The sequence below is a fragment of the Streptomyces sp. NBC_00667 genome (assembly GCF_036226825.1).
Taxonomy (GTDB): domain Bacteria; phylum Actinomycetota; class Actinomycetes; order Streptomycetales; family Streptomycetaceae; genus Streptomyces.
In genome coordinates this window covers 6,374,656-6,432,024 of sequence record NZ_CP109022.1, presented here as the reverse complement: position 1 = coordinate 6,432,024, position 57,369 = coordinate 6,374,656, and the positions used below count along the sequence as shown (strand labels likewise).

The window sequence follows — 57,369 nt, the reverse complement described above, 5'->3', positions numbered from 1 at the left end:
CCGCATCCACGACCGGCTGGAGCCCTTGCACTCGCAGGAACTCCCGCACTCCCTGGGCCTGGTCTACGAGGAACTCACCGCCCACCTCGGGTTCCTGCGCTCGTCCGACGAGTTCAAGGTGATGGCCCTCGCCTCCCACGGCACCCCGCGGATGCTGGCGGAACTGCGCCGCCACGTCTACCCGACCGGCGACGGCGGGTTCCGCGCGAGCGGCGTCCCCTGGCACGAACTGTGCGCCCCCCGCGGGCCGGAGGAGCCGTGGACGCGCGACCACGCCGACGTCGCCGCCAGTGCGCAGGCCGCCTTGGAGGAGACGCTGCTGGACCTGGCGCGCTGGCTGCACGGCAAGACCCGCGACAGCGTCCTGACCCTGGCGGGCGGTGTGGCGCTGAACTGCGTCGCCAACTCCCGGATCGCCCGCGAGGGCCCCTTCGACCGGGTGTGGGTGCAGCCCGCCGCCGGTGACGCGGGGACCGCACTGGGCGGTGCGCTGCTGCTGGCCGCGGGCGCCGGGGACGAGCCGGAGCCGATGGCCGGCGCCGACCTGGGCCGCGACTGGTCCGACGCCGAGCTCGGCGCCTGGCTCAAGACGGCGGCGGTGCCCTTCGACCGGCCGCCGGACATCGCCGAGACCGTCGCGCGGGCGCTCGCGGACAACGCCGTCGTCGCCTGGTTCCAAGGGCGTTCGGAGTACGGGCCGCGGGCCCTCGGCCACCGTTCGCTGCTCGCTCACCCCGGACACGCGGGCAACCTGGAGCGGCTCAACGACGTGAAGGGGCGCGAGCAGTTCCGGCCCGTGGCGCCGATGGTGCTCGCCGAGCGGGCCGCGGAGATCTTCACCGGGCCCGTCCCCAGCCCGTACATGCTGTTCGTGCACGACGTGGCGCCCGAATGGCGCGAGCGGATCCCCGCCGTCGTGCACGTCGACGGCACCGCCCGCATCCAAACCGTGGACGCGGCGTACGAACCGCTGGTGGCACGGATGCTCGGCCACTTCGAGCGGCTCACGGGGTTGCCCGTGGTGGTCAACACCAGTCTGAACACGGCCGGACGGCCCATGGTGGACGATCCGCGCGACGCGCTGGAGTGCTTCGGCTCCTCCCCCGTCGACCTCCTCGCGATCGGGCCCTACGCGATCCGGCGCGGCTCGTTCTTCCGCACCGATGACCGCTCCGACGACGAAGGCTGGTCCCGATGACCGCGTACGCCCCTGCCCGGACGGCTCCGCCGTACGCCGTGGTCGTGCCCACCCTGGGCCGGCCGAGCCTGAGCCGCTGCCTGGAGGCACTGGCCGCCTCGGCCGGGCCCAAGCCGGTCCGGGTCGTCCTCGTGGACGACCGCCCCCGGCCCGGCGGCACCCCCCTGCCGGTCGAGGTCCCGGCGTCCTTGCGCGGCGTCACCGTGACCGTGCCCGGCGGCGGCCGCGGTCCGGCCGCCGCCCGCAACACGGGCCGCCGGGAGGCGGGCGATGTCGCGCACTGGATCGTCTTCCTCGACGACGACGTGCTGCCCGGGCCCGAGTGGGGCGAGGAACTGGCCCGCGACCTCGCGGCGGCCTCCGAGCGGACCGGCGGGATCTCGGCCCGGATAGCGGTGCCGCTGCCCGGCGACCGGCGCCCCACCGACTGGGAGCGCGGCACCGCGGGGCTGGCCACCGCGCGCTGGATCACCGCCGACATGGCCTACCGGCCCGAAGTCCTGGACGCCGTCGGCGGCTTCGACGAACGGTTCCGCCGGGCGTTCCGCGAGGACGCCGATCTGGCCCTGCGGGTCCTGGACGCCGGCTGGAGCCTGGACGAGGGCCTGCGCCGCACCACCCATCCGGTGCGCCCGGCCGACCGCTGGGTCTCCGTGCGCCAGCAGGCGGGCAACGCCGACGACGTCCTGATGAACCGGCTGCACGGCGGCGGCTGGTGGAGCCGGGCGAGCGCGCCCCGCGGGCGGCTGCCGCGCCACCTGCTGGTCACCGGCGCCGCCGCCGGGGCCGTGTCCTGCGCCGTCATCGGCAGACGCGGCGCCGCCGTCGCGTGCGCGGCCGGGTGGCTCGCGGGTACGGCCGAGTTCGCGGGGGCGCGGATCGCCCCCGGACCGCGGACCCGGCAGGAGGTGCTGTCCATGGCGGTGACCAGCGTGCTGATCCCGCCGGTGGCGACCTGGCACTGGCTGCGCGGGCAGTTGCGCCACCGCGGGGCGCTGCCGTGGCGGCCCCGGCCCGAGGCGGCGACCGCCAGGGCGCCGCACACACCGCTGCGGGAACGGGTGCCGCGATGACCCGGCCGCTTCCGCCCGGCCCCTGGCTGTTCGAGGCGTCCCCCCGGACCGGGGCGGGCCACGAGGCCGATCCGGGCCTGCCTCAGGCCGTGCTGTTCGACCGGGACGGCACCCTGGTCGCCGACGTGCCCTACAACGGCGACCCCGGGCGGGTGGCGCCCATGCCCACCGCCCGCGAGGCCGTGGCCGCCGTGCGCGCGCTCGGCATCCCGGTGGGTGTGGTCAGCAACCAGTCGGGCGTGGCCCGCGGCCTGCTGACGCGCCGTCAGGTGCTGGCGGTGCGCGAGCGGGTCGACGGACTGTTCGGGCCGTTCGCGGTGTGGGCGGTGTGCCCGCACGGCCCGCGCGACGCCTGCGCCTGCCGCAAGCCCGCTCCGGGCCTGGTGCTCGCCGCCTGCCGGTACCTCGGTGTGCCCCCCGAGCGGACCGTCGTCATCGGTGACATCGGGGCCGATGTGGAGGCGGCGCGCGCGGCCGGGGCCCGGGGAGTCCTCGTACCGACCGGGCGGACCCTGCCGCAGGAGGTCGCGGCGGCCGGCGAGACGGCGCCCGATCTGCTCGCGGCGGTCCGGCTGGTGCTGGGCGACCGCACCCCGGCGGTGGCGGCGCCCGGCCCGGGGAGCGCCCCGTGAGCGGGCCGCGCACGCTGGTCGTGCGGCTGGACAGCGCGGGCGACGTGCTGCTGGCCGGGCCGGCCGTGCGGGCGGTCGCGGCGGGGTCCTCCTACACCGCGATGCTCTGCGGGCCGCTCGGTGAGCCGGCCGCCCGGATCCTGCCGGGCGTGGACGACGTCCTGGTCTACGACGCCCCCTGGGTCGGGCTGGAACCCGCCCCGGCCGGCCACCGGGAGTGCGCCGGGCTGCTGGAGGCGGTCGCGGCCGGCCGGTTCGACAGGGCGCTGATCCTGGTCTCCTACCACCAGAGCCCGCTGCCGGCGGCCCTGCTGCTGAAACTGGCGGGCGTCCCCTGGGCCGCCGCCGACTGCGAGGACTACCCCGGTTCCCTGCTGGACCTGCGTCACCGGCGCCTGCCGCACCGGCACGAGGCGCTGGCCGCTCTGGACCTGGCCCGGGACTGCGGGTTCGCGCTGCCGCGGGGCGACGACGGGGCGCTGCGCGTGCGCACCCCTCCCGACACCGCGCACCTGACCGGGCCGGAGCCCTACGTGGTGCTGCACCCCGGAGCGGCCGCCCCGGCCCGGTCGTGGACCGCCCCGCGGGCGGCGCGGGCCGCCGAGGCGCTCAGCGGCGCGGGCTACCGGCTGGTGGTCACCGGCAGCCGGGCCGAGAAGGACCTGACCGCCAAGGTGGCGGGCGGCCACGCACTGGACCTCGGCGGCGTCACCGCCGATCTGGCGGAGCTGGCGGGCGTCCTCGCGGGCGCCCGGGTCGTGCTCACCGGCAACACCGGTCCCGCGCACCTCGCGGCGGCGGCGGGCACCCCCGTCGCCTGCCTGTTCGCGCCGGTGGTTCCCGCCGAGCGCTGGCGTCCGTACGGCGTGCCGCACGTACTGCTGGGCGACCAGGGGGCCCGCTGCGCGCAGACCCGGGCCCGCCGGTGTCCGGTGGAGGGCCACCCCTGCCTGGACGGTGTGAGCGACGTGGAGGTGCTGGCGGCGGTGGCGACGCTGGGCGGCGGAACGGCACAGGGGACACAGCCGGCCCGGCCGGGCGGCTCATCCGAAACGGAGCGAGGAGCGAGGGTATGAACATCCTGCTGTGGCACGTGCACGGGTCCTGGACCACCGCCTTCGTCCAGGGGCCGCACACGTATCTGGTGCCCGTGACCCCGGGGCGCGACCCGGACGGTCTGGGGCGGGCCCGCACCTTCTCCTGGCCGGACTCGGTCAAGGAGGTGACGCCCGGGGAACTCCGCGACAGCCCCGTGGACCTGGTCGTCCTCCAGCGGCCGCACGAGGCGGAGCTCGCCCAACGCTGGCTGGGCGGCCGCCGCCCGGGCCGGGACGTGCCGGCCGTCTACCTGGAGCACAACGCGCCCGACGGGGAGGTCCCCTGCACCCGGCACCCCTTCGCCGACCGCGACGACCTGACCCTCGTCCACGTCACGCACTTCAACCGGCTGTTCTGGGACAGCGGCTCCACCCGGACCGAGGTGGTCGAACACGGGATCGTCGACCCGGGACACCTGTACTCGGGCCACCTCCCCCGGGCCGCCGTCGTCGTCAACGACCCCGTGCGCAGAGGCCGCTACACCGGTACGGACCTGCTGGCCGCGCTCGGCGAAGCGGTGCCGCTCGACGTCTTCGGGATGCGCACGGAGGGCCTCGCCGACCACCTGGGCGTGCCGGCCGACCAGTGCCGCAGCGCCGACCTCCCCCAGCAGGCCCTGCACGAGGCGATGGCCGCGCGCCGGATGTACATCCACCCGGTGCGCTGGACCTCGCTGGGGCTCTCGCTCCTGGAGGCCATGCACCTGGGCATGCCCGTCGTCGCGCTGGCCACGACCGAGGTGGTGGAGGCCGTACCGCCCGGCACGGGAACGCTGTCGACCCGCCCCGAGGTGCTGGCGCGGGCCGCCCGGCTCTACCGGGAGGACCCGCAGGCAGCCGCCGAGGACGGCGCGCGGGCCCGCCAGGCCGTCCTGGAACGGTACGGACTCAAGCGCTTCCTGGCCGACTGGGAGCGCGTGATCACGGAGGTCTGCTCATGACGCCGCGCACGCGCCCCGCCGCGGGCAGTCTGTCCATCGCCCTGGTTTCCGAGCACGCGAGTCCCCTGGCCGCCCTGGGCGGAGTCGACGCGGGCGGCCAGAACGTGCACGTGGCCCGTCTGGCGGGGGCGCTCGCCGACCGCGGCCACCGGGTGACCGTGTACACCCGGTGGGACTCCAGGGACCTGCCGGTCACCACACCACTGCGGCCGGGCGTACTGGTCCACCACGTGCCGGCCGGACCGGCGGAGCAGCTGCCCAAGGACGAACTGCTCCCGCACATGCTGGAGTTCGCCCGCTACCTCGCGCTGGAGTGGCAGGAGCGGGGACCCGATGTGGTGCACTCCCACTTCTGGATGTCGGGGCTGGCCTCGCTCCAGGTCGCGCGTGAGCTGCGGCTGCCGCTGCTGCACACCTACCACGCGCTCGGCACGGTGAAGCGGCGCCACCAGGGCCACGCCGACCCCAGCCCGCCGGCCCGGATCTCCTGCGAGGTGCAGGTGGGGCTCGGCTGTGACCGGGTCGTGGCCACCTGCCGGGACGAGGTCGCGGAGCTGGCCGGCATGGGGGTGCCCACCGAGAAGGTGGACGTGGTGCCCTGCGGGGTGGATCCGCAGGAGTTCGCCCCCGAGGGCCCGGTCGCCGAGCGGGGCCCCCACCGGTACCGGCTGCTCCAGCTGGGCCGGCTGGTCCCCCGCAAGGGGGCCGCCGTCGCCATCACCGCCCTGGCCGGCCTGCCGGACGCGGAACTCGTCGTCGCGGGCGGCCCTCCGCCGGAGCGGGTCGACGCGGACCCGGAGGTCCGCAGGCTGCGGGACCTGGCGCGGACCGCCGGGGTCGGCGACCGGGTCCGCTTCACCGGCGGGGTGCCCAGCGCCGAGGTGCCGGCCCTGCTGCGCAGCGCCGACGTGGTGCTCTGCCCCGCGGACTACGAACCGTTCGGGATCGTTCCGTTGGAGGCCATGGCCTGCGGCCGGGCGGTCGTCGCCAGTGAGGTGGGCGGACAGCGCGACACCGTCGCCGACCGCGTCACCGGCCGGCTGGTGCCGCCCGGCGACGCGCGGGCCCTGACCGCGGCCGTCGCCGAGCTGCTTGCCGATCCCGCCCTGCGGGAGGCGTACGGTGCCGCGGGCCGGAGCCGGGTGATGAGCCGGTTCGGCTGGGCGAGCGTCGCCGCGGCCACCGAGGCGGCCTACCGCTCGGTGCTCAGCGCCCGCATGGCGGTGGCCCGAGCCCTCTGACGCCCCGTTCCCCGGTCGAGCTCCGCCTCGCTACCGCTCCGGCCGCGTGCCCGCCCTCGTTCCTCGGGCGGACCCGCAACCTGTGCTCCAGCTCGGCTGCGCTTCTCCACCCCATCCGGACCCCGACCGCGCACTACCGACTACCGAAGGAGGGACGGGTACGGCCGCGGCCCCCGGGCCGGGCCGGCGCCCGGCCGCCATGACCGATCACTTGGCACTCGACGGCGCGCACCGGCACTGCCAGTCGCTCCAGGACGCGCTGGACCGGCTGCGCAGCCACGGCCTCGGCCGGCTCGGAGACTGGGGCGCCCGGCTCGCGTCCGTACTGCCCGCGGGCGGGCGGCTGCTGGCCGCGGGCAACGGGGGCAGCGCCGCCCAGGCCCAGCACCTGACCGCCGAACTGGTGGGGCGCTACCGGCAGGAACGCCCGGCCTACTCGGCCATCGCCCTGCACGCGGAGACCTCCAGCGTCACCGCCATCGGCAACGACTACGGGTTCGACCAGGTGTTCGCCCGCCAGGTGGCGGCGCACGGCCGTCCGGGCGACGTCCTCGTACTGCTGTCCACCTCGGGCCGCAGCCCCAACCTCATCTCGGCCGCCATCGCCGGCCGCACCGCCGGCATGGAGGTGTGGGCGATGACCGGTCCCGGGCCCAACCCGCTGGCCGAGGCCGCGCACGAGGCGCTGCACGTCGACGCGCCCGCCACCGCCACCGTGCAGGAGACCCACCTCGTGGCGGTCCACCTGCTGTGCGAGGCCTTCGACTCCGCCGCCGCCACTCCCGGCGGTGCCCGTCCGGCGGCCCGCGGCCGCGACCGCGCCGCGGGGACGAAGCGGACCGGGGCGGTACCCGTCTTCCGGAGGCTGCCGTGAGCGGGCACCAGCCGCTCGTGGTGGTGGGCGACGCCCTGCTGGACGAGGACATCGAGGGCGTCTCCACCCGCATGTCCCCCGACGCGCCGGCGCCCGTCGTCGACGTCACGGGCGCACGGCGGCGGCCCGGCGGCGCGGGTCTCGCGGCCGCGCTGGCGGCGCGGGGCGGGCGCGAGGTGGTCCTGGTCACCGCGCTGGGCGAGGACGAGGCCAGCGCGACCGTACGCACCGCGCTGCGCGGGCGGGTCCATCTGGTGGAGATCCCCCTCGACGGCGACCTGCCGGTCAAGACCCGCGTCCTGGCCGGCGGGCGCCCCCTGGTCCGGATCGACCGCGGGGGAGGTACGCCCGGCGCCCCGGCCGGCGCGGTGCGCGAGGCCCTGGAGCAGGCCGGGACGGTACTCGTCGCCGACTACGGGCGCCGGACCGCCCGCGCCGTACGGGAGCTGCTGGAGGCGGTGGCCCCCCGGGTCCCGCTGGTGTGGGACCCGCACCCCAAGGGGGACGACCCGGTCCCCGGGGCCCGTCTGGTCACGCCGAACGCGGGCGAGACCCGGGCGCTGAGCGACATCGAGGGGGTCTCCCTGCGGGCGTACGCGCAGCGGGGCGAGGAGCTGGCGGGGCGGTGGCGCGCCGCGGCGGTGGCGGTGACCCTCGGCGAGCGCGGGGTGCTGCTGACGCGGCCCGGCGCGCAGACGCCGATGCTGGTCCCGGCGCCGTACCGCGCCGAGGGCGACCCGTGCGGCGCGGGCGACTGCTTCGCCGCCGCCACGGCGGCGGCGCTGGCCGACGGGGCGCTGCCGGAGGAGGCGGTGGAGCGGGGGGTGGCCGAGGCGGCCGCCTTCGTCGCGGCCGGCGGGGCGGGCAACCCTGCCCTGTGGCAGACCGGCGCCGCCGCGCCACGGCGGGCCCGGGAGCGGGACGCCTTCGCGCTGGCCCGCGAGGTCAGGGCGCGCGGCGGCACGGTGGTGGCCACGGGCGGCTGCTTCGACCTGCTGCACGCCGGGCACGTGGGGCTGCTGGAGAGCGCCCGGCGGATCGGCGACTGCCTGATCGTGTGCGTCAACTCCGACGCCTCGCTGGGCCGCCTCAAGGGGCCCGGGCGGCCGCTGAACCCGCTCGCGGACCGGATGCGGGTACTGGCGGCGCTCGGCAGCGTGGACGCGGTGGCGCCGTTCGAGGAGGACACCCCGGAGCGGCTGCTGGACCGGCTGCGGCCCGACGTGTGGGTCAAGGGCGGCGACTACTCGGCCGGGGAGCTCCCGGAGGCCGAGGTGCTGCGGCGGTGGGGCGGGCAGGCGGTGGTCCTGCCGTACCTCGACGGCCGCTCCACCACCTCACTCGCCCACCGGGCGGCCCGGGCCGCCCGGCCCGTGGCCCCGACGCCCTGACGTGTGCCCGCTTCCCCGGGAGGTCCCATGAGCCAGCACCTGCGCAACTCCCCCCACGGGAACCCGCCCCGGCCCGCGGTGCTCGTGCTGCGGGCGCTCGGGCTGGGGGACCTGCTGACCGCCGTGCCCTCGCTGCGGGCGCTGCGCGGCGCCCTGCCCGGCCGGGACATCGTGCTGGCGGCGCCCGCCCGGCTGGCGCAGGCCGCCGCGGCCACCGGACTGGTGGACCGGCTGCTGCCCGCCTCCGCGCCGGGCCGGGCGGTGCCCGACGCCCTGCCGTGGGAGGGGCCGCCGCCGGAGCTCGCCGTGGACCTGCACGGCAACGGCCCGCCGAGCCACCTGTTGCTCCAGGGTCTGGGGCCGCGGCGGCTGTTCGCCTACCGGCATCCCGAGACGCCGGACATCGAGGGCCCCGAGTGGCTGGCGGACGAGCACGAGCGGGAGCGCTGGTGCCGGCTCCTGGGCTGGTACGGGGTCCGGGCCGATCCCGAGGACCTGCGGATCCCCGCGCCGGACGGCCCGTCGCCGGCGGAGGGGGCCGTCGTCATCCATCCCGGTGCGGACGCCGGGGCCCGGCGGTGGCCCCTGGAGCGGTTCGCGTCCGTGGCGCGCACGCTGCGGGCATCAGGTGAGGAGGTCGTGGTGACGGCGGGCGCGGGCGAGGCGCGGCTGGCCGGGCGGGTGGCGCAGGAAGCGGGGCTGCCGCCCGGGGCGGTGCTGGGCGGAACGGGCGACGTGCCGTTCGCGGACCTGTGCGCGCTCGTGTCGCGGGCGCGCTGCCTGGTGGTGGGTGACACGGGTCTCGCTCATCTCGCGACGGCCCTGGGCACCCCGTCCGTGGTGCTGTTCGGGCCGGTGGCGCCCCGGCTGTGGGGGCCGCCGCCGAGCGCCCGGCACCGGATCCTGTGGCACCCGGGACCGGGTGAGGACGCCCTGCGCCCGGGCGACGCGCACGGCTCGCTGCCCGATCCCCGCCTGCTGCGCATCACCGTGGAGGAGGTCGTCGAGGCGGTACGGGGCCTGCCGGCCCCCACCCCGGCGGGCTGACCGCGTCAGGCCGCGGCCTCCAGGCCGGAGCGCACCGGCGTGAGCAGCGCGCCGGTCGCCGGGACCACGACCGGGCCGCTGCGCCGGCCGCGCAGCAGCAGACCCGCGGTCAGGACGGCGAAGACGACCAGGCCGCCCGCCACCAGGGCGCCCCGCACCCCGGCCAGCTCCATCAGCAGGCCGAGCGTCGGCGGCGCCGCCAGACCCCAGAGGGTCTTCACGCTGCTCCAGACGCCGAGCACGCGCCCGCGCATGTGGGCGGGCGGGTCGGTCTGCAGGACGGTGGTCCCGGCCGTCTCCGACACCGACTCGGCCACCGCCATCGGCAGGACGAGCACCAGCAGCACGGCGAGCGAGGGCGACAGCCCGGCCAGTACCTGGAGCAGCGCCCCGCCGGCGGCCAGCACGCCGACGAAGCGCACCGTGGGCTTGCGCAGCCGGGCGCCGAGCACCGCGCCCAGGATGCCGCCGACGGCCAGCACGGTGGAGACCGTGCCGAAGGCCGCGGCGTCACCCGCGAGGGGACCGGTGACGAGCACGACGAGGGTCAGGCCGTAGTTGCGCCCCAGCAGGGCGCTGAGGCCGCTGATGCCCGCGAGGGCCACCAGCCGGGGCCGGCGCAGGAAGAACATCAGGCCCTCGCGGGCGCTCATGCCCTCCGCGGCGTCCTGGCCCCTCGGCGCGGCGGGAGCGGCGGGCGGTTCGGCGGCGGGGCCGCTCTGCCGGGCCGCCTTGAGGAAGGGGATGACGGCGGCGACGAACAGGAAGGAGACGCCGTTCGCGGCGTAGGCGGCGCCGGTGCCGAGGACGGCGACCGTGACCCCGGCGAGGGCGGCTCCCGCCAGCCGTCCGGCGTTGTGCACGAGGGAGCCGACCCCGATGGCGGAGGGGACGTCCTCCGTACGGACGAGGTCGTTGCCGAGCAGGGCGCAGGCCGGGCCGTCGACGGTGGCGATGAGCCCGGTGGTGGCGGAGAGCACCATGAGGACGGCCAGGTTGAGCTGGTCGAACGCCACGAGGAACGCGGTCAGGAACGCGACGGCGCCCAGCAGTGCCTGGCTGACGGCCGCGGTCAGTTTGCGGGGCCAGCGGTCCACGGCGGCCCCGCCGACGAGGCCCATCAGCAGGCCGGGGGCCGCCTGGACGGACATGGACAGTCCGGTGGCGGCCGCGGAACCCGTGATCTGGAGCACCAGCAGGTTCTGGACCGTCAGCTGCATCCACGTTCCGGCGTTGGAGACGAAGTTCGCGACGGACCACCAGCGCATGCTGCGGTAGCGCAGGCAACGCCACGGCGAGCGGGAGGCGGACGGGGAGGCGGGGGAGGCGTCGGGCGCGGGGCGGGGGCCGGGCACCTGGGGCGTCGTGGAGGAGGGCACAGTCGTTTCTTCGCGGGAGCAGCCCGGGGCTCGGCAGGCTGGGGGTGGAGTGGCCGGGTGGGACGGCCGGGGCGGCGGTCGCCGGGGGCGGCGGTTCGGGCGGGTGCGCGCGAGCCGCGCGGCCGGCGCACCGGCCCAGGCGGTGCTGCGGCGCTGGCGGTGCGGTCCCGACGGAACATCGTGGCAGACACGGGCCCCCGCCGGGGTGTCAGCCGGCTCCCCCGGCGGCCGTGCACGGCCGACTCCCCTGCCCCGTAAGGCCCGTGGACTGCTGGTGGGTTTCATCACAGGAACCGCTTCTCCCCGCGGGGTGCCCCGCGCTGTGGCAGGGGTCACCGGCGCTCCTGCCGCAGGCGGCCTAGTCCGGCGTGCCCGGCGGAAGGCTCGCGCCCACAGTGGGAGACGACAGGCGACCGGCCGCTCACTCAGCGCGACCGGTACCGGGCGAGGAAGGGCAGGAGATGGAGAGTCGGGTGCAGGTCGATCTTCACGGCAAGCGGGCGCTGGTGACGGGTGGGGCGCGCGGGCTGGGCGCCTCGATCGCCCGGCGCCTGGCGGCCGCGGGAGCGTCCGTCCTGGTGGCGGACGTGCGCAAGGACCTGGCGCAGGAGCTGTGCGCCGACCTCATGGTGACCGGCGGCGAGGCCCGCTTCGTGGAGCTGGACGTCTGTGACGCGGGGGCGGTCGCGGCGCTGTTCCGCGATCTCGACGAGGACGGGCAGACGCTGGACGTCCTGGTGAACAACGCCGCCGTGGACGTCTCCAAGCCCATCGAGCACCTGACGGCGCCGGAGGTGACCCGGGTGGTCACCACGAACCTGCTCGGGCCGATGTACCTGTGCCTGGAGGTCTACCGGCGCATGGTGGCCCGGGGCGGCGGCCACATCGTCAACATCCTCTCCACCGCGTCCAACCGCACCTGGACGGAGGCGGGCCCGTACTCGGCGAGCAAGTCCGGGCTGCGGGCGTTCACGCACACCCTGTTCAAGGAGGCCCAGCGGGACTGTCCGGGGATCGGTGTCACCGGCGTCATCGCGGGAGGGATGGAGACCCCGTTCATCATGGAGCGCTTCCCGGACGCCGACGTGTCGATGCTCCAGAGCCCCGACGTCGTCGCCGACACCGTGCTGTACGCGCTGTCGGCGCCCGTCGGGAGCGTGGTCGGCGAGCTGGTGGTGGTGCCGCGCCTGGAGCCCTCCTGGCCGTGAGCGGCCGGTGCGGGGCGGATCAGCCCTCCACGCCGGTGGCGTCGTGCGAGGCTCCCACGGGCTTGGACTCGGGGGATCCGCGCTGGCGCAGGTAGATGGAGAGGATGGCCATGGACGCCACGGCCAGGAACTCCGACTGCCAGTTCTGCAGGGTCCGCGACCAGAAGTCCGCCGAGGCCACGTACTGGTGCCAGGCGATGGGGTCCTGGAGGTCGCGCAGCTGCTGCTCGTCGTAGGCGGCGGTGCCGGCGATGGACTGGGCGAGCCAGGAGAGCAGGAAGAGCAGGGCCATGACGATGCCCAGGGACCGCGAGTACACGCCTTCGCGCCATCCCGCCACGCCGGCCCAGCGGGGCGACTGCGCGTCGGCGTGGCGGCCCGTCTTCTGTTCCGCGTCCGATTCCGTGCCGGCTTTGTGCAGTTCCTTGGACTCCGGTGAGCCGCGCTGCACCAGCCACACGGTGGCGAAGATGAAGAGGAAGAACTGCAGGTACTCGGACTGCCAGTTCTCCGTCACGTCGACCGCGAAGTCGGAGGACGCCAGGTAGGCGAGGAACCCGACCTGCTGGAGGCCGTCGGTGGCGAGCTGGTTGTCGAAGTCGGCCCAGCCCGCCAGGGCCTGGCCGACCAGGGCGAGCAGGAAGGCGGACCCGAACGCCAGAGTGAGCGAATTCTCCCGGACGAAGCGGCGCATACCCACGACTCCTCCACTATCCCGGCGGAACACGACCGAGCGAGGTCACCGGTGCATCAGACCCAGGGCGCTGAAGTAGACGACCCCGCCCGCCACCACGAGCAGACACAGCACGAACAGGGTGCGCATCGCCCTCATCCGCCCTTCACAGTGCACTTGTACGGCTGTCCCTGCCGGGGTTCGCAGCCCGCGGCGACGACCTTCCAGCCGTGGTCGAACTGGGACAGGAACAGGGTGTCGCCCGGTCCGACGACCTGCGCCTGGCGGCCGTACACCGTGACGCGTACCGGGCTGCCGACGCCCGGCAGGGACAGGCCCGGGACGGCGTCCGCGCAGCCCTTGCCCTCGGAGTCCTCCACCTCCTCGCGGGTCTGGGGTGCGAGGCGGGAGCACACGCCCGCGAAATCCTTCGCGGCCAGGGCCTTTTCGAAGCCCGTGACGGCCGCTCGCGCGTCGTCCTGCCTGACCCCGGGCGTACCGCAACCGCTCAGCAGGCCGGTGGCGAGGAGGGCGACGCCCACCAGTGCGGCGGGGGCCGCCCCGTGGGGGCGGGCCGCCCTCTTCGCGTACGCCGTGCGTGAAGCGGCCATGTTGCTCCGCTACCCGCTTCCCGGCCGCTTACGCTTTCCACCCGTATCAGCCTATACATCCCTACGCATGCCTTTCGTGGGAGGGGGTAACCGCCGATCATTGGCGGTCCCTCAGGGCCCCGGAACGCGTGCAGGAAGGGCAGCACCATGGGATGGGCATCGTGGACGACGAACTCGGTCGCCGCAGGGCCGGGCGGTGTCGAGACGCAGGAGGCGGGCGCCTTGACGGGAACCGTCGACGTCCACACGAGCTGGACCGACGGGCGCGCCCGGGTCACCGTCCGGCGCACCGGCGAGGCGCAGTGGTTCACCGTGGCCGGCAGCCCCGCCACCTGCCCGTCGGGATACCAGAGCCGCCTGCTGCACGACCGTGTCGTCGGGGCCGTCCGCGCGGGCGGCGGGGCAGGCGTTCTGGGGCGCCCGCCGGACCGTCGCGCCTGGTACGAGGCCCCCGGCCCCCGGCCCAGCGCCGCCTGAGCCGCGGGCCCGACTCCCCCTCCAAGACCCGAGCCCCCCAGACCCGCCCCGCGCAGGACACCCCAACGCAGTACTTCCCTACGCAGGACCCCCCTCGCAAGACACACCGGACCGGAAGGCACATCCTCAATGGTTCAGAAGAAGGCGAAGAAGGCGATCGTGGCGAAGAAGAGCGCTCCGAGGACCTCCCCGGTCCGACCGGCCGGCGTGCCCGCGGAGGCGGACGGCGCTCCCGGCCGCCCGGCACCCGAGTCCCCGGCGTTCGACGAACCGACCGCGCCCCGGGAGCCGCTGCCGCCCAAGGCCGACCAGAGCGGTCCGGACACCTTCACCCCCACCGGGCAGGCGACCGGCGTCCCCCGGGACGCGGTGGCGCAGACCGGCGCGTACCTGACGACCGCGCAGGGCGCCCGCCTCTACGACACGGACCACTCGCTCAAGGCCGGGGCGCGGGGCCCGGTCCTGCTCCAGGACCACCACCTGCGCGAGAAGATCACCCATTTCGACCACGAGCGCATCCCCGAGCGCGTGGTGCACGCCCGCGGCGCCGGCGCCCACGGCGTGTTCCAGGCGTACGGGACGGCCGCGCGGATCACCAAGGCGGCCTTCCTGGCGAAGGGCGCCGAGACCGAGGTCTTCGTACGGTTCTCCACCGTGCTCGGCTCACGCGGATCCGCCGACACCGTCCGCGACACCCGGGGCTTCGCGACGAAGTTCTACACCCCCGAGGGCACCTTCGACCTGGTGGGCAACAACATCCCGGTCTTCTTCATCCAGGACGCCGTGAAGTTCCCGGACGTCATCCACGCCGCGAAGCCGCATCCCGACCGTGAGATCCCGCAGGCGCAGAGCGCGCACGACACCTTCTGGGACTTCGTGTCCCTGCACACCGAGGCCACGCACCACACCCTGTGGAACATGTCGGACCGCGGGATCCCCCGCTCCTACCGGATGATGGAGGGCTTCGGCGTCCACACCTTCCGGCTGGTCAACGCCAAGGGAGCGACCACCCTGGTGAAGTTCCACTGGAAGCCGAAACTGGGCGTGCACTCCCAGGTCTGGGAGGAGGCGCAGATCACGGCCGGCGCCGACCCCGACTTCCACCGGCGCGACCTCGCCGACGCCATCGAGTCCGGGGCCTACCCGCAGTGGGAACTGGGCGTCCAGACCTTCCCCGACACCCCCGACCAGATGTTCGAGGGGATCGACCTGCTGGACCCGACGAAGATCGTGCCGGAGGAGCTCGCGCCGGTCCAGCCGATCGGCGTGATGACGCTCAACCGCAACCCGTCGAACTTCTTCGCCGAGACGGAGCAGGTCGCCTTCCACCCCGGTCACCTGGTGCCCGGGATCGACCTCACGGACGACCCGCTGCTGGCCGGCCGGCTCTTCTCGTACCTCGACACGCAGATCAGCCGGCTCGGCGGCCCCAACTTCGCCCAGATCCCCGTCAACCGGCCGCACGCCCCGGTCAACGACATGCTGCGCGACGGCATGCACCAGACCGCCGTGCACTCAGGGACGGCCCCCTACCGGCCCAACTCCCTCGACGGAGGCTGCCCGTTCCTCGCCGGGGCCGACACCGGCGCCTTCATCGAGGTTCCCGTCGAGACTCCCGCGGCGCGCAAGGTCCGCGAGGCGCCCGAGTCGTTCGCCGACCACTTCCGCCAGCCCCGGCTGTTCTGGCTGAGCATGACGCCCGTCGAGCGGGAACACATCATCGCGGCCTACACGTTCGAGCTGAGCAAGTGCTACGAGCCCACCATCAGGCAGCGCGTGCTGAGCGTACTCGCCAACATCGACTCCGAGCTGTGCGAACAGGTCGCCGCGGGCCTCGGGCTGCCGGCCCCGGCCGCCACGGAGCCGCTCGCCGAACTCGAACCGAGCCCCGCGCTCTCCCAGGTCGGGCAGACCTGGCCGCTGGACGGGCGGGTCATCGGCATCGTCACCGGACCGGACGGCGACGTGAAGGCGCTGCGCGCGCTGCGCCAGAGCGTGCTCGACTCCGGCATGGTCCCCCTGGTCATCGCGCCGACCCCCGCGCCCCTGGGCACCGGCAAGAACGCCGTGACCGTACAGCGCACCTTCGCCAACGCCCGCTCCGTGGAGTTCGACGCCCTGCTCGTGGCGGGCGCCCCGGCCGCGGGCGCGGACGCGAAGGGCCCGCGGGACGCCAAGGCCGGTGCGAAGAAGACCGGGCGCAAGGCGGCCGCGGCGAGCGCCCCGGGCACCGACCCCCGGGTGCTCCTGCTCGTCTCGGAGGCCTTCCGGCACGCGAAGGCGATCGCCGGCTGGGACGGAGCCGAGTCCGTGTGGCAGGAGGCGGGCCTGCCAGCCGGCGCGCCCGGCCTGGTCACCGCCAAGAACGGCCCGGCGGCCCTGTCCGAGGTCATCGGGCTGCTGGGTACCCACCGCGTCTGGGAGCGCTTCCCGGCGTCCGCCTGAGGGCTGCCGCAGACCGCCTGCCCGTCAGCCACGCCCTTGCGGGGCGCGGTCGGCGGGCAGGTGGATGTCCAGGATGCAGACGTCGTCACGCCGGCCCGGGCGCAGCGCCGCCACCAGCCGGGCCAGCGGTTCGGACCGCTCTCCGGCCACGCAGTCGACGGCGGCCCGCGCGAGCCGGTCGAGCCCCCGGTCGATGCTCTCCCCCGGCACCTCGATGAGCCCGTCGGTGTAGAGCAGCAGGTGGTCGCCGGGCTCCAGGCGGAGCGAGACCTCCTCGTAGGCGCTTGCGAACCCGGCGCCGAGCAGGCCGCCTTCGGGCAGCGGCAGGTACTCCGCGCGGCCGTCGCGCACCAGCAGGGGCGGCAGGTGTCCGGCCCGTACCCAGGACAGCCGCTGCTCCTGCGGCCAGTACCGCGCCATGATCATGGTGGCGGTGGCCGAGGTGCCGAACCCGTCCGGAGGCGTGTGGATCAGGAGGGTGTTGAGCCGGGTCAGGGCGTCGGCGAGCGCCGAACCGGTGACGATCATGCCCTTGGCCGTGAACCTCAGCTGGGCCATCGTGCCGACCGCGTCCAGTCCGTGTCCGGCGACGTCACCGACGACGAACAGGGCGCTGTGGTCGGGGAGTTCGATGGCGCTGTACCAGTCGCCGCCGACGTTCACCCCGCTGTCGGAGGGCATGTAGGCCACGTCCACGCGCAGGCCGGCGAGGTCCATCGACCGTTCGGGCGTGGGCAGCAGGGCGTGCTGGAGGCGCGCGGCGAGGGTGCGCTCGGCCTGGAGCATGCCCCGCTGGACGAGCACGGCCCGTTCGCTCTCCCGCAGGGCCAGTTCGGCGTCGCGCTGCGCGGTGAGGTCCTGGAAGAAGCCGTGCACCTCCACCGGGGTCCCCTCGGCGTCCGTCTCGGCCTCGGCGACGATGCGCAGGTGCCGTACGCCGTCGGGGACCACGATGCGGAACTGCCGGTCGATCGGGGCCCCGGCGCCCAGCAGTTGCTCGACGTCCGCGCCGAGGGCGGGCAGGTCGTCGGGCAGCAGGTGTGCGGGGAGCTCCTCCAGCGTCATGGGACCCAGCTCCGGGTCGCGGCGGAAGATGGCGAAGACGTGGTCGGACCAGTTGATGGTGTTCGTGACCAGGTTCCAGTCGGCCCAGCCGAGGTTGCCCAGACGCTCCATGGAGGCCAGCCGTCGCGCCTCGCGCTGCGTGACGTCGTGGCGGATCCAGGTGACGACGAGCCGCCCGCCCAGCCGCGTCGCCCGTACGGAGTACGTGGACTGCTCGGGAACGCCCGCGACCACCTCCTGGTAGGAGAACGGCTCGCCGACGTAGGTCGTCCCTGTGGTGAGGACGTCGAGGTAGCCCTGCCACAGGGCGGTGCCGGCCACGGTGGGGTACGTCTCCAGGACGCGCCGGCCGATGAGTTCCTTGCCCCGGCGGCCCGCGACGTCCACGGAGTCGGGGGCGGCCGCCTCGATCCGGTAGTCCTCCACCTCGCCCGTCGGGGTGCGCAGGGGCGTCAGCAGGATCGCGGTGCCGGGCAGCGCGTCGAAAACGGCCTGGATGGCGGACACCTCTTGGTCCAGGGGGACGGAGAGGGGGCTGCGGACGGCGTGCAGGGGTCCGGCGCACAGCGCCGCGGCCTCGCGGAGCACGGCGCGCGCGTGGGTGTCGAAGGGCCCGGGCCGGCCCCGGAAGAAGCCCACGGCGAGGTCGGCCGGGCCGCCTGCGGCCGCTACCGGGATCCAGGCGCGCGCCGGCCATCTGCCTGAGCTGCCGCCGATGAGCTGGTAGCGCTCGGCATCCGCGGCCGCGTCCTCCAGCCAGACCGGCTCCTGGCGGGTCATGGCGTCCAGTGCGGCGATGTTCGCCAGGGGCGGGATGTCGCGCCACTGGCGCACGACGTCCTGGTCCACGCCCGCGTGGCCGGTCAGCTCCAGCCGGCCGGCTCCGGCCAACGAGTAGATCATCACGCCGTCGACGCCGAGGGGGCCGGCCAGGCTCTCGCGCAGGAACTCCGCGACGTGGTCGGCGGTCCGCGCGTCCGCCAGCCGGCCGGCCAGCGCGGCCAGCAGCCGGCGTGTACCGTCCGCGCCGCCCGCGGCGGCGCGGACGTCGCCGGCCCGGTTGCCGCGGGCGAGGTAGCGGCCGGAGCTGAACACCGATCCGGACTCCTGCGACCCCGTCGAGGCGAGCAGGACACGGGCCGGGGCGGCCTCCGCGGCACGCGGGGAGCGGCTGGGGCCCAGGGTGATCCAGCACTCCTCCATGAGGGTGCGGCCGTGCCTCGCGGCGGCCTCCACCAGCGCTTCGTACGCCTGGTCGGCCGAGAGCTCCCGGCGCGCCATCAGCACGCCCTTGGCCCGCTCCAGCACGGCCGAGGTGGACGCCAGCGCCTCCAGGCTCGCGATCTCCGTGCGGAGCCGGGCCACGACCTTGGCCAACGCCAGTACCTCGGGCGCCGCGCCGTCGTCGGAAACCGAGGACGCGAGCAATTCGGGTACCGCGTCGTCATCGGGAACCGCGGATTCGGCCTGCACCCTTTGAGCATGGCACGGCGGCGGCCTCGGAGTGGACCTGCCCCCCTGATCAGGGGGGCCCGGCCTCGTAGAAACCTCCATCCGGGCCGGTGGCCCGGCGGTGGGGGCGGGCCGCTCACCGGGTGGCCAGGATGATCGCGTAGGCGAGGAAGAAGGCCGCGAAGAGGATGGCGACGACGCAGATGGCCACCAGCGGGCCGTTGCCCCAGCCCGGCTTCAGCGGGCGGTAGGGCCCCGCTCCGGAGCTGGTGCTGGCCTCTGCCGGCGGGGTCTCGCCGGGCGGTACTCCGCCGCCCGGTTCGAGTCCGGGGGTGTTCTTCGGGTCGGGGTCGGGGTTGTGTGCGTCCATGCCCGGCGTCTGCCCATCGGGGGACGGTGAAACCTCGCCGCCCCGGCCCGGGGAGCCGGAGCGGCGCTGGGTGCCGGGGCGGCCCGTCAGGGGGTGCGCCAGCGGTCGCTCTCCAGGTGGGAGCCGGCCATCGGGCCCATGCGGAGCATGCCACCGTCCACGGCCCACGAGGCGCCGGTGACGTAGGAGGCGTCCTCGCCCGCGAGGAAGGCGATGACCGCGGCGACCTCCCGGGCGTCCCCGGGCCGGCCCAGCGGTACGCCCGGCCGGTGCACGCGGCGCACGTCCTCGTCCTCCTGGCCGGTCATCGGCGTGGCGATCTCCCCCGGCGCGACCGAGTTGACGGTGATCCCGTGCTCGGCGAGCTCCAGCGCCATCACCTGGGTGAGCAGCCCGAGGCCGCCCTTGGCGGCGCAGTAGGGGCCGGCGCCGACGCGCGGCTGGTGTTCGTGCACCGAGGTGACGTTGACGATCCGGCCGCCGTCGCCCTGGCCGATCATGCGGCGCGCCGCGCGCTGGGAGCACAGGAACGGGCCGGCGAGGTCCACGTCCAGTACCTGGCGGAGCCGGTCGAGGCCGATGTCGAGGAACGGCTCGGCGGTGCCGGTTCCGGCGTTGTTGACCAGTACGTCGATCCGGCCGAGGTCGTCGGCGAGGGCGTCGATCACATCGGCCGCGCCGGGCAGTTCGGTGAGGTCGAGCCGGGCGAGCGCCGCTTTGCGGCCGTGGCCGCGCACTTCGGCCGCCGTCGCCCGGGCACCTGCTTCGTCGGTGTGCCAGGTGATGCCGACGTCCAGCCCGGCGGCCGCGAGCCGCACGGCGGTCGCCCGGCCGATCCCGGAATCGGCTCCGGTGACCACGGCCGCGGTGGGCCGTCGCGCGGCGCTCTTGGGGGGAGCGGTCATGGGTATGCCCTTTCTCGTTCTGTCGCGGGGGGTCGGTCCCGGTACGGCCTGCCCCCGGGCGGAGCCCGAATGCGCCGAAGGATCTCGGACCGGGCGTTATCGGGTGGCGGAGGTGGGAAGGCGCGGGATCGACAAGCAGGCACTCCAGCGGAGAGGACACGTCCATGACCACTGCACGCGAGATCATGACCGAAGGCGCCGACTGCATCGGAGAGGACGAGAGCGTCCTCGAAGCGGCACGGAAGATGACCGACCTCGGGGTGGGCGCCCTGCCGATCTGCGGCAACGACGACCGGTTGAAAGGAGTCCTCACCGACCGCGACATCGTGGTGAAGGTGCTGGGCCGGGGCAAGGACCCCGCCACGTGCAAGGCCGGTGAACTCGCCCAGGGCGAGGCGGTGACGATCGGCGCGGACGACGACGCGCAAGAGATCCTGCGCACGATGCGGGAGCACAAGGTCCGCCGGCTGCCCGTGATCGACGGCCACCGGCTCGTCGGGATGGTCGCCCAGGCCGATGTGGCCCGCGCCCTGCCGGACCCGGCCGTCGGTGACCTGCTCCAGGCGCTGTCCTCCGACTGACGCCGACGGGCGGCCGCCGCTCCCCGGCCGTGGCGGGCCCCCGGCCCGCCACGGCCGGGGCATGTGCGGCTGTCATCCGGCGTGGCCGGCCGTGGCCGTCGGCTCTCCTTCGAGGGCGGCCAGGACCAGGTCCGGGGTGAGCGGCACCTCGCGGATGCGCCGGCCGACGGCGTGGCACACCGCGTTGCCGATCGCCGCGGCGGCGCCCACGATGCCGATCTCCCCGATGCCCTTGCTGCCCATCGGGTTGAGGTGCTTGTCGTGCTCCTCGATCCAGTGGGCCTCGATGGCGGGAACGTCGGCGTTCGACGGCACGTGGTAGGCGGCCAGGTCCCGTTCGGCGAAGTCGCCGAACGCCGGGTCGAGGCCGCTGTGCTCGGTCAGCGCCATGCCCAGGCCCATCACCATCCCGCCGATGAGCTGGGAGCGGGCGGTGCGCGGGTTGAGGATGCGGCCGGCGGCGAAGACGCCGAGCAGCCTGCGGACGCGTACCTCGCCGGTGACGGTGTCCGCCTGGATCTCGGCGAAGTGCGCCCCGAACGCGTGGCGCGCGTACGGGGACTTCTGCTTCGCCGACTGCGTGGTGTCGGCGGACGCGGAGAGGCCGGCGGCGGGAAGCGGACCGTGGTGGCGTGACAGCCGGTCGGTCAGGGCGGTGCAGGCGTCGTGCACCGCCCAGCCCCAGGACGCGGTTCCGGTGGAGCCGCCGGCAACGGGGCCGGCCGGCAGGGAGCTGTTGCCGATGGCCAGCGAGACGGCGTCGAGCGGAACGCGCAGGGCGTCGGCGGCGATCTGGGAGAGGACCGTGCGGGCGCCGGTGCCGATGTCGGTGGCGTTGACCTCGACGAGGTAGCTCCCGTCGGGGCGGGCGTGGGCCCGGGCACCCGCCGGGGCGATGTACACGGGGTAGGTGGCGGCGGCCACGCCGGTCCCGATGAGGAACGGGCCCTCGCGCAGGGGCGGACGGCGGCCGGACCAGCCGAACCGGCGTGCGCCGTCGCGCAGGCACTCCACGAGGTGGCGGCTGCTGAACGGGTGGCCGCTGTCGGGCTCGGTGGCCGGGTCGTTGCGTACGCGCAGCTCGACGGGGTCCATCCCGAGGGCGTCGGCCAGCTCGTCCATGGCCGACTCCAGGGCGTACATGCCGGGGGTTTCGCCGGGGGCCCGCATCCACGAGGGCGTGGGCACGTCGAGCGCGGTGACGCGGTGGGTGGTGCGGCTGTCCGGGGCGGCGTACATGACCCGGGAGGGTACGGCCGCCTGTTCGACGAATTCGCGGACCTGCGAGGTGTGGGTGGTGACCTCGTGGGAGAGGGCGGTGAGCGTGCCGTCGGAGCGGGCACCCAGCCGGATGTGGTGCAGGGTGGGCGCGCGGTGGCCGACGGTGGCGGCCATGTGCTGCCGGGGCAGGGCCAGGGTGACGGGGCGTCCGCAGTGCCGGGTGGCCATGACGGCGAGGACGACGTGGGGCCGCGGGGTGCCCTTGGAGCCGAAGCCGCCGCCCACGTGCTCGGACAGGACGGTGATCCGGTCCTCGGGCAGCCGGAACAGCGCGGCCAGGACGCTGCGCACCACGGTGGTGCCCTGGCAGGAGTCGTACACGGTGAGGTGGCCGCGCCCGGCGTCCCAGTCGGCGGTGGCCGCGTGCGGTTCCATGGGGTGGTTGTGCAGCGGCGGCACGGAGTAGACGGCGTCGACGCGTACGGGTGCGGCGGCGAGCGCCCCGTCGGGGTCGCCCTGTTCGCGGTGGGCGGGGTAGCCGCCGTTGGCCTGCTCGGGGGTGTACAGGCCGGGATGGTCCTCGCGCAGGAGCACGTCGTGCGGCTCGGTGTCGTAGGTGACGCCTACGGCGTCGGCGGCGGCCCGGGCCCCCTCCAGGGTGTCGGCGATGGCCAGCGCGACGTACCAGCCGCGGTGCGGCACCCGCAGGTCCTGGAGCAGCTGGAGGGTGGGGTCGTCGGAGGGGCCCAGGCGCGGGGCGTCGTAGGGGGTGAGGACGCCCAGCACGCCGGGCAGGGCCAGTGCGGCGGCGGTGTCGACGGCGGTGATCCGGCCGCGGGCGACCGTCGCCGGGACGGGCCAGGCGTAGGCCCGCCGCGGCAGGTGCTGTTCGGCGGCGTACCGGGCGGCGCCGGTCACCTTCTCCCGGCCTTCGCGCCGCGCGACGGGGGCGCCGAGGACGGGGGTGGTGGTGGCGGTGGTGTCGAGGGTGGCGGAGGTCGGGCTCATCGTGGTCCTGTTCCTGGTCAGGTGGAACCGGTTACGGCGCGCCGGCCAGCGTGGCGATGGCGTCGCAGGCGAGGTTGCGGGCGAGCGGGATCTTGTACGCGTTGTCGCGCAGGGGCCTCGCCCCCGCGAGTTCCGCGTCGACGGCCGCACGGACGGCGTCGGAGTGCGGTGCGGAGCCGGTCAGCCGGGCCTCGGCGGTGGTCGCGCGCCAGGGCCGGTGGGCGAGGCCGCCGAAGGCGAGGGAGATGCGGCGCACGCGGCCGTCGTCGAGGTCGAGGACGACGGCGACCGAGGCGAGGGCGAAGGCGTACGAGGCGCGTTCGCGGGCCTTGCGGTAGAGCGAGACGGCGCCCGGGGCCGGGGCGGGCAGGAGCACCGCCGTGATGATTTCCCCCGGGCGGATGACGGTGTCCTGCTCGGGGCGGTCGCCGGGCAGCCGGTGGAACTCGGCGGCCGCGACCGTACGGGTGGTGTCCGGGCCGCCGTACAGCTCGACTTCGGCGTCCAGCGCGGCCAGGGCCACGGCCATGTCCGAGGGCTGGGTGGCGATGCAGTGCTCGGAGTGCCCGAGTACCGCGTGGTCGCGGTGGATTCCCTCGCGGGCCCCGCAGCCGCTGCCGGGTTCGCGCTTGTTGCACGGCTTGGAGAGGTCCTGGAAGTAGGCGCAGCGGGTGCGCTGGAGCAGGTTGCCGCCGGTGGTGGCGACGTTGCGCAGTTGTCCGGAGGCGCCGGCGAGCAGCGCCTGGCTGAGGAGCGGGTAGCGGGTGCGCACGAGCGGGTCGGCGGCCAGGTCGGTGCCCCGGACCATGGCCCCGACGCGCAGGCCGCCGTCGGGCAGTTCGGTGATCTCCTCCAGAGGCAGCCGGGAGATGTCGATGAGGGCGGTGGGGGTCTCGACGCCCACTTTCATCAGGTCCACGAGGTTGGTGCCGCCGCCGAGGTAACGGGAGCCGGGGTGGGCGGCGTAGGCGTCGGCCGCTTCCCGGAGGGTGGTGGCGCGTACGTAGGCGAAGGGCTTCACGCGGTCACCTCCGCTCCGGTCGCGGTGGCCGCGGCGTCCGCGCCCGCTTCGGCGACGGCCCGGACGATGGCGGGGTAGGCGCCGCAGCGGCAGAGGTTTCCGCTGAGCCGTTCCCTGATCTCCTCGGCGCTCAGCACGGCGGGCCCGGCAGCAGCCAAGGCCGTGGCGGCGGTGACGTGCGAGGGGTGCCCGGCGGCCGCCTCGCGGAGCGCGCCGACGGCGGAGCAGAGCTGACCGGGGGTGCAGTAGCCGCACTGGAAGGCGTCGTGTTCGATGAAGGCGCGCTGGAGCGGGTGAAGGGCGCCCTCGGGGGCGGCGAGGCCCTCCACGGTCGTGATCTCGCAGCCGTCGAGGGCGACGGTGAGGAGCAGGCAGCTGTTGACGCGCCGGCCGTCGACGAGGACGGTGCAGGCGCCGCACTGCCCGTGGTCGCAGCCCTTCTTGGCACCGGTCAGGTCCAGCTGCTCGCGCAGGGCGTCGAGCAGCGTGACCCGGTGGTCCAGGTCGAGGTCGTGGTGGACGCCGTTGACGCGCAGGCCCACGCGGGAGCGGACGGCCCCCGCGACCGTGTCGTCCGGCGTGCGCGGCGCGGGTCCGGGGCCACCGCCGTGCGCCGGCCGGGGGTCGGGCGGATCGGTTGCGTGGGCCACGACGAACTCCCTTGTCATCTGTTTCGGCAGGGAATATCCCTTCGACTGCCCAGCCTGGCCCCTCGCACGCCCGTGCGCGCCGCACGCCCCCGCCCGCCTCCTCCATACGGCCCACGTTCAGGTTTCACTCCGGGGCAGACCGGTAAGACGCGGCCCATGGTGCGAATCGGATACACGATGATGACCGAGCAGGCCGGCCCCCGGGAGCTGGTCGAGCACGTGGTCGGCGCGGAGCGGGCGGGTTTCGACTTCTCCGTCACCTCCGACCACTACTTCCCGTGGCTGGAGGAGCAGGGGCACTCCCCTTACGCGTGGAGCGTCCTCGGCGCGGCGGCGCAGGCCACGTCTCGGATCCCGCTGATGACGTACGTGACGTGTCCGACCATGCGGTACCACCCGGCGGTCGTCGCCCAGAAGGCCGCGACCATGCAGCTGCTGTCGGGCGGGCGGTTCCGGCTGGGCCTGGGTTCGGGCGAGAACCTCAACGAGCACGTGATCGGGCCGGGCTGGCCCGCGGCGCACGTCAGGCTGGAGATGCTGGAGGAGGCCGTCGAGATCATCCGGGGCCTCTTCGAAGGGCGCTCGGTCAACCACCACGGACAGTACTTCGACGTGGAGAACGCCCGGCTGTGGGACCTGCCCGCGGACCCGCCGCCGATCGGCATCGCGGTCTCCGGCGACAAGTCCTGCGACCTCGCCGGGCGGCTCGCCGATCTGGTCATCGCCATCGAACCCGAACGCGAGCTGCTGGACGCCTTCGACCGGGCCGGGGGCGCCGGCAAGCCGCGCGTCGGCCAGCTGCCGGTGTGCTACGACCCGGACCGTGACGCGGCCGTCAAGCGGGCCCACGAGCAGTTCCGCTGGTCGGCGGGCGGCTGGAAGGTCAACGCGGAGCTGCCCGGACCGGCCTCCTTCGACCAGGCGGCCCAGCACGTCCGCCCCGAGGACGTCGCCGAGGCCGTGCCGTGCGGGGACGACGTGGACGCCTTCGTGGACGCCGTACGCCCCTTCGTGGAGGCCGGCTTCTCGGAGGTCGCGCTCGTCCAGATCGGCGGTCAGCACCAGGAGCCGTTCCTGGAATGGGCGCAGTCGACCCTGCTCCCCGCACTGCGGGAACTCGGCACCGACGGTCCCGCAGGATGAGCCCGGTCGTCCCGCAGGACACCGCTTCCCTGAAGCTGCTGATCACGCGGGAGGTGGCGGCTCTGCGCGCCGCCGCCCGCCGCGACGCGGGAGTACGCCGCGAGGACGAAACCCCGCGGGGCCGGGACCCCTCGGACAGCTGCCCGTGCGGCGGGGGCGAGGGAGCCCCGCACTCCTGCTCCGACGACGGCGACGGGCAGGGCGGCCACGACCCCTGGGGGTGCGTGTGCGCGGCCATGCCCGCGATCCCGGTCTCTGCGGCACTGCTCGCGCCCGTACGGGACGCGGAGGGCCGGGTCGTCGACTTCACGGTCCGCGCGGGCAACCACGTCCGCTGCGCGCAGTGGCTCGACGCGCCCGACGCCCAGGTGGGCCGGCGGCTCCTGGAGGTGCAGCCCGGCGCGGCGGCGGGCGGCCTGGTGGACGCCCTGAGCGGGGTGCTGGAGACCGGGCGCGCCGTCCACTCGTACGCCGTGGACTACACCGAGCAGCACCGCGACGGGCTGCACCGCACGAAGCTGCTGTACGACGCCGCCTCCTGCGGGGACAGGGTGCTGACGACCTGGCGTCCGGCCCTGAACCGGACGGAGATGATGTCACTCGACGCCCAGTACATCGCCTCCATGGGGTGGGGCACCTGGGACCTGCTGTCGGGAGCGGTCGTCTGGTCCGAGGGCCTCGCCTCGATCTTCCGCACCGATCCGGCCCGGCCGCTGTCCCTGACGGAGTTGTGCGACGCGGTACTCCCGGAGGACGTGCCGCGCTTCGCGAAGCTGATGACGGCCATGCTCGAAGGCGAGGAGCCGCCCGGCGCCGAGGTCCGTTTCATGGTGCTCGGCGAGGTCCGCACCCTCACCCTGGTCGGGCACCCGGTCATCGCCGCGGACGGGCTGCCCTGGGTGCTGCGGCTCATCGCCCGCGACCTCACGGCCCAGGTACGCAGCCGGCAGCGTCTGGCGACGACCCGCCGCCAGACGGAGCGGCTGCGGGAGGAGGCCGCGGCCGAGCACCGGGTGGCGTCGGCGCTGCGGGAGGCCCTGCTGCCCACGCACTCCGCCGAGCTGGAGGGGCTGGGCGTCTCGGTGGCGGCGGCGTACCTGCCGGCGGAGGAGGACGCCTCGGTCGGCGGGGACTGGTACAAGTGCCGCCTGCTGCCGGACGGCCGGATCCTGCTGGCGATCGGGGACGCGTGCGGCCACGGCCTGAACGCGGTGGCCCGGATGGCGCAGCAGCGGCACGCGCTCGCGGGGCTGGCGCACTCCCCCGGCACCCATGCCGGTCAGCTAGCCACCTGGCTGAACGAACTGCTGTGCTCCGACCCGGCGGCCGAGACCGCCACCGGGATCATCGGCCACATCGACGCCGCGCGGAACCTGCGGTGGGCGAGCGCCGGTCACCCCGCTCCCCTGCTGCTGCGCGGGGACACGGCCACGACTCTCGACACGGAGCACCGCGGGCCGCTGTTCGGCCTGCTGCCCGGGCACGAGTACGCGACGGCGACCGTCCCGCTGCGCTCCGGGGACCTGCTGCTGCTGTACACCGACGGGATGGTGGAGCGGCGGGGCCAGGACATCACGTACGGGATCGACACGCTGCGCAAGGCGCTGGAGTCCTGCGCCGGGCTGGGAGCGGCCGAAACCCTCGACCGGGTGATGTCCGCCGATCCGGCCGAGGACCACGAGGACGACGCCTGCCTGTTCGCGATCCGGCTCGACTGAGTCCCCCGGCCGGGCGTCTCCTGCACCCTCACCCGTGCGGGCGGTCCCCCCCGGTCGGCTGTTTCGGGTGGGGCCGGCCGGGCAGGCGCGCCCGCATGGACCAGTCAGAAGCCCCCGTTCTCGACGCCCTCGCGGCCTATCACGCGAGCGGCCAGACCCCGTTCACACCCCCCGGGCACAAGCAGGCGCGCGGCGCGGATCCCCGGGTCCGCGCGGTTCTGGGCGACGCGGTGTTCGTCTCCGACGTCCTGGCGACCAGCGGGCTCGACGACCGCACCTCATCGCACGGCGTACTGGAGCGTGCGCAGCAGCTCATGGCGGACGCCGTCGGGGCGGATCACGCCTTCTTCTCCACCTGCGGCAGCTCGCTGTCGGTCAAGTCCGCCATGCTGTCGGTGGCCGGGCCGCACGAGGAGCTGCTGGTGGGCCGTGACGCCCACAAGTCCGTGGTGTCGGGGCTCATCCTCTCCGGCATCCGGCCGGTGTGGGTGGAGCCCAGCTGGGACGCCGAGCGCCACCTCGCCCACCCGCCGTCCGCCGAGGCGTTCGCCGCCGCCTTCGCCGCGCACCCGGACGCCAAGGGCGCCCTGGTCACCGGCCCCACCCCGTACGGCACCTCCAGCGACCTGGCGGCTATCGCGCGGGTCTGCCACGAGCACGGGAAGCCGCTGATCGTGGACGAGGCGTGGGGGGCGCACCTGCCGTTCCACCCGGACCTGCCGACCTGGGCCATGGACGCCGGAGCCGACGTGTGCGTCACCTCCGTGCACAAGATGGGCTCGGGGCTGGAACAGGGATCGGTGTTCCACCTCCAGGGTGATCTCGTTCGGCCGGAGGTGCTCAAGAGCCGCGAAGACCTGCTGGGGACCACGAGCCCCTCGGTCCTGATCTACGCCGCCCTGGACGGCTGGCGCCGGCAGATGGTCGAGCACGGCAGGGCCCTGTACGACGACGCGCTGGCGCTGGCGGAGTCGGTCCGCAAGCGGATCGACGGGATCGACGGCATGCACGTGCACGGCCGCGAGGACTTCTGCGGTCCGGGCCTGGCGTTCGACCTCGACCCCCTCCAGATCATCATCGACATCACCGAGCTCGGGACGACGGGCTACCGGGCCGCCGACTGGCTGCGCGAGCACCGGCAGATCAACCTGCACCTGTCCGACCACCGCCGGATCAGCGCCCAGCTGACGCACGCCGACGGGCAGGACACCGCGGACCGGCTCCTGGACGCGCTGCGGGACCTGGTCGCCCACGCGGACGAGCTGCGCCCGGCCCGCCGGGTGGACGTCCCGGACCCGGCCGGAATGCGCATGGAGTCCGCCGCGCTGCCCCGCGACGCCTTCTTCGGTCCGGCCGAGCAGGTACCGCTGGAACGGGCCGTGGGCCGGATCTCGGCGGAGATGCTGACCCCGTACCCGCCCGGCATCCCCGTGGTGGTGCCCGGGGACCGCCTGACGCACGAGGTGCTGCAGTACCTCCGGACGGGCGTAGAGGCGGGCATGGTCGTGCCGGACGCCGCCGACAGCGAGGTCAGGAGCGTCCGGGTGGCCGCCGAGTCCTGACGGGCGGGGCGTATCGGCGCGGGCGGGGCGTATCGGTGGGGCTGGGGCGTATCGGCACGGGCGACGGGTAGCCGCAGCGACATGGACACCCATCGCCCTCTGGCCGTCATCACCGGCGCCTCCAGCGGCATCGGCCTCGAACTCGCCCGCGTATGCGCCGGACACGGGTACGACCTGCTCGTCACCGCCGAGGACGGGGGCCTCGCCCTCGCCGCGGAGGAACTGCGCGAGCAGGGCACCGACGTCACCGCCGTGCGCGCCGACCTCGCCCTCTACGACGGGGTCGAAACGCTCTGCCGAGCGATCTCCGGCACCGGCCGCCCGGTGAGCGCGCTCGCCCTCAACGCGGGCGTCGGAAGCGGCGGCGCCTTCCTGGACACCGACCTCTCGGACGACGCCCGCGTCATCGACCTGAACGTCACCGCCACCGTCCACCTGGCCAAACGTCTGCTGCCGGAGATGGTCGCCCGCGGGAGCGGGCGGGTGCTGATCACCTCGTCGATCGCCTCCACGATGCCCGGCCCCTACCAGGCGGTGTACAACGCGTCGAAGTCCTTCCTCCAGTCGTTCAGCCAGGCCCTGGCCGACGAGCTCAAGGGCACCGGCGTCACCGTCACCTCCCTGATGCCCGGCGCCACCGCCACGGACTTCTTCCGGCGGGCCCACATGCTCGACACCCGCGTCGGGCGCGCCAAGAAGGACAACCCCGCCCTGGTGGCCGAGCAGGGGTTCCGGGCGATGACGGAGGGCCGGCAGAAGATCGTCGCCGGTTCGGTGAAGACGAAGCTCCAGGGCGCCGTGGCCAACCGCGTCCTGCCCGACCGGGTGAAGGCCCTGATGCACCACCGTATGGCAGAGCCGGGAGGCGGCCGCTGAACGAATGGTCCGCGACGCAGCGGGCACCCGTCCTTCACCGGTGGAACCCGGTCGGCGGACGACCAGCGAGAAACCGGTGGAGAACCGGCGAAGGACGAGCACCGGCGAACGAGAACCGGCGGGACGACGAGCCCGCGCGCCGCGTCACCAAGTGGAATATCGTGCGCGGTGAGGACTGACTGCCGGCCTCCGCGGCTGCGGACACCCCGCGGCCGCTCAGGAACGAGCCAGTGGACGAGTGAGTGATTGCCGTGAGCCACTCTGCGAAGAACCGTTCTGCCCGACCCGAGGGTGAGGCCACCCTCTCGGACCTGCGCGGCCCCGCCCAGAGCGACGGACCGCTGCCGCACGACCACACGCAGGCCATTCTGGAGACCACGAAACGGGTCGCGGCGCTGCTGAAGGCGTCGGGTCAGCCGTTCGCGCTGGCCGGGAGCGTGGCCGCGTTCGCGCACGGCCTGCCGCCGCGCTTCCAGCACGACACCGACTTCTGTGTCATCCGTGAGGACGCCGAGACCGTGATCAAGGCGCTGGAGGAGGGCGGGATCTCCATGCGTCGGGCTCCCGAGGACTGGCTGGTCAAGGGCCGCTCGGGCGGCGAGGAGATCGACCTCATCTTCGAGCTCGCCCGTCGTCCGGTGAGCCGGGAACTGCTGGACCGCGCGGTGGTGCTGCCCGTGGACTCGGTGTGGATGCCGGTCCTGTCCCCCACCGACCTCATGGACAGCCGGCTCGCCGCACTGTGCGAGCACTACTGCGACTTCGGCGACCTGCTGCCGATGGCCCGGATGCTGCGCGAGCAGATCGACTGGGACCGCATGTTCCGGGCCCATCAGGACGCTCCCCTGGCGGACGCGTTCTTCTACCTGCTCGAACGGCTGCGGGTCATCGCACCGAGGAAGGACGTGGACCACATGAACGGCGCGGAACTCATGAGTCCGGCGAGGGCCCGGTAAGCGAGCCGCAGCGAGTCGGAGCGAGGGGACAACCCGTATGAACGGTATGAACACCGCCGAGCTGATCGAGTACCGCATCCAGCACCTGCGGGACCGGCTGGCCCGCGAGGACATCGCCGAGCTGGGCGTACGGATCGAGATGCACGGGGCCACCGCGCACCTCTCGGGCAGCGTGACCAGCGCCGACTGCCGGGCGGAGGTCCTGCGCATCGCCGGGGAGGAACTGGCCGGCGTGGCCTGGCACCAGGACGTGACGGTGAACTGCGCGGCGCCGCCCGACCACTCGGAAGAGCTGTCATGATCCGCGTCGCGGCCGTCGGGGACATCCACCTCGGACCGGGCAGCGAGGGAACGCTGAGGCCGGCCTTCGAGACCCTCGGCGCCCATGCGGACTTGTTGCTGCTCGCCGGTGACCTCACCCGGCACGGCACTGCCGAAGAGGCACGCGTCGTCGCCCACGAAGTGGCGGGGCTGCCCGTGCCGGTGGCCGCCGTGCTGGGCAACCACGACTACCAGAGCGACCAGGAGGCCGCCGTCGCCGAGGAACTCGCCCGGGTGGGGGTGCACGTGCTGGAAGGCGACGGCGTGGTCCTCGACATCGCCGGCACGAAAGTCGGCGTCGCCGGCACCAAGGGCTTCTGCGGCGGCTTCGCAGGCCGCTGTGCCAGCGATTTCGGCGAACCCGAGATGAAGTCCTTCGTCCAGTACACCCGTCGCAGCGCCAACAGCCTGCGGGAGTCCCTGCACGAACTGCGCGGCTCCGACTGCGACATCAGGATCGCGCTCACGCACTTCTCGCCCGTCGAGGACACCCTTGCGGGGGAACCGAGGGAGATCTACCCCTTCCTCGGCAGCTACCTGCTGGCGGAGGCCGTCGACGACGCGGGCGCCGACCTCGCCATCCACGGGCACGCCCACGCCGGCAAGGAGCACGGGATGACCGCCGGGGGGATCCGGGTGCGCAACGTCGCGATGCCCGTCATCGACCGGGCCTTCGCCGTCTACCACCTCTCCCCCAACGGGCACACCCGGCACTGAGCGTGCCGCTCTCGCCGTTTCACCCGCCGTGCGCCGGGCAGCCGCGACGGGGACAAGAGGACGTCCGCACCGGGCCGTAGGCGGCCCGGTGCGGCGCCCCGGGAAAGGAAACGGCTCCATGATGAACTCGGCCACCGCGCTCGCGATGAGCGCTTCGGGAACCGCCTTCGCCTCGACGGTAGGCGTGATCGTCGTCGTCGTGCTGATCGGCGCGGTGTGGTGGGGCATGAAACGCCGCGCCGCCGAGCCGAAGCCGCCCGCCGCGGCCGAGCAGCCCCGTCGCCCGGCGGACGCCGGGCGCAGCGAGGAGCGGCGCGAGGCCCAAGCCCAGACGTTCCCCACGGACGGCAGCCGCCGCACGGCGCACGACCTCCAGGGCTACGGCAACTTCGGCTCCCCCGAGGACGAGCGGTCCTGACCGGGCGGTCCTGACGGGCGGTCCTGACCGGGCGGCCTGGCGCGAGCTGCCTTGCGGCAGCGACCCGACACGAGCGGCCTGACACGAGGAGGCCCGGCGATGGACGCGACCGGCCGCGAAGGCCGCTTCCGGCACCGCGGCGCCGAACTCGTGTACGACGACTACGGCGCGGGTCCGCTCGCCGTGTACGCGCACGGCGGCTTCGTCAGCCAGGCGGTCGAGGACCGGATGGGCCTGTTCGACTGGGCGCCACTCCTGCGGGCGGGGCGGCGCCTGGTCCGGTACGACGCCCGGGGCCACGGTCGGTCCACGGGCGGCGCCGTGGACACCGACTACACGTACGACAGCCTCGCGGAGGACCTGCTGGCCCTCCTCGGGCACCTGGGCGCCTCCGGGCCCGCCGACGCCCTGGGCTCCTCGATGGGCTGCGCCACCGTACTGCACGCCGCCGTCCGGGCGCCGGAGCGGTTCTCCGCGCTGGTGCTGCTGATCCCGCCCACCGCGTGGACGACGCGTCAGGCGCACGCGCGGGCCGACAGGGCCGCCGCCGAGACCGTCGAGCGGCAGGGGGTGGGCGCCTGGCTCGCCGGGAGGCAGGAGCGGCCGCCCCCGCGGGTGGTGGCCGATGTCCCCGGGTTCCCGCCGACACCGCCGGAGCGGATCCTCCCGGCGGTCCTGCGGGGGCTCGCGCTCTCCGATCTGCCCGCACCCGCCTCGCTCGCCGCGCTGCGCCTGCCGGCCCTGGTCCTCGCCTGGGAGGGCGACCCCGGCCATCCGCTGTCGACGGCGCGGACCCTGGCCCGCTCACTGCCCGGAGCGGAGCTCCACGTCTCCCGTACCCGCGCCGACGTCGGCACGTGGGGTGAGCGGGCGGCCTCGTTCCTCACCGGGCCGGGGCGTCCTGCAGGAGGTGGGGGCCGTTGTTCCGGACGCTGTTGACCTCGGTGGACACCGCCCGTACCGCGAGCCGGCCGTCGGCCGGCGTGTGCAGCAGGGCACGCAGGGCGTTGACGTCCTGGTGGGCGGGGTCGAGCCAGGCCTCGTAGTCCGCGGGGTCCAGTGCCAGGGGCATCCGGGGGTGGATGCGGCCGGCCGCGTCCGCGGCCTCGGTGGTGATGACGGTCGCCGTCGTGAGCCAGGCCGCCGGATCGTCGTCGTCGGCGACGCTGCGGTCCCGCCAGAACTCGTACAACCCGGCCATGGCCATCACCGACGCGTCCTCGGGACGGATGAAGTAGGGCTGCTTGTAGGTCTTCCCGTCGTTCCCGGTCCGCTCGGTCTGCCACTCGTAGAAGCCGTCCGCCGGCATCAGGCACCGCCGCTTGGCGAGGGCCCGGCGGAAGGCCGGCTTCTCGTGGACCGTCTCCACCCGGGCGTTGATCATCCGGGCGCCGACGCCCGGATCCTTGGCCCAGGACGGGACCAGCCCCCAGCGCACGGCGCGCAGCCTGCGCTCCACGGCGTGCGTGGCGCGGTCCTTGCGTTCGACGACGGCCCAGACCGGGTCGGTGGGAGCGACGTTCCAGCTCGGGGCGAGCGTCTCGCGCGGGTCCCAGCGGGCTTCGAAGAGGCCGGCCAGGTCGGCGGGGGCGCGGGTGGATGCGTAACGGCCACACATGCACCCACTGTGCCACCCGCGGCACCGTCGCGCGGCTTCCGCCGCGTCGCACCGCTCCTCGTTCAGTCGTCGCCCGGTGCCCAGAAGGCGGCCAGACGGGCCGCCCCCGGCGCCACGTCGTCCCAGCCTCCCTTCACGGCCAGTACGGCGACGGCGGAGGTCGGGAAGGCCGCCCCGAGGCGTTGCACGAGCTTCTTCGGGCCTGTGCCGCACAGGCTCCTGGCGACTTCGCGGATGGCCGGGTTGTGCCCGACCAGCACGAGGCCGTGCACCTCGGCCGCGGCCTCCGCGACGACGGCGAGCAGGTCGTGCGCCTCGGCTTCGTAGAGCCGGGCCTGGTAGAGGGTGGGGGGCGGCTCGCTCAGCAGGGGCAGCATCAGCTGCCAGGTCTGGCGGGCCCGCCGGGCCGAGGAGCACAGAGCCAGGTCCACGCCGTATCCGGACCGCTCCAGCCAGTTGCCCGCACGCGGCGCGTCGTGGCAGCCCCGGTCGGCCAGGCCGCGCTCGAAGTCCTCGGTGACGTCCTTGGGTACCGCCTTGGCATGCCGGACCAGCACGATCCGGCGTTCACCCTGTTCCGGCACGGTCCGCTCCTCCCGCCTGCGTCGGCCACACGGAGGCCGCGTCGTGACCCGGGCGCTGAGCCGGCACGCGGGCGCGGTGGTTCGGAGAGGGGTGCGCGCCCGTGGCCGGGCCCGGCGGCCGGGAGGCCGCTCGCGCTACCAGCCGCCGTTTCCAGGATAGGCCGCACCGCCCGACCTCGCGGGGCGCGCGCCGCTGATCCCGCGGGTCGCCGTGGGCCGTGCCCGCGGCATCCTGAGGGTGCTCGTGCCGCGCGGTGCCGGTGCCGCGGGCCGTCCGCTCGCGCACGCGGCCCGGGCACCGGGGACCGGTGCGGCCGGGACCCGTCCGGGCGGCAGGACCGTTCCGCCTCCGTGCGCGGGTTTCCCGCCGGACCCGGTGGCGCCGGGAAACCGGCTCAAGACGGCACCCGGTCAGCCGACCCGTCCGCCCGCTCGGGCCGGCCCAGCAGGTTCCGCATGGTCTCCGCGGCCCGTACGGCGGCGTCGCCGCAGCAGTTGTTGAACAGGACGTGCAGCTGCTCGACCCGGTCCGCGAGGCTGCGCAGGCGCGGCAGCCATTCGCGCAACTCGCCCTCCGTGTAGGTGTGGCGGAAGCGGTCCTCCTTGCTGCCGGTGCCCCAGGCGCGGCTGCGGCCGTGGAAGCGGACCACCCCGAGCTTCGAGGACGTGACCGGCGTGACCGGCGGTATGGAGGTGGGCAGCGCCCGGGCCGTGTCCACGGCCACGGCGGTGGCGTCCAGGTCCCGCAACAGGGCGGCGGTGCGCTCCCGCCCGCCCTCGCGCCACCAGTCGGGGTGGCGGAACTCCACCGCCACCGGCCACTCGGGCGCCCGCTTCCGGATGCGGTGCAAGGCGGTCTCCGCCCGCTCCCCCGGGACGAACCAGGGCGGGAACTGGAACAGTACGGCGCCCAGCCGGCCCGTCTCCGCGAGCGGGCGCAGGGCCGCGCCGAAACGGTGCCAGACCTCGTCGAGGAGCTCCGGGTCGCCGCTGTCGTGGCCCCGCAGGTCGGCGGGCAGGGCGGCCTTGCGGGTCGGGTGGCCGGTGAGGAGGGAGAAGGCCTTGACGTCGAAGCGGAAGCCGGGCGGGGTGCGTTCGGCCCAGAGCATGCTGTTGCGCACGCTGGGGAGCGCGTAGTAGCCGGCGTCGACCTCCACGACGGGGAACCGTTCGGCGTAGTGCCGCAATCGCCCCTCCGGATCGCGCCGCCCCGGCGGGTACCACCCGCTGCCCACAAGTGCCTTGTCCGTCCAGGAACACGTACCGACCAACAACTCGCCCATCCCGGCCGTCCTTTCGTCGCGGCCCGTCTACCCCGAAAAGCCGCCGGCCCGCCAGCTTTCCCGGACCCGGTCACGGAGCCAGCCGTGCCCGGGGTCGGCGTCGTTGCGCGGGTGCCACGCCATGCCGAGGGCGACGGGCGGCAGTTCCAGCGGCACTTCGAACGTGTGCAGGCCCAGCAGTTCGTGAGGGCGGGACGGGGCGCAGGCCGGGGTGAGGCAGACCAGGTCGCTCTCCCGGCACAGGAAGAGCGCGGCGCTCCAGGACGGTACGACGGCGACCACCGGGCGGCTCAGCCCGAGTTCGCCCAGCCTGTCGTCCACGGGGCCGCGGACCCGGCCCTGGCGGGACACCCCGACGTGATCGGCGGCGGCGAAGGCCCGGGCGGTGACCGTCTTGCGGCGTGCCAGGGGGTGTCCGGCGCGCACGGCGGCCAGGAGGCGGGTCCGGCCCAGGGATTCGATCCGGGTCTCCGGATCGGGGTGGCCGATGACGCCGATTTCGAGATCGAGCCGGCCCTCGCGCAGGGCGGGTGTACCTTCCAGGGCCTCCGGCATGAAGCGCAGGGTGACTCCGGGGGCCTGGTCCACGACGGCGCGCACGAGCCGGGGGGCGAGTCCGGGCAGCAGCATCTCGCCTGCCTGGACGGTGAATTCGCGGGTCAGTCGCGCCGGGTCGGTGACGGGCTCGGGTACCAGGAGGGCGTGTGCCTGATGGACGAGGGCGCGGACGCGCGGTCGCAGTTCGACGGCGCGCGGGGTGGGGACGAGCTCCCGTCCGGCGCGTACGAGCACGGGATCGCGCAGGACCGTGCGGATGCGGCCGAGGGTGCGGCTCATGGCGGGCGCGGACACGTGCAGGCGCGCGGCGGCCCCGGTGACGCTCCCCTCCTCCAGCAGCGCGTCGAGGGCGACCAGCAGGTTGAGGTCCAGCTGCCGTTCGGGTCCGTCCCGCACTGTGTCTCCCGTCACTCGAAGGGCCGTGCGGCTCGGGCACGGCCAGCACGTTTGCGTTGCATGCAATCACACCTTGCCACAAGTGCACTGGAGTTAATCGTCCGGCCGGTCCAGGCTCTGGTCCATGACACGGACAACGAACGACGTACTCGCCGTGGCGAGCCAGAGCGGCCCCACGGTCACCTTCTTCGACGCGGTGGACTTCCGCCGGCTCGAAGTGATCGAAGTCCCCAGCGAACCGCACGAGTTGTGCTTCGACCCGGTACGGCGGCGGCTGTACGCCACGATCACCTACCGCTCCGGCTACTACCACGCCAACACCGGGCGGGCCCATGAGCTGGTGGTCATCGATCCCGACCGGCGCCGGATCCTCGACGTCGTCGACCTGGCGCCGGAACGCGCGCCGCACGGCATCGCCCTGGACCCCTCGGGCGGCCTGCTGTGGGTGAGCGTCGAGGCGCACGGCGACGAGGAGGGCGCCCTGGTGGCGCTCGACGCGGACTCCCTGGAGCCCGTACGCCGGCTGCCCGTGGGGGCGCCCGGCCCGCACTGGTTCACGCTCACTCCGGACGGGAGCCGTGCGTACAGCGCGAACAAGGAGGCGCCGTTCCTCTCGGTCCTCGACATCGGCTCGGGTACGCCGGCCGGCCGGATCGCGGTGCCGGGGAGCGAGGGAATCGCGGCCTCGCGCGACGGACGGTACGTGTACGCGGCCGCCCCCAAGGGGGACTTGACCGTCACGGGCCCGCAGCCCGGGGCCGGGGTCCGGGTGATCGACACGGCCACCGGCGCCGTGGTGCGGACCCACCGCACGGACGGCCCCGTCTTCCCCGTGCACGTCACCGCCACGGATCTCGTCCTGGCCGGTGAGCTGCGCATGCGGGCGGGCGGCGCGGCGCTCGGCGAGCAGGCCCCGGGGCTCTTGCACGTGTACGGCAAGGACGGCGAGGACCTCGGCAGTGTGGAGGTCGGCGCCTTTCCCCTGACGATCACCTCGTCGCCCGACGGCCGCTACGGCTACGTCGCGGCCGTCTCGTCCAGCACGGTGACGGTGGTGGACCTGCCGCGCAGGCAGACGGTGGCGACCTTGCACGTCGAGCGCGCGGGCGAACCGGGCGCCCACGGCCTGGCCTACATCCCCTCCCCCGCCGTCTGACGCCCTTCGCACGTCGAGGTCGACGAAGGGCGCCGGTGGCCGGGCGGGTGGAAAGGCGGTCAGCTGCCGACGTACGCGGCGAGGTGCCGGCCGGTGAGGGTGGAGCGGGCGGCGACGAGGTCGGCCGGTGTGCCCTCGAAGACGATCCGGCCGCCGTCGTGGCCGGCTCCGGGACCGAGGTCGATGATCCAGTCGGCGTGCGCCATGACCGCCTGGTGGTGCTCGACCACGATGACGGACTTGCCCGAGTCCACGAGCCGGTCGAGCAGGCCGAGCAGCTGCTCGACGTCGGCGAGGTGCAGTCCGGCTGTCGGCTCGTCGAGGACGTAGACACCGCCCTTGTCGGCCATGTGCGTGGCCAGCTTGAGCCGCTGCCGCTCGCCGCCGGAGAGGGTGGTGAGCGGCTGTCCGATGGTCAGGTAGCCGAGCCCGACGTCGGCGAGCCGTTCGAGGATGCGGTGGGCGGCCGGGGTGCGTGCCTCGCCGTCGCCGAAGAACTCCGCGGCCTCGGTCACCGGCATCGCGAGGACCTCGCTGATGTCGCGGCCGCCGAGGCGGTACTCCAGTACCGACGCCTGGAAGCGCTTGCCCTCGCACTCCTCGCAGGTGGTGGCGACGCCCGCCATCATGGCGAGGTCGGTGTAGACGACGCCGGCCCCGTTGCAGGTGGGGCAGGCGCCCTCGGAGTTGGAACTGAACAGGGCCGGCTTCACGCCGTTGGCCTTGGCGAACGCCTTGCGGACCGGGTCGAGCAGGCCGGTGTACGTCGCCGGGTTGCTGCGCCGGGAGCCGCGGATCGCGCCCTGGTCGACCGACACCACACCCGCCCCCGCGGCTCCCCCGCCCTTGACGAGCGAGCCGTGCACGAGCGAGCTCTTGCCGGAGCCGGCGACGCCGGTGACGACGGCCAGCACCCCCAGCGGGATGTCGACGTCGACGCCCCGCAGGTTGTGCGTCGTCGCGCCGCGGACCTCCAGGGCGCCGGTGGGGGTCCGCGGCTTTTCCTTGAGGGCGGCCCGGTCGTCGAAATGCCGGCCGGTGACGGTGCCCGCGCCGCGCAGCCCCTCGACGGTGCCCTCGAAGCAGACGGTGCCGCCTGCGGTTCCGGCGCCGGGACCGAGGTCGACGACGTGGTCGGCGATCGCGATCGTCTCCGGCTTGTGCTCCACGACGAGCACCGTGTTGCCCTTGTCCCGCAGCCTCAGCAGCAGGTCGTTCATCCGCTGGATGTCGTGCGGGTGCAGGCCCGTGGTGGGCTCGTCGAACACGTAGGTCACGTCGGTCAGCGAGGAGCCGAGGTGGCGGATCATCTTGACGCGCTGCGCCTCGCCGCCCGAGAGCGTGCCCGACGGACGGTCGAGCGAGAGGTAGCCGAGGCCGATCTCCCCGAAGGAGTCGAGGGTCTGCCGCAGCGCGTCGAGCAGCGGCCCCACCGACGGCTCTTCGAGGCCCCGGACCCAGTCGGCGAGGTCGCTGATCTGCATGGCGCAGGCGTCGGCGATGCTGATCCCCCCGATCTTCGAGGACCGGGCGCCCTCGCTGAGGCGGGTGCCGTCGCATGCGGGGCAGGTGGTGAAGGTGACCGCCCGGTCCACGAACTCCCGGATGTGCGGCTGCATCGACTCCTTGTCCTTGGAGAGCATCGACTTCTGGACCCGCGGGATCAGTCCCTCGTAGGTCATGTTGATGCCCGCGATCTTCATCCGGGTCGGCTCGTGGTGGAGGAAGTCGTGCAGTTCCCTCTTGGTGTACGAGCGGATCGGCTTGTCCGGGTCGAGGAGGCCGGACTCCTTGTAGAGCCGCATGTTCCAGCCGTCGGAGCCGTAGCCGGGGATGGTGACGGCGCCCTCGGAGAGCGACTTGGTGTCGTCGTAGAGCTGGGCGAGGTCGAGGTCGGAGACGGTGCCGCGGCCCTCGCACCGGGGGCACATGCCACCGGTGCGGTTGAAGGTGGCCTTCACCGCCTTCTTGGCGCCGCGCTCGACGGTGATCGCACCGCTCGCCCGGACGGAGGGGACGTTGAAGGCGTAGGCGCCGGGCGGGCCGATGTGCGGCTGTCCGAGCCGGCTGAACAGGATGCGGAGCATGGCGTTGGCGTCGGTGGCGGTACCGACGGTGGAGCGTGGGTCACCGCCCATGCGCTGCTGGTCCACGGTGATCACGGTCGTCAGCCCGTCGAGTACGTCGACCTCGGGCCGCGCCAGCGTCGGCATGAAGCCCTGGACGAAGGCGCTGTACGTCTCGTTGATCAGCCGCTGCGACTCGGCGGCGATCGTGCTGAAGACCAGGGAGCTCTTGCCCGATCCGGAGACGCCCGTGAACACCGTCAGCCGGCGCTTGGGGATCTCGATGCTGACGTCCTTGAGGTTGTTCTCGCGGGCGCCGTGCACGCGGATCACGTCATGGGTGTCGGCAGCGTGCAGCGTGGGCGACTGCGTGTCCGTCCTCGTGGCCATGCTCGTCGTTTCTCCGTCCTCGCGACCGGCCGTAGCGCAACCGGTGTCCATGCGGGCCACGCTACGGCCGACGGACGGGTTTGGCTTCTCCATTCCTGCCCGGTCACGGACACGACGAAAAGGCCCCGGTCTCCATGAGGAGGCCGGGGCCTTGATCGAGCGCTGGGCAGGCCTTGCACCTGCATCCCCCCACGGGAAGTGGGGTGTCTTTCCTTGGACCACCAACGCGTGCCCCGCGGACCGCTTTTCGCGGCCCCGAGCTCAAGGTCAACTATAGCGCAGGACCGGCGGTGGTCATGTCCGGCCGCGGGTGTGTCGTCAGAACCAGTTGACGGTGAGGGGGAACGCGGCGGTGACGGTCACTCCCGCGGCATCGGTGGCGGTGGCGGTGATCCGGACCGTGGCGACGGACCACGGCCTGCCGCTGATCCGGCCGGTGCCGGGGTCGGCGGTCAGGCCGAAAGGGAGGCCCGTGGCGGCGTAGCGGATCGGGGCCTTGCCGCCGGTCGCGGTGAGCTGGATGGTGCAGGACTGGTTGAACTTGCAGGTCTGCGGTCCGGGGTCGGCCAGCCTCAGGTCACCGGTGGTGGGGGTGGGAGTCGGGGTCGGCGTAGGGGTGGGGGTCGGGATCGGGCCGGTGGTGAACACTTCCGTGATGGGCTGGGCATTGGCCGCGTTGCCCGCGTGTGCCGGCGAGCCGAACAGGTCCTCGAGGGTCCGCAGCAGGTGGTGGTGGTTGTAGGCGGTGGTGTACGTGCCCGTCTTGACGTTCGCTCCGTAGAAGACGGTGGCGATCTGGTTGGAGCCCAGGTAGTTGTCCTCGTCCCAGGTCAGGACCAGCAGGCTGTTGTTGCTCTTGGCCCACTGCGCGTAGGCGTCGAGGTTGTCCTTCGTCCAGGTGTCACCCGTACCGACGGCACAGTCGTGCATGTCGTTGCACAGGTTGGGCACGACGAACGACAGGTTCGGCAGGGCCGCGAAGTCGTTGCGGGGGAACTGCGTCCAGGTCTTGCCGGTGTTCAGCGGCACGTTCTTGAAGGCGAACCACGGGTTGTGCTTCTGCGCGTACTTGCCGCTCGTGCAGGCCGTGGAACCCTCGCTCGGCAGGTCTTCGTTGTACGTCGCGAAGGTCTTGCCGGCCGCGATCAGCTCCTGGCCGAGGTTGGGGGCCGTCATCGACTGCGGGGTGAAGCAGCTGTCCCCCGTGATGCCCTGGGTGCCTCCGGAGAAGAGGTTGAAGTAGTTCGGCTGGCTGGGATGGGTCAGTGCCTTCATGCCGGTCAGGCTCGCTCCGCCGGTCGCGAGCTGGTTGATGTACGGGGCGCTCGCGTTGCCGATGATCTCGCCGTACTGCTTGTTCTCGAACACGGCGACCACCACGTGGTCGTACGAGGGCAGGGCCGCCGCGGCGGCCGGACCGGCGTCGGCGCCGCGCTCGGCGGCCTGGGAGCCGGCCACGGTGAAGGCGGCCAGCAGGCCGACCGCACCGAGGGCGGCCACGAGCGCGGAGCGCCGGGCCCCGCGTCTGGCGGCCGTCTTGGGCGAGGGTGTGGGCATGGGTGTTCCTCCTGGTGAAGGTGGAGACGGTCGGGGTGTCACTCCTCGCGCCGGGCCGCGCCGGACACGGTGATGTTCAGGAACCGCGGTACGGGCCGTCCGCGTCCGCGGAAGCCCTCGGCGACCGCGGCCCGGGCCCCCGCCACTCGTGACTCGGGCAGCAGCACCAGTGCGCTCCGGCCGGGCCGCCGCCCGGGCTGCCAGGCGCTCAGGGCCCCGGCCCGGCGGGTGAGGTCCACGGCCCGGGCCAGCTCCGCGGGCCGGTCCGCCGGGTCCCCGCGCACGGCCAGCAGCACCAGCCGCGCGCCCGAGGCGGCCGGGTCGAAGGAGACGTAGCGCCGGCGCCGCCGGTCCGCCGGGACCGGGTCCAGCAGCGCCCGGCCGCGCCGGGCGAAGAGGACGGCCCGGCGCAGGGCGTCGTCCCCGTCGGGCAGGGCCTCGGCCAGCACCCGGGCCGTGCCGGACCGGTCCGGGGGCCGGCCCGGGCCGGTGTGGGCGTCGGCCACCGCCAGGGCGATCGCGCACTCGGCGGGCTCGGCGGTGGCGAGTCCGGCGGCCGCGGTGAGCGAGCCCTGCACGTGCAGGTCGCTCCCGCCGCGGCCGATGCCGGCCGACGCCAGCGCCCGTAGCACCGCGTACGGGCGCACGGCCCAGTCGGGGGCGGCGGGCGGCGGCCCGGACGGGGTCAGCGGCAGGTCGCAGCTGTCGGCGGGGTGGGCGAGGGAGCTGAGCCGGACCAGCCCGTCGTCACGCGGGGCGGCGGCTGCGGCCGTGGGCCAGCCGGCCGCCGCGACGAGTCCGGGCGAGCCGAGGTGGAAGGCGTACGGGGCGCTCCACACCGCGGTCGGGGGCCGCCCGTGCGCGGCCTCCAGGGCGTAGGCGACCAGCCGGAACAGCGGGTCGGCGGTGGTCCGCCGGGCCAGGTCGAACGGCGCCGGGGCCGGGCCCCTCACGGGACGTCCTTGCGGGCGAGGAGGCGGTAGGCGTTGCCGCCGTCGGTGCGGTGGGCCGCGGCCGTGCGCACCGCGTCGACGGCCGCGGCTGCGGCGAAGAACGGGAGGGAGGCGGCCCGCACGGCCGTGGCGAGGGCCCGCGCGCGGGGCGTGGACGGCGGCGCCCAGGGCCGGTCGGGGTCCGGGGCCAGGCGGGTCACGGTGAGCGCCACCGCGCCGAAGAAGTCGTTGCCCTGGTGGGCCGGGCCGTGTTCCTCGGCCAGGACTTCGAACCCGCGGCAGGCCAGCGCCTCGCGCAGGTTCCGGGCCGGGATCAGGTGCTGGTGCTGCGGCTGGAACCAGGGCAGCCACATCGGGCCCAGGAGGTCCGCCATGCGGGACTGGGGGTCCGGGAGCTCGATGGTCAGGTGGCCGCCGGGGGCGAGGACGGCGGCCGCCGCGTCGAGTTCGGCGAGCGGGTCCCGGGTGTGCTCCAGGTAGTGGTACATGCTGACGACCTCGTACTGGCCCGCCAGCTTCGACGCGAACTCCGGGAACTGCCCCTGGTACCCGGTCTCCACCCAGCCCCGGCGCTCCGCCTCGCGGACGCCGTCGCCCATGTCCAGGCCGTCGAACCGGGTACGGGGCCAGACGGCCCGGGCGGCGTTGCAGAAGTGGCCGTGGCCCGTTCCCACGTCCAGCCACGACCGGGGCTCGGCGTGGGTGAGGAGCATTTCGGCGCGCGCCCGGTAGGCCGCGCCGAGGCGTCCGAACACGGTGCCGGCGCCCTCGCCGCCGCGCCCGTCGTAGAAGTCCCGGTAGTAGAACTCCAGCCCCTCGATGGTCAGCCGGGGGTTCTGGAACACGTGCGCGCAGTCCCCGCACTGTTCCAGGGTGAACCGGCCGGGCTTCGCCTGGAGCAGGTCCGGGACCTCGACCCGGACCGAGAGCCGCCCAGATCCGCACCACGGGCAGTCCGGGCGGCGCGGTTCGAGGAACCGGTCGGTGCCGGCGGCCAGGTCGGCCCGGTAGGCGGCGGCGCGGGCGGGGTCCTGCGCCCCGCCCCGGTCGCGGGCGGCCGCAGCGGCGGTACCCAGGGCGGCGGCGAGGGAGCGGGCCGGCCGGGCGGCCGTGGAGCGGGCCAGGTCGTGGGGGCGCAGTGGGGAGCCGGGCCCGCCGAGCGCGAGGTACGGCTGCAGCCAGTACAGCCCGGCCGCGGCGGCGGCCCACGGGCCCTGGCGTACGGCGGCGCCCGCGAGCAGCGCCAGCCCGCCCAGCTGGGCGGCCGCGAGCGCCCCCGGGGGCAGGCCCTGTGCCCGCAGCTCGGCGGCGCGCGCCGCCCCGGAGCCTGCGCCCCAGGGGGCCGTTGCGGGCCGGCCGCAGCTGAGCGCCGGGGCGATGGCCAGCCCGGTTGCGCCGGCCGCGTACTCCTTCACCCGGCGGGTGAGCGTGAGGAGTTCCGCGGGGGTCGGGCGGGACGGGCCGCTTTCCACCCCGGCCCGCGCGAGCACCTCCTGCGTGACGAGCAGGGCGTGCCCGGCCCCGCGCCCCTCGCCGAGCCGGTCCTCCCGGTAGCGGGCCGGGTCCACCAGCCGCAGCAGTCCGAGCGCCCGCTCGGCGTCCAGGTCCCCCGGCAGCAGGTCCAGCACCCTCAGCCCCTCGCGCTCGGCGTACGCGCAGGCGCTCAGGAACGTGGCGGTGTCGGGCTCGACGCCCCGGGCGGTGAGCAGCCGCCACCCCGCTGGGCGCGGCATGTCACCGGCCGCCGCGGGCGGGACCAGCGGCAGCACGGGCAGGGCCCGCAGCCGTCGACGGGTGCGCACGGTGCCCGCGGCGAGCACGGTGAGCAGCGCTGCCGGAACCCACCGGACGTGCGGGAACGGGGGTGGCGTCATATCAGCTTCTCCAACCGGTCGGCCGCGGCGGCGGCGCCGCCCGCAGCGGCGAATGAGGCCTGGATCCGCCGGGCCTCCCGGCGGGGGCCGGGCTCGTCCAGCACGGCCGTGAGCGCATCGCGCAGTTCCCCGGCCCGGGTCCGGCCGAACCGCACCCGGACGCCGGCGCCGGCCTCGACGACCTGCCGGGCCACGATCGGCTGGTCGTCCCGGATCGGTGCGACCACCAGCGGCAGTCCGTGCGCGAGGGCCTCGCACACGGTGTTGTGCCCGCCGTGGCACACCACGGCGTCCAGGTGCGGCAGCAGCTCCAGCTGGGGGACCCGCTCCTGGTGCAGCACGTGGCCGGGCGGATCCCCCAGGAGGGCGGCCGGGGCGGCCACGACGAACTGCGCGTGCGCGGCCAGTTGGCGGGCGGCTCCCAGTACCTCGCGGTAGAAGCGGGCCCCCGCCTCCTGGTTGAGGGTGCCCAGCGACACCAGGACGCGTCGCCGCGCCGGGTCCAGCCGCTGCCAGGGGAAGCCGGGAGCGGCCGGACGGGCGCCGAGCGCCGGTCCGACGAAGGCGTAGTGCGGCGGGAAGCCGTGTGTGTCCCCGAGGAGTTCGGGTGTGGAGAAGACGAGTACGAGCCGGTCGGAGAACCGGGGGTCCCAGCCGTCTGCCTCCCCGGCGGCGTCCCCGAACTCCGCGAGCACGCCCCCGATCTGCCCGGCCACCCACTCGCCCACCTTCGGGAAGTCGGCGAAGGGCCGGGTGAGTTCCGCCGAGGTGCTGGCGGAGGTGACCCACGGGACGCCGAGCCGGCGGGCGACGAGCGGACCCGCCAGGGCCTGCTGGTCGGCGACCAGCACGTCCGGCTCGAACGCGCGCACCGCCAGGGTCACCCCGGGCACCATGGCGCGGGCGAGCGGCACCAGGGCCTCCTCCCAGAGGAAGCGCAGCGCCGCGACCCCGCGCAGATCGCGCCAGCGCTCGTGCAGGGCGGTGTAGGCGGTGCGCGCGCCGGCCGCGGTCGCGGTACCGCCTTCCGCGGCCGTCCCGCCTGCACCTGCGCCTACGCCTACGCCCTCGCCTGTGCCTTCCCCTTCACCGGCGGGCAGGATCCGGGCCCGGGCGGGCAGCAGGGCGGCCAGGGCCGGGGCCGGTCCGGTCCAGGCGACGTCGTGGCCCCGGGCGATCAGTTCGGCGCCGACGGCCACGGTGGGATTGACGTGCCCTGCCAGTGGCGGGACCGTGAAGAGCACCCTCATCGGATCAGAGCTCCCGGCCGTCGAGTGCGCGCGGCGAGGTCGGCCGTCGCGTCGAGGTGCGCGAGTACGGCCTTGCGCAGGGTTCCGCTGCTCTCCTTCAACACGTCGTGGCCCAGGCCCGGGAGGATCTCGATGGAGGCGGCGCGCGGGACGTGGCGAAGGAGTTCCCTCGCACCGGGCACGAGCTCGGAATGTTCACCGCAGACGATCAGCACGGGGCAGCGCAGCCGGGCGTAGTCGGCCGGGGTGAAGGTGCGGCTCCCGGTGATGTCGTCGATCAGCGAGGTCCGGTTGAGGAGTTCGTCGGCGATGGCCGTGAGGTTGGCGGCCTTGCGCAGGCGCAGGGTGAGCAGTTCGGCGGGGACCGGGGTGTCCTCCAGGCTGAGTGCGGCGGCCGACAGGGTGTCCAGCATGTTCTCCACCCAGGCCCCGCTGAGCGGGGGTTCGAGGAGGGTGAGCCCTGCGACGAGGTCGGGCCGGGTCAGGGCGGCGTGCAGCGCGAGGGTGCCGCCGTAGCTGTTGCCGACCAGGTGGACGGGGCGCCTGGCGAGGCCCAGCGCGCCGAGCAGCGTGAAGAGGTCCCGTACGGCGGTGCGGGTGTCGTAGCCGGTGGCCGGGCGCTCGGTGCGGCCGTGGCCGCGCAGGTCGTAGAGGACGGTCTCGTGTCCGGCGCGGGCCGCCGGCAGGGCGAGGGGGCAGTAGAAGGAGGACAGGTTGTCGACGACCAGCCCGTGGAGGAACACGACGACCGGGGCGCCGGGACGGCCGGGGCCCGGGGTCCCGCCGGCCGGGAGCCGCTGGACGTGGAAGCGGAGCGCGCCCGCTTGGACGAAGGCCATGGCGGGTCAGCCGGCCGAGGTGGGGAGGGGGGACGCTCCGGGCGCGGGGACGGCGCGCGGGGGGACGTCGCGTGGGGGGACGTCGGGCGCGCAAGCGTCGGCTGCGGGAGTGACGGGCGCCGGAGTGACGGGCGCGGGAGTGACGGCAGCGGGCGTGACGGGCGCTGTGCCGGCCGGCGTGCCGGATGTGGTGCGCGCCGGGGCCTGGGGGAGGCAGGTGTGCGTGATCCGGCCTATGTGGGTGACGAGTTCACCGACGGACATCGCGAGGATGGCGTCCATGTCCTTCTCCGCCAGGAAGCCCATCAGGTCCACCTCGGCGCCGTAGCGGTGGTGCAGCAGCTCCGCGAGCGCGACGAACTCGACGCTCTCCAGGGCCAGGTCCTCGTTGAACGTCGTCTTCATCGTGACCTCCTCGGCAAGCAGGTACTCGTCGCCGACGATCTCCACGAGCATCGAGGTGATCTCGGCGAGGATGTCAGGTGCCATGACGGACCTCCGTGAGGGGGAAGGGGACGGGCGGTGGCGCCGCGGGGCCGACGGTCCAGGCCACGACGTAGTCGAGCGGCTCCAGGGTGAGCCGGGTGGTGCGGACCGGGTACGGGCGTCCGTCGGGCGAACGCACCAGCAGGGCGCCGCCGTCCGCGACGTCACCGTCCTCCGTCACCCGCCATGCGCGGGGCCGGCCGCCGAGCCCGCCGCCCTCCGCCTTCGCGGCGGCCTCCTTGGCGCACCACAGTGCGGTCAGTGCGGCAGCCGGGCCGGTGCCGTCCCGGGCGGCCAGCGCTTCGGCGAGGCGCAGTTCGTCCGGGCCGAAGGCGATGCGGACCAGCGCCTGCGGGTCGGTGGTCACCGGCTCCACGTCGATGCCGACCGTCCGCGAGGGGTGGGCGAGGGCGACGGCGATCCGGTCCTTGTGCGCGATCGACAGGCGCAGGCCGCCGGTCAGCGGGCCCCGGGCCAGCGGCCGGCCCGCCGGATCGTTGCCGACCGGCACCTCCACCGGGAACACCGGTCCCGCTCCGGCGTCCCACAACGCCTGGCGCAGCGCGTCCTTGGCGGCGATCCGGCCCAGCAGCCACGGCTCCCGGGCGCGCGGCGACAGCCGCTCGAAGACCTCCCGTTCGGCGGCGCCGAGGTAACGGCGCATCACCAGCTCCCGGGAGGCGGGGTCGGTCCAGCGCCGGCGGGCCAGGCACCATCCCTCGGGCCGGGGCTCGCCGATGCCGCACACCTCCGGGGTGAACTTCATCGGCCAGACCCGCTCGTCGGCGCCGAAACGGCGGTACGTCCACCCCTCGATCCGGGCCCACACCTCGCCGGAGGCGCGGCGCAGCTCGACGTCACCGCGCACGGTGACCGCGCGCACCTCGCGGATGCGGGCGGTGGCGTCGACCAGCTCCCGCGGGGCCGGCGGGGGCCCGAAGAAGCGGACCCGGCCCACGGTGGCCGGGAACACCAGCCGGTCCACCGGGAGCCGCAGCTGCATCCAGTGGCCGAACAGCTGCCCGGCGGCGTCCAGCAGCGCCCCCGGGTCGGGGAGGGCCCGCAGGACCCCTTCGATACCGTCCGCGCCCACGGACCGCACCTCGTGCACGGCGGCGAAGCGGGGGCCGTGGAACATCCACCGGTCGCGGTACAGCGCCTGCGCGCTGACGGGGGCGGGCCCCGGATCGCGCAGGGGGGTGGGGTCGGGCGCGGGCGGCGGCTCGTACCGCGGGCCGAGCAGTACGACCACGCTCGCGTACTCGCCGAGGGCGACGCGCGCCCGCCCCGGGCCGTCGCCCCGTACGGTGACCTCGACCTCCACGGCCGGTTCGACGGCGAGCCAGCGCAGGGCCCGGGCGTCCTCGTAGCCGACGACGGCGAGGCCGGGCGGGGCGTGCCGCAGGGCGGCCCCGGCGGCCAGCTCCAGCATGGTGGTCATGGGCACCACGGGGAACCGGTCGGAGTCCTCGGGCCAGCCGTCCGGCTGGAGGTACACGCAGTGGTCCCGCACGTAGGGCAGCTCGGCGAGGGACAACCGCAGGAGTTCCCTGGCCACGGCGCCGCCCGTGCCGACGGGGACCGCTCCGTCAGGGGCCGTGTCCGGGGGCCGTAGCGCCGCCCAGGCCCCGGTGACGCTCCGCGCGGCCGCGCCCGTGTCGGCGAGTACCGCGTCGAGGGCGGACAGCAGCACCGGTCGGGGGGTGGTGGGCTTGGCCGGCGGGGTCGGGGACGCGGGCGTCAGCAGGCCGGCCAGGGAGGTGCGGGCCGCCTCGCCGAGGTGGACCAGCGGGGAACCGAGGTCCAGGGGCACGGCGCGGCGCGCGACGGGGGACGGCGCCGACGGGGCGGCAGGGGCCGCCGCCGCTTCGCTCCCCGGTCCGGTGGTCCCTGCGTCGGCTCCCGCCTCGGCCAGCAGGTCCCAGCGCGGGGCGTGCCCGTCGCTCCACAGGGCGGCGCAGGCGCGGCGCAGCGCCGGGAGGCCGCCGAGCCGGGGCGAGGACGCGGCGACCGAGAGGTGCGGGCGTTCGCGCAGGGTGTCCTCGACGAAACCCGGCAGGCTGCCGGGGCCCAGCGTCACGAAGCGGCGGACTCCCTGGTCCTCGTAGAGCCGCAGGGTCAGCTCGCGGAAGCGGACGGGCTCCAGGAGGTGGCGGACCACCAGCTCCCGTACCCCGGCCGGCTCCGGGGGGAACGGCGCGCAGGTGGTCGCCGACCAGACGGGGAGGGAGGCGGCCCGCAGCGGCAGCCGCTCGAAGGCGCCCCGGACCTGGTCGAGGTAGGGCTCCCACATCGGGGTGTGGAACCCCGACCGGAAGGGCAGCTCCTGGCCGAGCACCCCATCGCCGCGCAACCGGGCCACCGCTGAGGCGACCTGTCCGGGGTCCCCGCAGATCACCGACTGGTGCGGGCAGTTGTCGTGGCTGACGACGACCCGGTCCAGGCCGTGGAGTGCCGCCTGCGCCCGCCGGGCACCGCAGCCGAGTGCCGCGTAGACCAGGTCCGGGACGAGGAGGTCGCCGGGCCGCAGGGAGGAGAGGAAGGTGTCGGCCGCCTCCTGCGGATACATGCCGGCGGCCACCATCGCCGCCCACTCCCCCATGCTGTGGCCCGCGAGGACGTCGGCCTCGATGCCGAGCGCGGGCAGGACCCGGGCGAAGAACCGGCTGGTCGCCATCGCGTCCAGGGCGCGTTCGACGAGGGAGGAGCCCCGGCCCAGCGGGGGCCGGGCCATACCCATCCGGTCCGCGACGTCGTCCAGTACGGGTGCGAACTCCGGTTCCAGGCCCGGGAAGAGGAACGCCGTCCGGCCGCCGAGCGGCTCCGGTGCGAACCATACGTCGCCGCGCCCCCGCCAGGGCCGGCCGCGCGCCACGGCCTTCGCGGCCAGCGCGAGCCGCTGGGGCGTCGGGCCGACCACCGCCAGCCGGCACGGCCCGTCGCCGCGCGACGCCGGGGGCGGTCCCTGTGCCGGTGCCGGTGCCGGCGTCGGCGTGGCCGGTCGGCCCGGTGACGGGTCCGTCAGCCGCTCCGAGAGCAGCTGGGCCAGTTCCGCCGGGCTGTCCGCCGCCAGCAGCAGTACGTCCTCCCCCGCGCGGGCCGGCCCCACCGGCGCGGCCGCGGTTCCCAGCGGCAGGAACCGCCGCACCGGAGCCACCGGACGCGCGGCCGCCGGGGCCTCCTCCAGCACCACGTGCGCGTTGATCCCGCCGAAGCCGAAGGCGTTGACCCCGGCCCTGCGGGGCTCCGGGCCGCGCTCCCACGGCTCGGCCACCGCCACCGGACGCATCCGGGTCCGTACGAGGTCCGGGTGCGGCTCCTCCAGGTGCAGGGTCGGCGGCAGCACCCCCTCGTGCACCGCGAGGGCCGCCTTGATCAGCCCCGCCATGCCGGAGGCCTGCATGGTGTGCCCGACCATCGATTTCACGGACCCGAAGCCGATGCGGCGCGCGTCACCCGGATCGACCGGCCCGAAGACCCGGGCCAGGGTGTCGAGTTCGGCCGTGTCACCGACCGGGGTGCCGGTGCCGTGCGCCTCCAGCAGCCCGAGCGCGCCCGGTGCCCGCGGGTCGAGCCCCGCCTGTCGCCAGGCCCGCTCCAGTGCCTGCACCTGGCCGGCGACCAGGGGGCTCATCAGGCTTGCCGCCCGGCCGTCCCCGGCCACTGCGGTGCCGCGGACCACCGCGTAGACGCGGTCCCCGTCGCGCTCCGCGTCCGCGAGCCGTTTCAGCAGCACGACCCCGGTGCCCTCGGACAGCAGTGTTCCGTCGGCGCGGCGGTCGAAGGGCCGGATGCGTTCGCTGGGGCTGAGCGCCCGCAGCTGCGTGAACACGCTCCAGAGGGTGGCGATGTGGCAGTGGTGCACGGCCCCCGCGACCACCGCGTCGCAGCGTCCGGCCGCCAGGAGCCCCACCGCCTGGTCCACGGCCAGCAGGGAGGAGGCGCAGGCGGCGTCCAGGGTGTAGGCGGGGCCCCGGAAGTCCAGCCGGTTCGCGGTACGGGCGGCGGTGAAGCTCGGCACCAGCCCGATCGAGGCGTCCGGCCGCTCGGGGCCGAGAGCCTCCTGGAAGGCCGACCGCACCGCCGCGATCCGGTGCTCGCCCAGCTCCGGCGCGAGTTCCCGTAGCGTCTGCGCCAACTGGTGCGCCGTACGCACGCGTTGGTCCAGGCGGGCCGTGGCCACTCCCATGAATCCGCCGCGCCCCAGCACCACGCCGATCCGGGAGCGGTCGGCGGGCAGCCGGTCCTCGCCACCCGCGTCGGCGATGGCCTCGGCCGTGGCGTGCAGGGCCAGCATCTGGTCCGGCTCGGCGCCCTCCACCGCCGCCGGCATGATGCCGAAGCGGGTCGGATCGAAGGCGGCGAGGCCGTCGACGAAGCCGCCGCGCCGGCAGTAGAAGCGGTCGCCCGTCACGGGGGCACCGGCGCCGTCCGGGTCGTAGTACACCTGCGGATCCCAGCGGCCCGGGGGGACTTCACCGATGCAGTCCGTGCCCGCGAGGAGGTTGCGGCGGTATCCGGCCAGGTCGGCCGCCCCGGGGAAGACGGCGCCCATCCCGACGATCGCGGCGTCCGTCGGGCGCGGGCCGGTGCGGTGGTGCCCGTCACTCATCGCCGCGCCCCTCTCGCGCCGTGAGGGCCTCCTGCGCCATCAGGACCACCTGTACGTCGCCTCCGTGCGCGAGTTCGGCGAGGAAGGCGGCGCTGCCGGCCTCCGCAGTGATCAGCGGGACGCCGCGCCGGGCGTACGCGCGTTCCAGCTCGGGGGTGACCATGCCGCCGGCCTCCGCCGCCCAGGGTCCCCAGTCGACGGCCAGGACCCGGCCGGGGAAGGACTCCGCCCAGCTGTGCGCGAGACCGTCGAGGGCGTCGTTGGCCGCGGCGTAGTCGCTCTGGCCGCGGTTGCCGTAGACCCCGGCGACGCTGCCGAACAGGGCCAGGAACCGTGGTGCGGGCGCCGTACCGTGTTCGGCGGCCGCGGCGGCCAGGTGGCGGGCGCCGGCCACCTTGGTGGTGAACACCTCGGCGAAGTCGGCGGGGCGTTTGTCGCGCAGCAGCCCGTCGCGCAGGATTCCGGCGCCGTGCACGATGCCGTCGAGCCGGCCGTGCCGGGCGCGGATGTCGGCGACGACCGCCCGTACGGTCCGGGCGTCGGTGACGTCGCCCTGGTGGTAGCGGACCGAGGCCGCCGCCGTGGCGAGGGCGTCCAGGGTGGCCCGTACCTCGCGCTCGGCCAGGATCCGGGAGGCCGCCGCCTCGATCTCGGCGGGCTTGCGGAGCCCGGTGGCGATCAGTGCGGCGCGCAGCGCGACCCGGTCGTGCGCGTGGCCGAACCCGTCCCCGGCGGCGGGCGGTTCGGGGGTGCGGCCGAGGAGCTCCACGTGGCAGCCGGTGGCTCGGGCCAGCGCGAGGGAGGTGCGGGCGGTGATCCCGCGGGCGCCGCCGGTGAGCAGCACGACGGAGCGGGCGTCGAGGGGCGCGGACGCGGGGGTGGCGGGCAGGGGCGCGGGCTGCGGGAGGCGGGCGAACCGCGACCCCTGGGCGGTGTACGCGACGGACGCGGGGGCGCCGTCGGCGGCCACCGCCTCGCAGGTCAGCTCGGCCAGCAGCTGCGCCGCGATCTGCTCGGGGGCCTCCTTGGGGTGTACCTCCACGGCTCTGATCAGCGCGCCGGGGAATTCGAGGGCGGCGCTGCGGGCGAAGCCGTGCAGGCCCGCGCCGCGGGTGCCGGGGGCGGTGACGAGGAGCAGCCGTCGCACCCCGCCGGTCAGTGCCCTGCGCAGCCCGGGGAAGGCCCCGGGCAGCACGGGCTCGGCGTCGGGCCCCTCGGGCGCCAGCGCCGACAGGTCCACGACGGCGTCCAGGGCGGCCTCCGCTTCGGCGAGCGGGCGCACGTCGGCCCCGTGGTCCCGCAGGACCCCGGCGAGCGCGGGCGCGACGCCCTGGCCGTCGCCGACGATCCCGATGCGCAGTCCGCGCAGCACGTCGGGGACGCCGGCGGCCGCGGGCAGGGGTACGGGAACGACCCGGAGGCGGCTGAGCGGTGCGGCCGCGTCCGCCGGCGGGGCCGGTCGGGCTGCCGGGGCGGGCGGTGGGGGTGGTGTGGGCGCGGGTGGCAGGCCGGTGGCCGCCCCCGCGAGGGCCGGTTCCGGGGCCGGGGCCGCCGGTACGACCGCGTGGTCCGGCGGGGCTTCCCCGGGCGTGGAGGTGCGGGAGACGACCCAGTCGACTATGCCGCGCAGCGTCTTGATGCGGGACAGTTCCTCGACCGCGGACTCGGCCGTACCGTCAAGGCTTTGCGGAAGCCCGATCCGGTCGGCGAGCGCGCCGGTGATCTCTACCCGCTTGATGGAGTCGATCGAGAGGTCCGCCTCCAGGTCCAGAGCCGGATCCAGCATGTCCCGGGGGTATCCCGTCCGGGCGTGCATGATCTCCAGCACCAGGTCCATCACCTCCTCGGCCGACCGGTGCCCGTCGTGGGCCTGCGGCGCCCGGGTGTCGGGAACGGCCGGGCCCGTCACCCCGGCGGAGGGTGGCGGCACGGTCGCCGCCCGCGGGGCCGGTTGCCCGGCGGCGGTACCGTCTGGCCGGGCATCGGGCCGGCTCAGGGGCCGGCCGTTGTGGGCCGAGGGCGCCGGGGCCGCTTCCGGACCCGGCATCCGGGCGCCTGCGGGCGCCGCCGCGCCGAGGTAGGCCAGCAGGACGTCCCGCTGTGCGTGGACCAGTTCGCGGCTTCCGCGGAGGTACTCCAGGACCGCCTGCTCGGCGCCGGGACCCGTGGCCGCCGCCCGCGCGACCGGCTCGGAACCAGTGAGGACCGGCATTGCGCTCGCGCCGTCGCCGACCGGAGCCGGGCCCGGGACGGCCCACCCCGCCGGCTCGGGGCCCGTGATCACCGGCACTCCGTTCACGGCGTCGGCGGGACCCCGGCCGGCCTGCGCGGCGCCGCCCGCGGCCGCACCCCGCAGGGGCTCGGCCCCCGGCGGCGGGGTGACGCGGACCGCCGGGCGCAGGCCGCCCGGGAGCGGGGCGCCGTCCGAGGTGCGGACGAGGTGGCCGTCGACCAGCCATCCCGGGCGGCGCGGGGCACGGTCCGGCAGGCGGGAGGTGCGGCCGCGGAAGAGGGCGTCCGGGGCGACCGGCACGCCCGCCGCCGCCAGCTCGGCCAGCGCCGTCACCAGCCGGACCAGCCCGTGTTCGCCCGGCACGTCCAGCGGCACCACCGTGTGCGGCCGCCCGTGCAGGATGCGGCCCAGCAGCGCGGAGAGAACCCGGCCCGGGCCCGTCTCCACGAACGTCCGGACGCCGGCCGCGTACATGGCCTCCACCTGCTCGACGAACCGGACCGGCTCCGCGAGCTGGCGCGCGGCAAGGCTTCGTACCTCATCGGCCGAGGCGGGATACGGGCCCGCCGTGGTGTTCGACCACACCTCGACGCCCGGCGCGGACACCGCCGTCACCGCCAGTTCCGCCGCCAGGTCGCCCGCCGCTCCCGCCACCACCCCGCTGTGGAACGCGCAGGCCACGGGCAGCGGTTCGGCCGACAGGCCCGCCCCGCGCAGCGCCGCCACCGCCGCGGCGACGGCCCGTGTCGGGCCCGAGATCACGCACTGCCGGGGCGCGTTGTGGTTCGCCACCACGCACCCGGTGCGTGCCGCCACCTCCCGTACCTCCTCCGGCGCCGCCGACACCGCCGCCATCGACCCCGGATCCGCCCCGGCGGCCGCGACGATCGCCTCGGCCCGGCGGACGCTGAGCCTCAGCAGGTCCGGCGTGTCGTACGCCCCGGCGGCCCAGAGCGCGGTGAGCTCCCCGTACGAGTGTCCGGCCACGCAGTCCGGCCGTACGCCCAGGTCCCGCAGCAGCAGGTGCGCCGCCGCCCCGGCCAGGCCGAGCGCCGGCTGGGCGACCCGGGTGTCGGTGACCGCCGCCCGTCGTGCGGCCCGCTCCTCGGGGGTGAAAGCCGCCGGTGGGAACATCGCCGCGACCACCCCGGCCGGCGCCTCGTCCAGGAGCCCGCGCAGCGCGGGAAAGGCCGTGAACAGCTCGGCGAGCATGCCGGGGCGTTGGCTGCCCTGTCCCGGGAACAGGAACGCCACCCGCCCCGGGTCGGCAGTCTCCTGCCGTACGTGGACCCCTTCCCCCGCGGTGAAGGTCCGCGCCCGCTCCAGCCGGGCCGCCAGTTCGTCGTGGTCGGCGGCGACGACCGCCACGTGGACCGGCCCGGGGTCGGCGGCGGCCTCCGCGGCTAGGTCGCGCAGCGCCCACGGCCGCCCGGCCGCGTCGTTCTCCTCCAGGCGGCCCGCGAGGCGTGCCATCGCCCGGCCGGCGGCGCGCCGGTCCTCGCCGCGGAAGCAGAACAGTTCGGCCGGCCACTGTTCCAGCCCGTGCGCGGGTTCCTCGGCCGTGCCGTGACCGGTGAGCACGGCGTGGTAGTTGGTTCCGCCGAAGCCGAAGGCGCTCACGCCGGCGATGCGCCGCTGCGGGGGCTCCGGCCAGGGCCGGGCTTCGGAGGTGAAGGAGAAGGGGCTGGTCCGGGCCTGCCAGGCAGGGTTCGGGGTGTCGACGTGCAGGGTCGGGGGGCGCACGCCCGTGTGGACCGCCCGGGCCGCCTTGATCAGCCCGGCCAGGCCCGCCGCGCACTTGGTGTGCCCGATCTGCGATTTCACCGAGCCCAGTGCGCAGGAGCCGGGTTGGGCTCCGGATGCGGTGAACAGGTCGCTGAGGACGGTCAGTTCCGTGCTGTCACCGACCACGGTGCCGGTGCCGTGCGCCTCGACCAGCCCCACCTCGCCCGGGCTGATCCCGGCGCGCTCGTAGGCCCGTTCCAGCGCTCGCCTCTGGCCTTCGGGCCGGGGTGCGGTCAGACCGAGCGAGCGGCCGTCGCTGGCGGCGCCGACCGCCTTGATCACGGCGTAGACCCGGTCGCCGTCACGTTCGGCGTCCGCGAGCCGTTTCAGGACGAGCGCGCCGACGCCCTCGCCGAGGGCGATCCCGTCGGCGGCCGCGTCGAAGGGCCGGCAGCGGCCGCCGGGCGACAGGGCGCGCACGGAGGCGAACATCAGGTAGTCGTTGATGCCGTTGTGCACGTCGGCGCCGCCGCACAACACCATGTCCGAGTCCCCGTCGCGCAGTTGGCGGCAGGCGAGGTCCAGGGCGGCCAGTGAGGAGGCGCAGGCGGCGTCGACCGTGCAGTTCGCGCCGCCGAGGTCGAGGCGGTTGGCGACGCGGCCGGCGATGACGTTGGCGAGGACCCCGGGGAAGGAGTCCTCGGTCAGGTGCGGCAGTTGCTCGTCCAGCGCCGGGGGCAGCTCCCCCAGGTAGGCGGGGTGCAGGGCGCGCAGTCCGTACGCGCCGGCCAGTTCGGTGCCGGCTTCCGCCCCGAAGACCACGGAGGTGCGGGAGCGGTCGAACTCGCGCCCTTTGCCGTATCCGGCGTCGTCGAGGGCGCGGGCGGAGATCTCCAGGGCCAGCAGCTGGACCGGCTCGATGCCGGTGAGGGACGCGGGCGGTATGCCGTAGGCGAGGGCGTCGAAGGGCAGCCGCCCGAGGAAGCCGCCCCAGCGGGAGGGGGTGCGCTCGCCGGCCCGCGCCGGGTCGGCGTCGTAGTAGAGCGCCGGGTCCCAGCGTTCGGCCGGTACCTCGGTCACGGCGTCGGTCCCGGCGAGCACCATGGCCCAGTAGGCGGCGAGGTCGGGGGCGCCGGGGTAGGCGCAGGCCATCCCGATGACGGCGACGTCGAGGGGGTCGGGCCCGGGCTCCGGGGCGGGCTCCGGTCCGGCGAGTTCGGCGGCCCGCCGCTCCAGGAGCGCGGTCGCCCCCTCGGTCACCTGGGCGTGCAGTGCGGCGACGGTGGTGGTCGAGGTACGCAGGGTCGCGGCCTGCCCGAGCATGAACAGCCCTTCCGCGTACTGCTGTTCGGCGCTGACAGCCTCCAACGCGGTGCCCTCCGGCCGGGCCCCCGCGACGTCATCGGCCGCGGGCCGCCGCAGGCCCTTCGAAGCGATCCGCAGGCGGCCCAGGTTGAGGCCCTCCAGCTCCTCCCACATCCGGCGCGGTTCAGTGCCGCTCTCCACGAGCCGGCGCCG

General features: G+C 75.0%; 45 protein-coding genes (2 of these 45 cut by a window edge). 23 read left to right on the top strand and 22 right to left on the bottom strand.

The annotated features are described in order from the left end of the window. The 9 genes from OHA81_RS29085 to OHA81_RS29045 form a co-directional block, all read left to right on the top strand. Nucleotides 1–1,198: the 3' portion of a carbamoyltransferase family protein gene (locus tag OHA81_RS29085; protein ID WP_329200786.1), read on the top strand. The gene continues 479 nt to the left of window position 1, outside the view; 1,198 of the gene's 1,677 nt are visible here — the last part of the coding sequence; its start codon lies beyond the left edge, outside the window; its stop codon occupies nt 1,196–1,198. Then, nucleotides 1,195–2,271 (top strand): glycosyltransferase family 2 protein, encoded by a 1,077-nt coding sequence (locus OHA81_RS29080; RefSeq protein ID WP_329200784.1) that lies wholly within the window; start codon nt 1,195–1,197, stop codon nt 2,269–2,271. The genes OHA81_RS29085 and OHA81_RS29080 overlap by 4 nt, the downstream gene beginning before the upstream one ends. Further along, the gene (locus OHA81_RS29075; protein WP_329200782.1) at nt 2,268–2,903 is read left to right on the top strand and encodes a D-glycero-alpha-D-manno-heptose-1,7-bisphosphate 7-phosphatase; all 636 of its coding nucleotides are present in this window, start codon (nt 2,268–2,270) and stop codon (nt 2,901–2,903) included. Before OHA81_RS29080 ends, OHA81_RS29075 begins: the two co-directional genes overlap by 4 nt. After that, entirely contained in the window at nt 2,900–3,979 is a 1,080-nt protein-coding gene (locus OHA81_RS29070; protein WP_329200780.1) for a glycosyltransferase family 9 protein, read from the top strand. Before OHA81_RS29075 ends, OHA81_RS29070 begins: the two co-directional genes overlap by 4 nt. After that, on the top strand, nt 3,976–4,941 hold the full coding sequence (locus tag OHA81_RS29065) for a glycosyltransferase (RefSeq protein WP_329200779.1): 966 nt from the start codon (nt 3,976–3,978) through the stop codon (nt 4,939–4,941). Before OHA81_RS29070 ends, OHA81_RS29065 begins: the two co-directional genes overlap by 4 nt. Then, complete coding sequence (locus OHA81_RS29060) at nt 4,938–6,182, top strand: glycosyltransferase (RefSeq protein WP_329200777.1); 1,245 nt, start codon at nt 4,938–4,940, stop codon at nt 6,180–6,182. Before OHA81_RS29065 ends, OHA81_RS29060 begins: the two co-directional genes overlap by 4 nt. Nucleotides 6,183–6,381: 199 nt before the next feature. After that, nucleotides 6,382–7,056, top strand: coding sequence for a D-sedoheptulose-7-phosphate isomerase (locus OHA81_RS29055; protein WP_329200775.1), 675 nt, complete (start codon nt 6,382–6,384; stop codon nt 7,054–7,056). Beyond that, nucleotides 7,053–8,447: a D-glycero-beta-D-manno-heptose 1-phosphate adenylyltransferase gene (rfaE2, locus tag OHA81_RS29050; RefSeq protein WP_329200773.1), complete on the top strand. Its 1,395-nt coding sequence runs from the start codon at nt 7,053–7,055 to the stop codon at nt 8,445–8,447. Before OHA81_RS29055 ends, rfaE2 begins: the two co-directional genes overlap by 4 nt. Before the next feature lie 27 nt (nt 8,448–8,474). Next, entirely contained in the window at nt 8,475–9,494 is a 1,020-nt protein-coding gene (locus tag OHA81_RS29045; protein WP_329200771.1) for a glycosyltransferase family 9 protein, read from the top strand. 5 nt (nt 9,495–9,499) lie between these two features. Here the strand turns inward: OHA81_RS29045 and OHA81_RS29040 are convergent, their stop codons facing one another. Further along, nucleotides 9,500–10,762, bottom strand: coding sequence for an MFS transporter (locus OHA81_RS29040; RefSeq protein ID WP_443056802.1), 1,263 nt, complete (start codon nt 10,760–10,762; stop codon nt 9,500–9,502). Between the two features lie 584 nt (nt 10,763–11,346). Here OHA81_RS29040 and OHA81_RS29035 point away from each other — a divergent pair. Further along, nucleotides 11,347–12,081 carry an SDR family oxidoreductase gene (locus OHA81_RS29035; RefSeq protein WP_329200768.1) on the top strand — a complete coding sequence of 245 codons (735 nt, stop codon included), beginning with the start codon at nt 11,347–11,349 and terminating at the stop codon, nt 12,079–12,081. Between the two features lie 19 nt (nt 12,082–12,100). Here OHA81_RS29035 and OHA81_RS29030 read toward each other — a convergent pair whose 3' ends face one another. Further along, nucleotides 12,101–12,775: a DUF6766 family protein gene (locus OHA81_RS29030; protein WP_329200766.1), complete on the bottom strand. Its 675-nt coding sequence runs from the start codon at nt 12,773–12,775 to the stop codon at nt 12,101–12,103. Nucleotides 12,776–12,909: 134 nt separating this feature from the next. Then, nucleotides 12,910–13,365, bottom strand: a complete 456-nt coding sequence (locus OHA81_RS29025) for a hypothetical protein (protein ID WP_329200764.1) — start codon at nt 13,363–13,365, stop codon at nt 12,910–12,912. Between the two features lie 147 nt (nt 13,366–13,512). Between OHA81_RS29025 and OHA81_RS29020 the strand changes: the two genes are divergently transcribed. Both OHA81_RS29020 and OHA81_RS29015 read left to right on the top strand, forming a co-directional pair. Then, nucleotides 13,513–13,842 carry a hypothetical protein gene (locus OHA81_RS29020; RefSeq protein WP_329200762.1) on the top strand — a complete coding sequence of 110 codons (330 nt, stop codon included), beginning with the start codon at nt 13,513–13,515 and terminating at the stop codon, nt 13,840–13,842. 129 nt (nt 13,843–13,971) lie between these two features. Then, nucleotides 13,972–16,287, top strand: a complete 2,316-nt coding sequence (locus OHA81_RS29015) for a catalase (protein WP_329200760.1) — start codon at nt 13,972–13,974, stop codon at nt 16,285–16,287. A gap of 24 nt (nt 16,288–16,311) precedes the next feature. Here OHA81_RS29015 and OHA81_RS29010 read toward each other — a convergent pair whose 3' ends face one another. From OHA81_RS29010 to OHA81_RS29000, 3 genes are all read right to left on the bottom strand, one after another. Next, nucleotides 16,312–18,825 (bottom strand): SpoIIE family protein phosphatase, encoded by a 2,514-nt coding sequence (locus OHA81_RS29010; protein WP_329200758.1) that lies wholly within the window; start codon nt 18,823–18,825, stop codon nt 16,312–16,314. Nucleotides 18,826–18,940: 115 nt separating this feature from the next. Next, nucleotides 18,941–19,174, bottom strand: coding sequence for a DUF6480 family protein (locus OHA81_RS29005; protein ID WP_329200756.1), 234 nt, complete (start codon nt 19,172–19,174; stop codon nt 18,941–18,943). A gap of 86 nt (nt 19,175–19,260) precedes the next feature. Further along, the gene (locus tag OHA81_RS29000; protein WP_329200753.1) at nt 19,261–20,079 is read right to left on the bottom strand and encodes an SDR family oxidoreductase; all 819 of its coding nucleotides are present in this window, start codon (nt 20,077–20,079) and stop codon (nt 19,261–19,263) included. Nucleotides 20,080–20,243: 164 nt separating this feature from the next. Here OHA81_RS29000 and OHA81_RS28995 point away from each other — a divergent pair, with 164 nt between their 5' ends. Next, entirely contained in the window at nt 20,244–20,660 is a 417-nt protein-coding gene (locus OHA81_RS28995) for a CBS domain-containing protein (RefSeq protein ID WP_329200751.1), read from the top strand. 72 nt (nt 20,661–20,732) lie between these two features. Here the strand turns inward: OHA81_RS28995 and OHA81_RS28990 are convergent, their stop codons facing one another. From OHA81_RS28990 to OHA81_RS28980, 3 genes are read right to left on the bottom strand one after another with little or no spacing between them, the layout of a single operon-like run. Continuing rightward, nucleotides 20,733–22,889: a xanthine dehydrogenase family protein molybdopterin-binding subunit gene (locus OHA81_RS28990; protein WP_329200749.1), complete on the bottom strand. Its 2,157-nt coding sequence runs from the start codon at nt 22,887–22,889 to the stop codon at nt 20,733–20,735. A gap of 31 nt (nt 22,890–22,920) precedes the next feature. Beyond that, nucleotides 22,921–23,910 (bottom strand): FAD binding domain-containing protein, encoded by a 990-nt coding sequence (locus tag OHA81_RS28985; protein ID WP_329200747.1) that lies wholly within the window; start codon nt 23,908–23,910, stop codon nt 22,921–22,923. Further along, the gene (locus OHA81_RS28980) at nt 23,907–24,560 is read right to left on the bottom strand and encodes a 2Fe-2S iron-sulfur cluster-binding protein (protein WP_443056708.1); all 654 of its coding nucleotides are present in this window, start codon (nt 24,558–24,560) and stop codon (nt 23,907–23,909) included. Before OHA81_RS28980 ends, OHA81_RS28985 begins: the two co-directional genes overlap by 4 nt. A 156-nt stretch (nt 24,561–24,716) precedes the next feature. Between OHA81_RS28980 and OHA81_RS28975 the strand changes: the two genes are divergently transcribed. From OHA81_RS28975 to OHA81_RS28935, 9 genes are all read left to right on the top strand, one after another. After that, on the top strand, nt 24,717–25,703 hold the full coding sequence (locus tag OHA81_RS28975) for an LLM class F420-dependent oxidoreductase (RefSeq protein ID WP_329200745.1): 987 nt from the start codon (nt 24,717–24,719) through the stop codon (nt 25,701–25,703). Continuing rightward, entirely contained in the window at nt 25,700–27,421 is a 1,722-nt protein-coding gene (locus OHA81_RS28970) for a PP2C family protein-serine/threonine phosphatase (protein WP_329200743.1), read from the top strand. Before OHA81_RS28975 ends, OHA81_RS28970 begins: the two co-directional genes overlap by 4 nt. A 95-nt stretch (nt 27,422–27,516) precedes the next feature. Beyond that, entirely contained in the window at nt 27,517–28,983 is a 1,467-nt protein-coding gene (locus OHA81_RS28965; RefSeq protein WP_329200740.1) for an aminotransferase class I/II-fold pyridoxal phosphate-dependent enzyme, read from the top strand. An 81-nt stretch (nt 28,984–29,064) separates the two neighbouring features. After that, nucleotides 29,065–29,859, top strand: a complete 795-nt coding sequence (locus tag OHA81_RS28960) for an SDR family NAD(P)-dependent oxidoreductase (RefSeq protein ID WP_329200738.1) — start codon at nt 29,065–29,067, stop codon at nt 29,857–29,859. A gap of 251 nt (nt 29,860–30,110) precedes the next feature. Further along, nucleotides 30,111–30,815, top strand: a complete 705-nt coding sequence (locus OHA81_RS28955) for a nucleotidyltransferase family protein (protein ID WP_329200736.1) — start codon at nt 30,111–30,113, stop codon at nt 30,813–30,815. Between the two features lie 37 nt (nt 30,816–30,852). Continuing rightward, nucleotides 30,853–31,116, top strand: coding sequence for a hypothetical protein (locus OHA81_RS28950; RefSeq protein ID WP_329200735.1), 264 nt, complete (start codon nt 30,853–30,855; stop codon nt 31,114–31,116). Then, on the top strand, nt 31,113–31,853 hold the full coding sequence (locus OHA81_RS28945; RefSeq protein WP_329200732.1) for a metallophosphoesterase family protein: 741 nt from the start codon (nt 31,113–31,115) through the stop codon (nt 31,851–31,853). The genes OHA81_RS28950 and OHA81_RS28945 overlap by 4 nt, the downstream gene beginning before the upstream one ends. Nucleotides 31,854–31,971: 118 nt before the next feature. Next, the gene (locus tag OHA81_RS28940) at nt 31,972–32,271 is read left to right on the top strand and encodes a DUF6479 family protein (protein ID WP_329200730.1); all 300 of its coding nucleotides are present in this window, start codon (nt 31,972–31,974) and stop codon (nt 32,269–32,271) included. A 99-nt stretch (nt 32,272–32,370) separates the two neighbouring features. Further along, entirely contained in the window at nt 32,371–33,210 is an 840-nt protein-coding gene (locus OHA81_RS28935) for an alpha/beta fold hydrolase (RefSeq protein ID WP_329200728.1), read from the top strand. On the opposite strand, the gene OHA81_RS28930 is transcribed toward OHA81_RS28935, so the two are convergent. From OHA81_RS28930 to OHA81_RS28915, 4 genes are all read right to left on the bottom strand, one after another. Beyond that, the gene (locus OHA81_RS28930; RefSeq protein WP_329200726.1) at nt 33,155–33,889 is read right to left on the bottom strand and encodes an SOS response-associated peptidase; all 735 of its coding nucleotides are present in this window, start codon (nt 33,887–33,889) and stop codon (nt 33,155–33,157) included. The genes OHA81_RS28935 and OHA81_RS28930 overlap by 56 nt on opposite strands. 62 nt (nt 33,890–33,951) lie before the next feature. Next, a complete protein-coding gene (locus OHA81_RS28925) occupies nt 33,952–34,473 on the bottom strand; it encodes a SixA phosphatase family protein (protein ID WP_329200724.1) in 522 nt (173 codons plus the stop codon). 395 nt (nt 34,474–34,868) lie between these two features. Continuing rightward, entirely contained in the window at nt 34,869–35,756 is an 888-nt protein-coding gene (locus tag OHA81_RS28920) for a DUF72 domain-containing protein (protein WP_329200722.1), read from the bottom strand. A 27-nt stretch (nt 35,757–35,783) separates the two neighbouring features. Next, nucleotides 35,784–36,710 (bottom strand): LysR family transcriptional regulator, encoded by a 927-nt coding sequence (locus OHA81_RS28915; RefSeq protein WP_329200721.1) that lies wholly within the window; start codon nt 36,708–36,710, stop codon nt 35,784–35,786. 124 nt (nt 36,711–36,834) lie between these two features. On the opposite strand from OHA81_RS28915, the gene OHA81_RS28910 reads away from it, so the two are divergent. Beyond that, the gene (locus OHA81_RS28910) at nt 36,835–37,866 is read left to right on the top strand and encodes a YncE family protein (protein WP_329200719.1); all 1,032 of its coding nucleotides are present in this window, start codon (nt 36,835–36,837) and stop codon (nt 37,864–37,866) included. A 59-nt stretch (nt 37,867–37,925) separates the two neighbouring features. Here the strand turns inward: OHA81_RS28910 and OHA81_RS28905 are convergent, their stop codons facing one another. The 9 genes from OHA81_RS28905 to OHA81_RS28865 form a co-directional block, all read right to left on the bottom strand. Next, nucleotides 37,926–40,322, bottom strand: coding sequence for an excinuclease ABC subunit UvrA (locus OHA81_RS28905; protein WP_329200718.1), 2,397 nt, complete (start codon nt 40,320–40,322; stop codon nt 37,926–37,928). Between the two features lie 318 nt (nt 40,323–40,640). Next, nucleotides 40,641–41,879 (bottom strand): alkaline phosphatase family protein, encoded by a 1,239-nt coding sequence (locus OHA81_RS28900; protein WP_329200717.1) that lies wholly within the window; start codon nt 41,877–41,879, stop codon nt 40,641–40,643. 38 nt (nt 41,880–41,917) lie between these two features. Next, complete coding sequence (locus OHA81_RS28895; protein ID WP_329200716.1) at nt 41,918–42,832, bottom strand: galactokinase; 915 nt, start codon at nt 42,830–42,832, stop codon at nt 41,918–41,920. Beyond that, nucleotides 42,829–44,706, bottom strand: coding sequence for a class I SAM-dependent methyltransferase (locus OHA81_RS28890; protein ID WP_329200714.1), 1,878 nt, complete (start codon nt 44,704–44,706; stop codon nt 42,829–42,831). Before OHA81_RS28890 ends, OHA81_RS28895 begins: the two co-directional genes overlap by 4 nt. Then, nucleotides 44,703–45,956, bottom strand: coding sequence for a glycosyltransferase (locus tag OHA81_RS28885; protein WP_329200712.1), 1,254 nt, complete (start codon nt 45,954–45,956; stop codon nt 44,703–44,705). Before OHA81_RS28885 ends, OHA81_RS28890 begins: the two co-directional genes overlap by 4 nt. Further along, nucleotides 45,953–46,795, bottom strand: a complete 843-nt coding sequence (locus OHA81_RS28880; RefSeq protein ID WP_329200711.1) for an alpha/beta fold hydrolase — start codon at nt 46,793–46,795, stop codon at nt 45,953–45,955. The genes OHA81_RS28885 and OHA81_RS28880 overlap by 4 nt, the downstream gene beginning before the upstream one ends. Before the next feature lie 6 nt (nt 46,796–46,801). Then, on the bottom strand, nt 46,802–47,284 hold the full coding sequence (locus OHA81_RS28875) for an acyl carrier protein (protein ID WP_329200709.1): 483 nt from the start codon (nt 47,282–47,284) through the stop codon (nt 46,802–46,804). Beyond that, nucleotides 47,274–51,893, bottom strand: coding sequence for a polyketide synthase (locus OHA81_RS28870; protein WP_329200707.1), 4,620 nt, complete (start codon nt 51,891–51,893; stop codon nt 47,274–47,276). The genes OHA81_RS28875 and OHA81_RS28870 overlap by 11 nt, the downstream gene beginning before the upstream one ends. Next, nucleotides 51,886–57,369: the 3' portion of an SDR family NAD(P)-dependent oxidoreductase gene (locus tag OHA81_RS28865; protein ID WP_329200706.1), read on the bottom strand. The gene runs 1,662 nt beyond the window's last position; 5,484 of the gene's 7,146 nt are visible here — the last part of the coding sequence; its start codon lies beyond the right edge, outside the window; the stop codon is at nt 51,886–51,888. The genes OHA81_RS28870 and OHA81_RS28865 overlap by 8 nt, the downstream gene beginning before the upstream one ends.

Excerpts from the sequence above, each read along its gene's own strand:
- OHA81_RS29080 (WP_329200784.1), top strand. The coding sequence starts at position 1,195 with ATGACCGCGTACGCCCCTGCCCGGACGGCTCCGCCGTACGCCGTGGTC.
- OHA81_RS29075 (WP_329200782.1), top strand. The coding sequence starts at position 2,268 with ATGACCCGGCCGCTTCCGCCCGGCCCCTGGCTGTTCGAGGCGTCCCCC.
- OHA81_RS29065 (WP_329200779.1), top strand. The coding sequence starts at position 3,976 with ATGAACATCCTGCTGTGGCACGTGCACGGGTCCTGGACCACCGCCTTC.
- OHA81_RS29060 (WP_329200777.1), top strand. The coding sequence starts at position 4,938 with ATGACGCCGCGCACGCGCCCCGCCGCGGGCAGTCTGTCCATCGCCCTG.
- OHA81_RS29055 (WP_329200775.1), top strand. The coding sequence starts at position 6,382 with ATGACCGATCACTTGGCACTCGACGGCGCGCACCGGCACTGCCAGTCG.
- OHA81_RS29045 (WP_329200771.1), top strand. The coding sequence starts at position 8,475 with ATGAGCCAGCACCTGCGCAACTCCCCCCACGGGAACCCGCCCCGGCCC.
- OHA81_RS29040 (WP_443056802.1), bottom strand. The coding sequence starts at position 10,762 with ATGCGCTGGTGGTCCGTCGCGAACTTCGTCTCCAACGCCGGAACGTGG.
- OHA81_RS29030 (WP_329200766.1), bottom strand. The coding sequence starts at position 12,775 with ATGCGCCGCTTCGTCCGGGAGAATTCGCTCACTCTGGCGTTCGGGTCC.
- OHA81_RS29025 (WP_329200764.1), bottom strand. The coding sequence starts at position 13,365 with ATGGCCGCTTCACGCACGGCGTACGCGAAGAGGGCGGCCCGCCCCCAC.
- OHA81_RS29020 (WP_329200762.1), top strand. The coding sequence starts at position 13,513 with ATGGGATGGGCATCGTGGACGACGAACTCGGTCGCCGCAGGGCCGGGC.
- OHA81_RS29015 (WP_329200760.1), top strand. The coding sequence starts at position 13,972 with ATGGTTCAGAAGAAGGCGAAGAAGGCGATCGTGGCGAAGAAGAGCGCT.
- OHA81_RS29005 (WP_329200756.1), bottom strand. The coding sequence starts at position 19,174 with ATGGACGCACACAACCCCGACCCCGACCCGAAGAACACCCCCGGACTC.
- OHA81_RS29000 (WP_329200753.1), bottom strand. The coding sequence starts at position 20,079 with ATGACCGCTCCCCCCAAGAGCGCCGCGCGACGGCCCACCGCGGCCGTG.
- OHA81_RS28995 (WP_329200751.1), top strand. The coding sequence starts at position 20,244 with ATGACCACTGCACGCGAGATCATGACCGAAGGCGCCGACTGCATCGGA.
- OHA81_RS28990 (WP_329200749.1), bottom strand. The coding sequence starts at position 22,889 with ATGAGCCCGACCTCCGCCACCCTCGACACCACCGCCACCACCACCCCC.
- OHA81_RS28975 (WP_329200745.1), top strand. The coding sequence starts at position 24,717 with ATGGTGCGAATCGGATACACGATGATGACCGAGCAGGCCGGCCCCCGG.
- OHA81_RS28970 (WP_329200743.1), top strand. The coding sequence starts at position 25,700 with ATGAGCCCGGTCGTCCCGCAGGACACCGCTTCCCTGAAGCTGCTGATC.
- OHA81_RS28965 (WP_329200740.1), top strand. The coding sequence starts at position 27,517 with ATGGACCAGTCAGAAGCCCCCGTTCTCGACGCCCTCGCGGCCTATCAC.
- OHA81_RS28960 (WP_329200738.1), top strand. The coding sequence starts at position 29,065 with ATGGACACCCATCGCCCTCTGGCCGTCATCACCGGCGCCTCCAGCGGC.
- OHA81_RS28950 (WP_329200735.1), top strand. The coding sequence starts at position 30,853 with ATGAACGGTATGAACACCGCCGAGCTGATCGAGTACCGCATCCAGCAC.
- OHA81_RS28945 (WP_329200732.1), top strand. The coding sequence starts at position 31,113 with ATGATCCGCGTCGCGGCCGTCGGGGACATCCACCTCGGACCGGGCAGC.
- OHA81_RS28940 (WP_329200730.1), top strand. The coding sequence starts at position 31,972 with ATGATGAACTCGGCCACCGCGCTCGCGATGAGCGCTTCGGGAACCGCC.
- OHA81_RS28935 (WP_329200728.1), top strand. The coding sequence starts at position 32,371 with ATGGACGCGACCGGCCGCGAAGGCCGCTTCCGGCACCGCGGCGCCGAA.
- OHA81_RS28930 (WP_329200726.1), bottom strand. The coding sequence starts at position 33,889 with ATGTGTGGCCGTTACGCATCCACCCGCGCCCCCGCCGACCTGGCCGGC.
- OHA81_RS28920 (WP_329200722.1), bottom strand. The coding sequence starts at position 35,756 with ATGGGCGAGTTGTTGGTCGGTACGTGTTCCTGGACGGACAAGGCACTT.
- OHA81_RS28910 (WP_329200719.1), top strand. The coding sequence starts at position 36,835 with ATGACACGGACAACGAACGACGTACTCGCCGTGGCGAGCCAGAGCGGC.
- OHA81_RS28905 (WP_329200718.1), bottom strand. The coding sequence starts at position 40,322 with ATGGCCACGAGGACGGACACGCAGTCGCCCACGCTGCACGCTGCCGAC.
- OHA81_RS28900 (WP_329200717.1), bottom strand. The coding sequence starts at position 41,879 with ATGCCCACACCCTCGCCCAAGACGGCCGCCAGACGCGGGGCCCGGCGC.
- OHA81_RS28890 (WP_329200714.1), bottom strand. The coding sequence starts at position 44,706 with ATGACGCCACCCCCGTTCCCGCACGTCCGGTGGGTTCCGGCAGCGCTG.
- OHA81_RS28885 (WP_329200712.1), bottom strand. The coding sequence starts at position 45,956 with ATGAGGGTGCTCTTCACGGTCCCGCCACTGGCAGGGCACGTCAATCCC.
- OHA81_RS28880 (WP_329200711.1), bottom strand. The coding sequence starts at position 46,795 with ATGGCCTTCGTCCAAGCGGGCGCGCTCCGCTTCCACGTCCAGCGGCTC.
- OHA81_RS28875 (WP_329200709.1), bottom strand. The coding sequence starts at position 47,284 with ATGGCACCTGACATCCTCGCCGAGATCACCTCGATGCTCGTGGAGATC.
- OHA81_RS28870 (WP_329200707.1), bottom strand. The coding sequence starts at position 51,893 with ATGAGTGACGGGCACCACCGCACCGGCCCGCGCCCGACGGACGCCGCG.